The organism is Mycobacterium colombiense (assembly GCF_003284935.1).
GTDB classification, from domain to species: Bacteria; Actinomycetota; Actinomycetes; order Mycobacteriales; family Mycobacteriaceae; genus Mycobacterium; species Mycobacterium arosiense_A.
Window position 1 is genome coordinate 1 of record NZ_QMEV01000044.1, and the last position, 46,327, is coordinate 46,327.

Here is a 46,327-nt window from a genome sequence, read left to right on the forward strand (position 1 = left end):
TCATGTACCCGTCCATCGGCACCAACTGCCTGGCGGACGGCACCAGCGCCATCGCCACCGCGCTGTCGGTGGCGGGGCCGGCCAAGATTCCGCTTCCCGGCCCGGGGCCCGGTCAGACCGCCTACGTGTTCACCGCGGTCGGCACGCCCGGACCCGCCGAGGTGCAGAAGTTGCCGCTGAATGTCACCTGGGTGAACCTGACCACCGGCAAGTCGGGGACGGTCGCACTCAAGCCGCGCCCGGATATCAACCCGGAGGGGCCGACGACGCTGAGCGCGATCGCCGACACCGGCTCGGGCAGCATCATGTCGACGATCTTCGGGCAGGTCACCACCAAGGAAAAGCAGTGCCAGTTCATGCCCACCATCGGCTCGACGGTGGTGCCGTAGCAGACCGCACCGCCTCACCGCCGCGAACGCGCGTGTCCCGACCGCGGGGCACGCGCGTTCTCGTCAGTACGCCATGAACAGGATGGCGTCGCGGTCGTACTCGAGGCCAGGATGATCGCTGGCGAGGTGCGCCTGGGTCAACTCGACCAGTTCGTCCTCGTCCTTGCCGACGATGGCTTCGCCGCACGGACACGTCAGGTGTGTCTTCACGTTGCCGCCCTTCCCTTCTGTTGACCTGCTACTTCGCCGCTTTGGCTGCCGCTTTCATCTGCTTTTTGTACGCGCGCACTTTCCCCATCGACTGGGCATCGACGATATCGGCGACGGAGATGTGCGCGCCGGCCCGGCCGAAGTCGCCCGCGGCGGCGCGCCAGCCCTTCGGCGTCACGCCGTACTGCTTGCCCAGCAGTGCCAGGAAGATCTTCGCCTTCACGTCCCCGAACCCCGGCAGTCCCTTGATCCGCCGCAGCAGCTCGGTTCCGTCGGGGTCGCCGGCCGTCCACAATCCGGCCGCGTCGCCGTCGTAGCGGTCCACGATGATCTGCGCCAGCGTTTGGATGCGCTTGGCCATCGACCCCGGAAAGCGGTGTATCGCAGGGCTTTGCGAGCACAACGCGGCGAACTTGTCCGGGTCGTAGTCCGCAATCTCGGCGGCCGAAAGGTCCGGGAAGGTGCCCATCCGGTCCGCGATCTTCTTCGGTCCGGCGAACGCCGTCTCGAAGGGCACCTGCTGGTCCAGAACCATCCCGATGAGCAACGCCAACGGACTGTCGTCCAGCAGCTGGTCGGCTTCAGGATCTTGAGCGAGACAAAGTTTCACCGTCAACGATCTTCCTTTCGCGCAGCACCCTGGGACCGGGGACCCATTGGTCGCAAGATTACTCACCAGCAATCACCGCGATATCGTGGCGTGGTGGTGGATGAGGCCAGACTGGCACTGCTGCTCGCCCGCGACGAGCTGCATCAGCTCGTCACCGCCTACTGCCGAGCCGTCGACCGCGCCGACTACGACGCCCTTCGCGCCCTGTATCACCCCGACGCCACGGACTCGCACGGCTCGTTTTCTGACGGCGGCGTCGAACAGTTCATCGCGCAACTACAAGCGGCCGAACCGTATGTGCTTGTCTCCCAACACAACATCACCACCACGAACTTCGTGGTCGAGGCCGACGCGGCCCGCGGCGAGATCTACTGCCTGGTGTTCCACACCTTCGCGGGCCCCGAGCGCAACGTCGACGTCATCATCGGCGGGCGGTACCTGGACACCTACGCCAAACACGAGGGCCGCTGGAAGTTTCGTCAACGCACCATCGTCGCGGACTGGGCATACCAGAACGACCCGTCCCAAGTGAACTTCGAACACCCCAGCACGCGAGGAAGCCTGCGCGGAAAACCCGGCCAGGCCGACCCCTCGGTCGGGCTGTTCACCGCGCCCCACTGCTGAAGCCCGTCAACGGGATCCGGCCACCGCGGCCGGGGATCGTCAGCCGCTCTTGCGGCGAAATTCCCGGCGGTTCCCCACCGCGCCGTGCGCCCGCGATTGCTTGCCGGCGCCGTCCTTGTGATCGGACCCGCTCGACGATTTGGCCATCTTGCGGTCCAGGGCTTCACGGAATTTGCGCTTGGTGTCGTCGTCCGACGCGGGCGATCCAGCAGCCCCCGACTCCGAGGACGTTGAACCTTGCGGAGCATTCGATGCAGCCATAGGGGGCAGCCTAGCCGGGGTTTGGCGAAACGGTTCGGTAGCGGCGCGGTTACCGCATGCCCGGCGGCATGCCGTAGACGTGCGAGATCGGCAGCGTCAGCAGCACCCGCCGGTCGGTGACCATGGCTTGGCGGTATTCGTCCCAGTCCGGGTGCTCACCGGCGATGTTGCGATACAACGCGATCAGCGCCTCCACGGTGTCGTCGTCGGGCGCGGCCGCCGGCGGCGTCAGCTCGGCGGTGCCCTCGGCGACGGCATACGACCAGCCGTCGTCGGCGTCGACCAGGATCGAGGCCCGCGGGTCCCGACGCAGGTTGCGGGTCTTGGCGCGCGGCTCGGTGATCGACACCTGGATCGCCACGGCGCGCGGGTCGAAGTGATAGCTCACGTTCGACAGCTGCGGCCGCCCGTCGCGCTTGATGGTGGCCAGCACCCCGAGGGAATGTCCACTGATCAAGGCCAGCAATTTGTCGTCGAAGACTTGGCGTCCCATGACGAAAGCCTACGTCGCACCCGGCCGGGCGGCCCGGGATAGTCGTTGCGCGGCCGACCTGGTGGAATCGGGGCATGACCAAATACACGGCGTTCCTGCGTGGCGTCAACGTCGGGGGCGTCAACCTCAAGATGGCCGACGTGGCGGCCGCGCTGACCGACGCCGGGTTCACTGGGGTCCGGACCATCCTGGCCACCGGCAACGTGCTGCTGGAGTCGGCCGCCGGCGTGGCGTCGGTGCGCAAGAAGGCCGAAGCCGCGCTGCGCGACCGGTTCGGTTACGACGCGTGGGTGCTGGCCTACGACCTCGACACGGTGCGCGCCGTGGTCGACGCCTATCCGTTCGAGCGCGAGGTCGACGGCTATCAGTCCTACGTCACGTTCGTCGCCGACAAGGCCGTGCTCGACGAGCTCGCCGCGCTGGGCGAGGAGGCCGGCCCGGACGAGAAGATCCGCCGCGGTGACGGCGTGATCTATTGGCAGGTGCCCAAGGGCGCCACGCTGGACAGCAGCATCGGCAAGACGATGGGTAAGCCGCGCTACAAGTCGTCGACCACGACGCGCAACCTGCGCACGCTGGACAAGGTATTGCGCTGACACACCGACGAGTAAACAGCCCGAGCGCCAAGGGTTTTCGATGCCGACCGCGCCGGCTTCACTCGTCGGGCACCGCTTCGATGTAGCGCACCGCGTCGGCCTTGTCCAACCCGAGTCCGCGCGCAACGCGGACGTACTCGCGGGCCGCGGCGGCCATCGCGGCGTCGGTCGGGTCATAGCGCGCGATGAAAGTGCCGAAGCGGCCCCGGGTTTCGATGATGGCGGAGGTTTCCAGCTCGCGGTAGGCGCGCGCCACCGTGTTGACGGCGACGCCGAGCTGGCCGGCCAGGTCGCGCACGGTGGGCAGGCGGGTGCCCGGCGGCAAGGCGCCCTCGCGAACCCCCTCGATGACCTGCGTCCTGAGCTGGTCGAACAACGGCTTTCCCGCCTTCATGTCGACCTTCAACCAGTCACCGAGCTCCACCCGTCCAGTATCACCCACCCCCGGCTATCTTGGTGGGATGCGAGTAGCGGTGCTCAGCGGCGCGGGTATTTCCGCGGAGAGCGGCGTGCCGACCTTCCGCGATGACAAGAACGGATTGTGGGCCCGTTTCGACCCGTACGAGCTGTCCAGCACGCAGGGGTGGCGCGACAACCCGCAGCGCGTCTGGGGCTGGTATCTGTGGCGCCACTATCTGGTCGCCGATGTCCAACCGAACGCGGGTCATCGCGCGATCGCCGCCTGGCAAGACGAGGCCCAGGTCAGCGTCATCACCCAGAACGTGGACGACCTGCACGAGCGCGCGGGCAGCCGGTCGGTGCACCACCTACACGGCAGCCTGTTCGAATTCCGTTGCGCGCGTTGCGCTGTGGCCTATTCCGGGGCGCTGCCCGCGATGGCCGAGCCGGCGCTGGAGGTGGACCCGCCGGTATGCCACTGCGGCGGGTTGATCAGACCGGACATCGTGTGGTTCGGCGAACAGCTGCCCGACGAGCCGTGGCGGCGCGCGGTGGAGGCGACCGAGGCCGCCGACGTCATGGTGGTGGTCGGCACCTCGGCGATCGTCTATCCGGCGGCCGGGCTGGCCGAGTTGGCGCTGTCCCGCGGCACCGCCGTCATCGAGGTCAACCCCGAGGTCACCCCGCTGTCGAGCAGCGTGACGATCAGCATGCGCGAGACGGCCAGCCAGGCGCTGCCGGGGTTGTTGCAGCGGCTACCGGCCCTGCTGAGCTGATCGGGCCGTCCGGTCTCAGGGCCGGCGCGCGCGGCCGAGCAGCAACTCCGAGACCGGCATCGGCGCCCAGGCCGGCAACGTGAACTCCCGCCGCGACGTGTCGACTTCGAAGCCCGCCGCGACGATCGAGCGCTCGGTGTCCCGGTGCGTGTGGCAGTTGCCGAACAGCCGCGGCCACACCGTCGCATCGACCAGACGCTGAAAGCGGCCCCGCGCGCCGGCACTGGCGACGTGCTCGAGATACCGCAGCTCCCCGCCCGGCCGCAGCAACGAAAACAGCCGCCGCAGAACACTTTCGGGGTCGCGTACCGAGCACAGCACCAGCGAACACACCACCGCGTCGAACGGCTCGGTGCCGCTGAACGTTTCGGCCGTCTCGCCGGTGACGATCACCCGCACGGGCACCGCCTGCGCCGCCGCGCGGGCCTGCGCCGCCAGCCGCGGTTCGGGTTCCATCGCGATCACCTCGTCGACGGAGTCCGGGTAGTGCGGAAAGTTCGTGCCGATTCCCGCGCCGACTTCCAGCACCCGGCCGGACAGGCCGGCCAGGTTCTCCCGGCGCATCGCCCGGATCGACTCGGCTTCATGGGTGGCGACGACCGGCCAGACCCGCGCGAAGAAGGGGTTGTCGACCACCATTGTCATACCGTTGCGCACCTTCCGACTCGCTTGTGCCCCACACTAAGTTGCCGACGACCCGCCGGTCGGCCTTAACCGATATTGGGTACCGGCTCGGCGACCACCGGCGCGGGGAGCTCGACGGGGTCAGCGACCGGCGCGAGGTGATCCACGGTTTCGTCGGCCGCTCCCTCGCTGATCCCGAACCGGTCGTGCAGCCACGCCAGCGGCCTGGGCGCCCACCAATTCCACCGGCCCATCACGTGCATGAAGGCCGGCACGACCACCATCCGCACTAGGGTGGCATCGGCGAACACGGCGAGCGTCAGGCCGAGGCCGAACATCCGCATGAACGAGACGTGGGCCGCGATCAGCGCGGCGAAGGACATCGACATCACCAGGGCGGCCGCGGTGATCACCCGGCCGGTGCGGGCGACGCCGAGCGCCACGCTCTCGTCATTGGCGGCGTGGGCCTGTTTCGCGGTCGGTTTCGCCGGCCGGGCGGCGCCGGACGCCAGCCAGTACTCGCGGATCCGGGAGAGCAAAAAGACCTCGTAGTCCATGGACAGCCCGAAGGCGATGCAGAACAGCAGCACCGGCATGTTGGCCACCAGCGTCCCGCTGGGCGTGGTTCCGAGCGCACCGAGATGGCCGTCCTGGAAGATCCACACCAGGGCGCCGAAGGCCGCCGTCAGCGACAGGAAGTTGCAGGCCAGCGCCTTGGCCGGCAGCAGCACGCTGCCGGTGAGCAGGAACAGCAACACGAAGGTGATCGCCGCCATCAACCCCAGGACCAGCGGCAGCCGGTCGGTCACGGCGTCGACGCTGTCGCGGTTGACCTGTGCCACCCCGCCCATCTCTACGGACCGGCCCGCGGGGCCGGGCACCGCGTGCAGCCGCCTGAGCTGGGCGTCGTTCGCCGTCGAAAACAGCGGCGCGGTGCTGCTGACGGTCAGAAAGGCGCTGCCGCCGGCCAGCCCGGTGGGCCCGGCGGGCGGTCCCACCCGGTTGCCGGCCGCGAAGGTGCCGGCGGGGGCGGACACCGACGACACGTCGGCGACCCGGGACAGCGCGGCGGCGTAGGAGTCGAAGTCCGTGGGATTCAGGCCGGCGGCGTCGGGGATGACGACGGGCACCGACGTCGCCGAGTCGTGCGCGAAATCGTTGCGTAGCCGATCACCGACCTGATGCGCCGACGCCGACCGCGGCAGCACCCGGTCGTCGGGGAAACCCCACGTCACACGCAGGAACGGATACCCGAGCAGCAACAGCAGGGCGACGACGGTCAGCCCGATCGGGGCCCAGCGGCGCATCACGAACTTGGTGGACCGGTACCAGAAGAGTTGCTCGACGGGCTTGTGCATCGGTTCGGGACGCCGCAGCATTCGCCGCATGAACCGGCGCACGTCGAACGCGTCCAGCCTCGGCCCCAACAGGACGATCGCGGCCGGGGTGATCACGATCGAGGCGGCCGCGACGAAGGCAACGGTGGCCACGCCGGCGTAGGCGAACGACTTGAGGAAGTACATCGGGAACGCCACCGTCGCCGACATCGACAACGCCACGGTGACCGCGGAGAACAGCACTGTGCGGCCGGAGGTGGCCATGGTCCGGATGAGCGCTTCTTCCCGGTCGTGGCCCTCGGCCAATTCGTCGCGGTAACGGCTGACGATCAGCAGGGTGTAGTCGATGGCCAGGGCCAGGCCTAGGGCGGTGCTCAGGTTGAGGGCGAAGATCGAGACTTCGGTGGTGAAGGTGATGAGGCGCAGCACCGACATCGAACCGACCACGGCCAGCGCGCCCAGCGCCATCGGCAACGCCGCGGCCAGCAGCCCTCCGAACACCCAGATCAGCACCAGGAAGCTCAGCGGGAGCGCGATCATCTCCATCACCAGCAGGTCGGCCTGGTTCTGCGTGTTGATCTGCGCGTACTGCATCGCCGCGCCGCCGGCGCGGACGGTGACGCCGTCGCGGTCGTGGATGTACTGGTCGGCCAACGTCTGGGCGTTGCTCTGCGCGTAGTTCTCGCCGCCTTTGAGGTTGACCACGACGAGTCCGGATTTGCCGTCGCGGCTGACCAGGTCGGCCGCGGCCTGGGGCGGGACGGTCCACGGCGACGAGACGTTGTAGACCAGCGGGGACCGCCGCAGCTGGTCGACGAGGTCGGTACCCACCTTGCGCGTCTGTGCGCTGTCGCTGCCGTCGGGGGCGGTCACCAGAATCAGCACCTGCTGGCCGCTCTGGCCGAACTTGTCGCTCAACACGCCGATGGCGTGGGCCGACTCCGAGTCCGGGTCTTGGAAACCACCCGGCGACAAGCTCTTGGCGACCGGGACGCCGAAGATCGCGGCGGCGATGAACACCAGGACGCCGGTCGCGAGGATGCGGCGGGGCGCCCTGATGGCGACTCGGGCGATTTTTTGCAGCATTGTTGAGCCCTTCCGCTGCCGGTGCCCCGTTGCGCTGGCCGCTGGCGTGTCCGCGTCAACGTAACAAACGCTAGTTTCCACGCGTCGAACAGTGTTCTCTCTAAAGACGGAATCGGCCGCCCCAACCGTTCAACGCCGCGTTTTAAACCGCTCCGACAATAAGAGTCCGGCCAGAAAAATGTGTCGCAACTAAGCAGCTCACGGGCCAAATCGGGGCGCGGCCGCCGGTCAACCTACCCGCGGGTAAATTGCCAAGGTTTTCCGAATCGTGACTCAAAGATTCCTTAATGGTGGCCCATACGCTCAGTGTCATGTGGATCGACGACACAAGTGCCGACGTCATCAAAGTTGACTTCGAAGCCCTCTACCACGGCGACGTCCTGGTCGAAGGCGAGACCTCGGAGCAGTTCGACGAACTGCAAGCCGCGAGCTGAGGCAGACCATGAGCATGCTCGCACGCCTGTTGATGGCCGAACCCAACGTCAGTCGATGGTTCCGCAAGTAATCATTGAGCCTGGTAATGAAAGCCCCCCGCAGATGCGGGGGGCTTTCGCTTTGCCGGACGGACCGCGGCTCAGCGCGGCGCCATGCGAATGGCGCCATCCAGGCGGATGACCTCGCCGTTGAGCATCGGGTTCTCGACGATGTGGACGGCCAGGGCGCCGTATTCGTCGGGATCACCCAGTCGCGCGGGGTGCGGCACCTGCTTGCCCAGCGACGCCTGCGCCTCCTCGGGCAGCGATCCCAGCAGCGGGGTCTTGAACAGGCCCGGCGCGATGGTCACCACGCGGATGAGCTCGCGCGACAGGTCGCGCGCGATCGGCAGGGTCATCCCGACCACGCCGCCCTTGGACGCCGAGTAGGCGGCCTGGCCGATCTGGCCCTCGAAGGCGGCGACCGAGGCGGTGTTGATGATGACGCCCCGTTCCTCGCCGATCGGTTCGGTCTTGGCGATGCGCTCGGCGGCCAGGCGCAGCACGTTGAAGGTGCCGATCAGGTTGACCCCGATCACCTTCTTGAAGCCGTCCAGCGGGAACGGCCCGTCCTTGGACAGGGTCTTGATGGCGTTGCCGATGCCGGCGCAGTTGACGTTGATGCGCAGCGTGCCCATCGACTCGGCGGCGTCCAGCGCCTTGCCGACCGCGGCCTCGTCGGTGACGTCGGCCTCGACGAATCGCGCGCGATCCCCCAGCTCGCGGACCGCGTCTTCACCGCGCAGGTCGATGACCACCACCTGAGCGCCGCGGTCGAGCAGTCGCTTGGTGGTCGCCAGGCCCAGGCCCGACGCGCCCCCGGTGACGACGGCAACGGCGTCTTTGATCTCCATTCGAGTCCTTTCCTGATTCCCTGGATTCCAGCCAACTGGTTGGTTGGGGACTATACCCAGTCGTTGAGTACCGCCTCGGCGTCGGTCGCCGGCGCCGCCGGACGTGGCGTCTCCGGCGCGGTGCGGGAGAACCGCGGCGCCGGTAGCGGCTGCAGTCCCCCGTCGACTTCGTAGAAGGTGTTCCGCTCGGTGATGTGCGGCTCGGTCTGCACCTCGCCGAACGCCAGCACCGGCGTCACGCACGCGTCGGAGTCGGCGAACACCTTGGCCCAGTGGTCGCGGTCCTGGCTGGCGAACTTCTCGGTGAGCACCGCGCGCAGCTCGGGCCAGCGGCCGACGTCGTTCTGCCCGGGCAGGTCGGCGCCGTCCAGGCCGAGGCCGGTCAGCATGGCGGCGTAGAACTGCGGCTCGATGGCGCCGACCGCGACGTAGCGCCCGTCGGCGCATTCATAGGTGTCGTAGTAGGGCGCGCCGCCGTCGAGCAGGTTGGTGCCCCGGGCGTCGGTCCACATGCCCGAGGCCCGCATCTGCCACATCATCTGGATCAGCACGCTGGAGCCGTCGACCATCGCGGCGTCGACGACCTGCCCCTTGCCCGAGGTCTGCCGCTCCCACAGCGCGGACAGGATGCCGAGCAGCAGGAACATCGAACCACCGCCGAAGTCACCCACCAGGTTCAGCGGCGGGACCGGCCGTTCGTTCGCCCGGCCGATGGAGTGCAGGATGCCGTTGAGCGAGATGTAGTTGATGTCATGACCCGCCTGCTGGCTGCGCGGGCCGGTCTGGCCCCAGCCGGTCATCCGCGCGTACACCAGCCGGTCGTTGACCTTCGCGCAGTCCTCGGGACCCAGGCCGAGCCGCTCGGTGACGCCGGGGCGGTAGCCCTCGATCAGCACGTCGGCCTTGGCGATCAGCTTGAGGACGAGGCCGCGGCCCTCCTCGGATTTCAGGTCGGCGGTCACCACCCGCCGGTTGCGCATCATGGCGTCCTTCGCGACACCACCGGGACCCGAGGACGGGCGGTCGATGCGCACCACGTCGGCCCCCAGATCCCCGAGGATCATCGCGGCGTGCGGGCCGGGGCCGATGCCGGCCAGCTCGACAACACGCAGTCCCTTCAACGGTCCAGCCACGATCCACCGACCTTTCGTCCGCATTGACGCCGTCGACCGTTCGCTACCAAACAACCGGTCGTTCGACATCTTCGCAGCCGTGCCGGAAGGCCGCGCACCCCGGTCACTTATGGTGAGCCCATGCCTTCATCCGCGATCGCCTCGCTCGCTCCCGTCGCAGGACTTGACGTCACGCTGTCCGACGGAGTGTTCTCGGTGATCATCAACCGGCCCGACAGCCTGAACTCGCTGACCATTCCCGTGATCACCGGCATCGCCGACGCGATGGAGTACGCGGCCACCGATCCCGAGGTCAAGGTGGTGCGGATCGGCGGCGCCGGGCGCGGCTTCAGCTCCGGCGCGGGCATCAGCGCCGACGACGTCTCCGACGGCGGCGGCGTCCCGCCGGACGAGATCATCCTCGAGATCAACCGGCTGGTGCGCGCGATCGCCGCGTTGCCGCACCCGGTGGTCGCCGTGGTGCAGGGACCGGCGGCCGGCGTGGGCGTCTCGATCGCCCTGGCCTGTGACGTCGTATTGGCTTCGGAGAGCGCGTTTTTCATGCTCGCCTTCACCAAGATCGGGTTGATGCCCGACGGCGGAGCGTCGGCGTTGGTGGCGGCCGCGATCGGCCGCATCCGGGCGATGCAGATGGCGCTGCTTCCGGAACGGCTGACGGCCGCCGAGGCGTTGTCGTGGGGCCTGGTCACCGCGGTCTACCCGGCCGAGGATTTCGACGCCGAGGTGGACAAGGTGATCGCCCGGTTGCTGAGCGGCCCGGCGGTCGCCTTCGCCAAGACCAAACTGGCGATCAACGCGGCCACGCTGACCCAGTTGGATCCGGCCCTGCAGCGCGAGTTCGACGGACAGTCGGTGCTGCTGAAATCGGCCGACTTCGCCGAGGGCGCAACGGCCTTCCAGCAGCGGCGCGCCGCCAAGTTCACCGACCGCTGAAAGTTGTTGCGCTAATCGGCCGCAACGCTTAGCCCGCTCTAGATGAGGTAACCCTCCCCGTCAGACACCCTGACGAACGACGGAGGATCGATGCCCGAACAGGTGCGGTGCCTGGTGACCGGAGCGACCGGCTATATCGGCGGGCGCCTGGTGCCGCGGCTGTTGGACGACGGTCATCGCGTCCGGGCGTTGGCCCGCAACCCCGACAAGCTGGCGCAGGTGCCGTGGCGACAGCGGGCCGAGGTCGCGCGCGGGGACCTCGGCGATGTCGATTCGCTGAGCGCCGCTTTCGACGGCATCGACGTGGTGTACTACCTCGTCCACTCGATGGGCGCCTCGAAGGATTTCGCCGCCGAGGAAACCCGCGCCGCCGGCAACGTCGTGACGGCCGCGCGGCGCGCCGGGGTGCGGCGGGTGGTGTATCTGAGCGGGTTGCATCCCGAAAACAGCGATCTCTCACCGCATCTGGCGTCGCGCAAGGCGGTCGGGGACGCGCTGATCGATTCCGGTATCGAGACCGTGGTGTTGCAGGCCGGGGTGGTCATCGGCTCGGGGTCGGCGTCGTTCGAGATGATCCGGCACCTCACCGACCGGTTGCCGGTGATGACGACGCCGAAATGGGTGCACAACAAGATCCAGCCGATCGCGGTGCGCGACGTCCTGCACTACCTGGCCGCGGCGGCCACCGCGCCGGTGCCGAAATCGCGCACCTGGGATATCGGCGGGCCCGACGTGTTGGAATACGGCGACATGATGCGGGTCTACGCAGAGGTCGCCGGGTTGGGCAAACGCTACCTGTTCGTGCTGCCGTTTCTGACCCCGGCGATCGCCAGCCTCTGGGTGGGCACCGTGACCCCAATCCCGGGGGGGCTGGCGAGACCACTGGTCGAATCGCTGGAATGCGATGCCGTGATGCGCAATTCGGACATCGACGACATCATCGGACCGCCGCCGGGCGGCCTGAACGGCTACCGCCGCGCCGTCGAGTTGGCGCTCGAACGCGGCGCGCGTGGTGTTCCCGAACCCACGTGGTCATCGCTGCGGTCCGAGCCGGCCGGGGCGCTGCCCACCGACCCGACCTGGGCGGGCGAAATCGTCTACACCGATGTGCGCACGGCCGAAACCGCCCTCGAACCCGACACCTTATGGACGGCCGCGGAGCACGCGGTGAACTCACGGACAACCGACTGGAAGGTCGAGGAGCGCGTGCCGGGAGCCCTGCTGCGGCTGCGTTCCACCAAGCGGGCGCCGGGGCGGGAGTGGCTCGAGATTGCGGTCACGCGGGACGGCGATCGCGGGAGCCGGTATACCCAGCGGTCGGTCTTTCTGCCGAGGGGCATTCCTGGGCGGGTGTATTGGTTCTTCGTTCGGCCCGTCCGCACCGCCGCGATGCGTGCGCTCGCGCGTGAGGTCGTCGGGTCGGCCCGATAGCCGGCGCTAGACCCCGAACATCGGGGGCAGCACGAGCACCATGATCAGCCCCCACACCAGGTGGGTGAGCACCGGCGCCAGGACACCGCCGGTGGCCCGGCGCTCGAACGCGCACACCGTTCCAAGGATGATCGCCGCGAAGCCGAGCATCGGGTTGCCGCTGGCCAGCGTCGCGCAGGTATAGAGAACCGTCGAAATCACGAGCGGGTGGTAGCGGCCCAGGGCGGTGTAGAGCGCGCCGCGGAAAAAGAGCTCCTCGGCGACGCCGTTGATCAGCGTGATCGCCACGATCACCGGATACCACCCGTGGTGGGCGTAGAGCAGGACCCGGGTGATCAACTCCGCCACGGGCGTGATCTGCCGCGCGATCGATCCGCCCACGATGAACGCGCCGCCCACCAACAGGCCGATGCCGGTGCCGGTGATGACCGGCCGCTGGTTGCGGCCGCGCCAACAGATGCCGCCCAGGTGCAGCGGCCCGGAGATCAGCGCGCCGGCCGTCCACACCCCCGCGAGCAACAGGGTCAGCCAGTAGAAGCTCGCATCCCCCGGATGCCGCCGCAACGAGAACCCGAGCACCGCGGCACCGAGGACCACCGTGATGGCCACGATGACGCGGCGGCGCCGCACGATGGCCGGCGACTCATTATGGGGGACCGCAACATTGGTGACCGCACGGCGAAACTCGGTGAGGACGCCGGTCTGGTATGGGCTCGTCGACTGACTCATGCGGGACGCACCTTCGGGGTCAGGGCGATCAGGATGTCGAGGCCGGTGCGGACGGCTCCGGCCACCGGTCCGGGGACCCGGTTCACCAGTCCCAGGGTCGGCCGCACGACGGGTGGGGTGACTCGACGGGCGAGCCGGCGGATGCGCAGCGCGTCGCCACCCGCCCAGGCGGGATCGGTGTTGGCGAGGTGGTGCGGGTCGGCCAGGGCGTTGACCGGACGCGGCCGGTGCTTGGACTGGCCGGCCAGGGCCAGGGCGATGGACTCGTCGATGCCGAGTAGGCCGCCGGGCGGGTCGGGAACGCGATCGCGCAGGCTGCTGGCCGAGGCCACCATCGGGTGGTCGAGCGATTCGACCAGGTCGCCCGCCAGCCCCGGCGGCACGGGCAGCGCGACGCCGGTGATCAGCGACGCCAGCGTGGTGTCGATCCTGCCGACCGGCAGCCCGGTGTGCCAGCGCCCGGAGACGCGCGCGTACGCCTTGAGCAGGTCGCGGTAGGACGTGGTCTCGGGCCCGGCGATGTCGTATGCGCCGGCGGGCACCAGGTCCGGGTCGGCCGCGGCGACGAGATAGTGCAGCACGTCGCGGATGGAGATGGGGTCGATCGGGTTGTCCATCCAGCTCGGGATGGGAATCAGCGGGAAACGGTCGCCGACGTAGCGCATCATCTCGAATGACGTCGAGCCGGCGCCGATGATGATCGCCGCGCCCAGCCACACCAGCTCGGGGCCGTCCGGGAGGGTGAGCGCCTCGGCCACCTCGGCGCGGCTGGTCAAGTGCTCGGACAGGTCTTCGTCGGCGGGCACGAAGCCGCCCAGGTAGACGATGCGGCCCACCCCGGCGTCGCGGGCCGCCGCCGCGAAGTTTGTCGCCGCAGTCTTGTCGGCATCGCGAAAATCCGGCTGACCGATCGCGTGTACCAGGTAATACGCCACGTCGACGGGCCCGCAACCGGCGAACGCGGCGGCCAGCGACGCGGGGTCGGCGGCATCCAGCTTCACCGGTGTGACGTCGTCGAACCAGCCGAAACGGTTGAGGCGCGCCGGGTTTCGAGTCGCGGCCGCCACCTCGTGCTGATCGGCCAGCAGCGCGCTGACCAGGCGCGATCCGACATAACCGGTGGCACCGGTGACCAGAGCCCGCATACCCCGACCCTAACCGGACGACGCCGCGCGGTGCGCGCGGCGTGCGCAGGAGTCGGGCAATCGCGCGAAGTGGGGCGCCCACGCGGTGTTCACCTGAACCAGCGGCGCGGCGGCACCGTCACCTGTACATGGTCGCGCTGAAGAATCCGTCCGTTGCCGGCGTTGCGGTGAAGTTTCCACCCCATCGCTATACCCAAAGCGAAGCCATCCGCGCGCTCACCGACATCGCCGGTCCGGACTTTCGGCGTTTCGCCTCGAGCAGCGGGGTCGAATTCCGCAATACCGCGCTGCGGCTGCCGCGCTACCGCGAGCTGAGCGGATTCACCGAGGCCAACGACGCCTATCTCGAGGTCGCGCTGGACCTGGGCGAGCAGGCGCTGGAGGCCGCGCTGGACGAGGCCAAGGTCAAGCCGTCGGAGCTCGACATCGTGTTTTCCACGACGGTCACCGGGCTGGCGGTTCCCACGCTGGAGGCGCGGCTGGCGACGCGGGTGGGGCTGCGGCCCGACGTCAAACGCGTGCCGCTGTTCGGCCTGGGCTGTGTGGCCGGTGCGGCCGGCGTCGCGCGCATGCACGACTACCTGCGGGCGTTCCCCGATCACACGGCCGCGTTGCTCGCGGTGGAGCTGTGCTCCCTGACCGTGCAGCGGCAAGACCGGTCGGTCGCCAATCTCGTTGCCACCAGCCTGTTCGGGGACGGGGCGGCAGCGGTGATCACCGAAGGGGCCAACCGCGCCGGCCGGGAACACACCGGTCCCCGGGTGCTGGCCACCCGCAGCCACCTCTATCCCGATACCGAGGACATCATGGGCTGGAAGATCGGCAGCGACGGCTTCCGGATCGTGCTGTCCGCCGACGTCGCCACCATCGCCGAGAAATACCTGGGCGACGATGTCCGCGATTTCCTCGCCGACCACGGCCTGACCCCGCGCGATGTGACGGCCTGGGTGTGCCACCCCGGCGGACCGCGGGTGATAGAGACCGTCGAGAGCGTCCTGGACCTCCCCCCGGGCGCTCTCGACCACACCCGAAACTCGCTGCGCGAGAACGGCAATCTGTCCTCGGTGTCGGTGCTCGACGTGCTCGCGACCACCATCGGCGATGCGCCCCCGCCCGGCTCGATCGGGCTGATGATCGCGATGGGCCCGGCGTTCTGCTCCGAGCTGGTGCTGCTGGCCTGGTAGCGCTGGGAGAGACTGTAGCCATGTATTACCTGCTGGTGCTGGCGGTCGCGCTCGAGCGCGTGGCCGAACTGGTGGTGTCCACCCGCAATGCGCGATGGTCGTTTACCAAGGGCGCCAAGGAGTTTGGCCGATCCCACTATCCGGTGATGGTGATCATCCACACCGCGCTGCTCCTCGGCTGCCTCATCGAGCCGTGGGCGCTGCACCGGCCGTTCATCGCATGGCTGGGCTGGCCGATGCTCGCGGTGGTGGTGGCCAGCCAGGCGTTGCGCTGGTGGTGCATCACGACGCTGGGCCGGCGGTGGAACACCCGGGTGATCGTCCTGCCGCAGGCGCCGCTGGTGCGTCAGGGCCCCTACCGCTGGCTGCACCACCCGAACTATGTTGCAGTGGTGGCCGAAGGGGTGGCGTTGCCGCTGGTGCATACGGCGTGGCTGACCGCGACCATTTTCACGCTGGCCAACGCCGCGTTGCTCAGGGTGCGCCTGCAGGTGGAAAACTCCGCGTTGGGTTACACGTGAGCGATTACGACGCGGACCTGTTGATCGTCGGCGGCGGCCCGGGCGGGCTGGCCACCGCGTTACACGCCCGCCGCCAAGGACTTTCGGTGATCGTGGCCGAGCCGCGGGACGGCCCCATCGACAAGGCGTGTGGCGAGGGGTTGATGCCGGGCGGCTTGGCCGAATTGACTTCGCTGGGCGTGGATCCCGTCGGCATGCCCTTTCACGGGATCGCGTACGTGAGCGACCGGCGGCGCGCGCAGGCGCGGTTTCGCGGCGGGCCGGGGCGCGGCGTGCGCCGCACCACGTTGCACGCGGCGCTGGCCGCGCGCGCCAAAGAGCAAGACACCGACTGGATCCGCACCCGGGTGACGAGGGTGGCCCAAGACGCCCACGGCGTCTCGGCCGCCGGCGTGCGCGCGAAATGGTTGATCGCCGCCGACGGGCTGCATTCGCAGGTGCGCCGCGCCGTCGGAATCACCGCGACGGCGGGGACGCCGCGGCGCTACGGCGTGCGCTGGCACTACCGGGTGCCGGCGTGGTCGGACTTCGTCGAGGTGCACTGGTCGCGCTGGGGCGAGGCGTACGTGACCCCGGTCGAGCCCGAGCTGGTCGGTGTGGCCATCCTGTCGCGCGGCCGGCCGGACCTGGCGTGGTTCCCGCGGCTGGCCCGCCAACTGCACGGCGCCGCCCCCGGGCAGCCGCGCGGCTGCGGCCCGTTGCGGCAAGTGGTTTCGCGTCGGGTCGCGGGGCGCGTGCTGCTGGTCGGGGACGCGGCCGGCTACGAGGACGCGCTCACCGGCGAGGGCATCAGCCTGGCGCTCAAGCAGTCCGCCGCGGCGGTCGACGCGATCGTCACCGAGAGGCCGGCCTCCTACGAGAAGGCGTGGCACCGGATCACCCGCGATTACCGGCTGCTCACCCGCGCGCTGGTGCTGGCCAGCACTCCGCAGCTGGTGCGCCGCGCGGTGGTCCCGACGTGCGCGCTGCTACCCGCGGTGTTCGGCCGCGGGGTCAACATCCTGGCGGGCTAGCGCACCGTCACCAGCGTCCGTGGTCCGTACGGCTAGCGCGCCTTCCAGACCGGCTCCCGCTTCTCGGCGAAGGCCAGCGGTCCCTCTTTGGCGTCCTCGGACCTGAGCAGGGCCTTCATCTCGCGAATCGTGCGTTCCCAACCCGGTTCGTCGTCGACGACGACACCGTCGTCGACGCCGTAGGCGACCCGCTTGCTGGCCTGCACCGACAGCGGGGCGTTGACGGTGACGCGCTCGGCCAGGGCCAGCGCGGCGTCCAGCACCGAACCCTGCGTAGCGATCTCGTTGATCAGGCCCCATTCGCAAGCGGCGGCCGCGCTGATCGGTTCGCCGGTCAGCAGCAGCTGCATCGCCACCTTGCGCGGCAACTGCTCGACGATGCGAAAGACCCCACCCGCGGCGGCGATCAGCCCGCGCTTGACCTCGGGCAGCCCGAACTGTGCGCGTTCGTCGGCCACCACCAGGTCGCTGGCCAGCGCCAGCTCGGTGCCACCGCCCAGGGCGGTGCCGTTCACGGCCGCGATCGTGGGCTTGTCGATGAAGTGGTGGACGTATCCGGCGAAGCCCCATTCGGGATGGTCGGGGTGGTACAGGTTCTCCCGGCGCGCGATCGCCTTGAGGTCGGCCCCGGCGCAAAAGGACTTGTCGCCTGCGCCGGTGACCACCACCGCCCGCACCTCGGGGTCGTGCTGCGCCTCTTCGAGCGCATCCCCGAGGCCGATGCTGACGGCGGCGTTCACCGCGTTGCGGGCTTCCGGCCGGTTGATGGTTATCACCATCACGTTGCCCCGGCGCTCGGCCAGGGCCCCCTTCTCCAGGGCAGCTTCGCTCACAGCAGTTCCACGATGGTGGCGTTGGCCTGGCCGCCACCTTCACACATGGTCTGCAAACCGTACTGAATTCCCTTGTCCCGCATGTGATACAGCAGTGTGGTCATGATCCGGGCGCCGGATCCGCCGAGCGGGTGACCGAGCGCGATCGCGCCGCCGTTGGGGTTGAGCTTGTTCTCGTCGGCGCCGATGTCCTTGAGCCAGGCCAGCGGAACCGGCGCGAACGCCTCGTTGACCTCGTAGGCGCCGATGTCGCCGATGGACAGCCCGGAACGCTTGAGCACCTTCTGGGTGGCCGGGATGGGCGCGGTCAGCATGATCACCGGGTCGGCCCCGGCCAGCGTCGCGGTGTGCACCTTGGCGATCGGCTTGAGCCCCAGTTCCTTGGCCTTTTCGGCGGACATGAACAGGATCGCCGCCGAGCCGTCAGAGATCTGCGACGAGTTGCCGGCGTGGATCACGCCGTCTTCCTTGAAGGCCGGCTTCAGCGAGGCCATCTTCTCCATCGGCGTGCCGCGGCGGATGCCTTCGTCCTTGAGCACCACGTTGCCGTCCTGATCCTTGATGCCCACGATCTGGTCGTCGAAGGCACCCGAATCCTGTGCGGCGGCGGCCTTTTCGTGCGAGTCAAGGCTGAACTGGTCCAGCGTGGTGCGGTCCAACCCCCACTGCTCGGCGATCATCTCCGCGCCGATGCCCTGGTTGGGGATCTGACCTTCGTAGCGGTCCAGGAAGGCCTGGGGATACGGGCGCCCGCCGTTGGCCAGCGACGCGCCCATCGGTGTCCGCGACATCGACTCGACACCGCCGGCGACGACGACGTCGTAGTGCCCGGCGATGACGCCGGCGGCCGCGAAGTGGATGGACTGCTGGCTCGAGCCGCACTGACGGTCCACGGTCACGCCCGGGACGGTCTCGGGCCAGCCGGCGGTCAGCAGCGCGGTGCGGCCGATGTCGAGGGCCTGCTCGCCGGCCTGCATGACGCAGCCCCAGATGACATCGTCGACCAGGGCTGGGTCGACGCCCGCCTTGTCGACCAGGCCGTTGAGCACCTGTGCGGACAGATCCGCCGGGTGCACCCCGGACAATCCGCCGTTGCGCTTGCCGATCGGTGAACGCACTGCCTCGACGATGACGGCTTCAGCCATGGTCTGTCTCCTTTGAAACGTGGACTTCGAAAAGAGTGGAGTCTTTCCTCGATTGTCAACCAAGGGGTTGGGCGGGCGAAGCCCGGGGTGGTCTTGGCGTAGCCGGCGGCGTCGAGGCCGGCTTCGAACCAGTTTTTTGTTCTCACCGCCCGTGGCGCAGGGCAATAATGGACGAGTGAAGCGGCTCAACGGTATGGACGCGATGCTGTTGTACAGCGAGACGCCGAACCTGCATACACACACGCTGAAGGTCGCGATCGTCGATGCCACCGACTTTGACGGCGAGCTGAGCTTCGACCTGTTCCGGCACACGCTACGTCGGCGGTTGCATCGGCTGGATCCGTTGCGCTACAAATTGATCGACATCCCATGGCGGTTGCATCATCCGATGTGGCTGCAAAACTGCGAAGTGGACCTGGACTATCATTTGCGGCGCGTGGCAGTGCCCGCACCGGGTGGGCGCCGAGAGCTCGACGAGGTGATCGGGCAGATTGCCGGCATTCCACTGGATCGCGACCGTCCGTTGTGGGAGTTCCACTTCGCCGAAGGCATGGCCGATCACAAAGTCGCCATCATCGGCAAGATTCACCACGCCCTGGCCGACGGTGTCGCCTCCGCCAACCTGCTGACCAGGATCATGGACTTGACCGGCCCGGTGCAGGACGACCGCGACAACGACACCGGGTGCACGCCGCCCTCGACGGCGGAGCTGCTGCGCGCCGCCGCGGAGGATCACGTTCGGCAGGCCGCCGCGCTACCCGCATTGATGACCGAGGCGCTCGCCGGCGCACGGCGGCTGCGCCAGCGGACCAGGCAGCGCGGAAGGCAGCCAGACCTTGCCCGCATGTTGCACGCGCCTCCGACGTTCATCAACCACAAGGTCTCTGCGGCAAGGACTTTCGCCACCTCGACCCTGTCGCTGGCGCAGGTCAAAGAGACGGGTAAACACCTGCAGATCACCATCAACGACATGGTGATGGCGATCGCCGCGGGTGCTTTGCGCGAACTGCTCTTGCGCTATGACGGCAGCGCGGACCAACCCCTGGTCGCCTCGGTCCCGGCCACGACGGACAGGTCGCCACAACGGATCAGCGGTAACGAGCTTGGTGGCATGGCGGTGTCGCTGCCGACGCACATCGGCGATCCGCTGGAGCGGGTGCGGCTGACAACGATGAGCACCGCAATCGCCAAGGAGAACAACGAGCTGTTCGGCCCGGAGCTTTATGGCAGATTGATCAGCTACCTGCCGGGCGCCGCGGCCCCTCTTGCGTTCAGATGGTTGGCCCGGCGGAACACCAGAAACAGGCTGTTCAACATCCCGATCTCCAACGTGATGGGGCCGCGTGAACGCGGCCGGTTCGCCGGCGCCCCGGTCAGTGAGATCTATTCGGCCGGGCCGCTGATCACCGCCTGCGCCATCAACATCACCGTCTGGAGCTACGTCGATCAACTCAACATATCGGTGATCGCCGACGATCGCACCCTCGGCGACACCCATGAACTCACTGACGCCATGGTCAGCGCATTCCGCGAAATCCGCACTGCTGCGGGCTTTCCCGATGACATGGCCGTCGTGCAGGGCGCCATGCCGCCCGCCGTTGTCAAGTCGATAGGCTAGCACGATTCCGTCGAACGGGCCCTACCCCAGCACAGGGAAGCGTCGCTCGCGGGCCAACTCGTCCAGGACCTTCTGCATCGCCGCGCGGACGTGCGCATCGACGTCGGCGGCGTCAGGCGTGGGCCCGAATTGGGTGACGACATCGATCGGTTCCAACACCTGGGTGACGATTTTCGTCGGCAGCGGCAGATTGGGCGGCATGAGCATGCTCAGCCCGAACGGAAAACCGACCGTGATGGGCAGAATGTCGGATCGCCACCGCGACAATCTGAGACGCTTCGCCAGCCATGTGCCGCGCGTGAGGAAAAACTGGCTTTCCTGCCCACCGATCGACACCACCGGCACGATCGGCACATGCGCGTCGATCGCCGCCCTGACATATCCGGTTCGGCCGTTGAAATCGATGACGTTCTCCGCCAGCGTCGGTCGGTAAGCGTCGTAAATCCCGCCAGGAAACACCAGCACCACACCGCCGGACCCCAGGGCCCGCGCCGTGTTTCTCGAGTTCGCACGAATGAGGCCGAGGCGGGCCAGCCATCCCGCCATCGGCCCCACGAACATCCCGTCGTGGCCGAGGGTGTACAGCGGACGTCCGTAGCCAAACCTGCGGTAGAACGCCGCGGCGAAGACCAGCACGTCGGGCGTGAGCATGCCGCCCGAGTGGTTGCCGACGATCAGGGCACCGCCATCGGTCGGAATCGATTCCAGCCCACGCACTTCGAAGCGAAACCAGCGCCGTGCCAGTGGTTCTGCCGCGGTGACCAAGCGCTCGGTCAGGCCGGGATCCCACTCGCCGAAATCGTGGGCGCTCACGAAATCGGGGTGAATTGGAGGTGCAACTCGGATAGACCTCGCATCTGCCAGGTCGGGTCGTAGGTGTAACCGCGGTCGTCCGGCGGCCCATGCTCGGCCTCCGAAATGGCGATGTCCGCCATCCGGTCGAGTATGCGGTTCAGCGATATCCGCCCCTCGGCGCGGGCCAGCGGTGCGCCCGGGCACGAATGATTGCCACGACCGAAGGCCAGATGCTCGCGGACATTCGGCCGGTCGATGCGAAAATCATCAGGACACTGAAACTTTCGCGCATCCCGGTTGCTCGCACCGGGCAGCAGCATCACCGTGCTGCCCGCCGGGATGTCGACGTCACCGATCGAGGTCGTCCTACGCGCCATCCGGAAGTGGCACTTGACCGGGCTTTCCATGCGCAGCGTCTCTTCGATGAAATTTGGTATCCGGCCACGGTCTTCGCGGAGCAGCTTTTGCAAGTCCGGGTTGTCGGCCAGCGCGCGGACCCCAAAGCTGAGCAGCTTGGTGGTGGTTTCCTGGCCGGCCGCGAACAGAAACGTCGCCAGCCGGACCACGTCGATGACTTCCGGCGTCGAGCCGTCGGGATACTTCGCCTGGGCCAGTTCGGTCAGCACGTCTTCGCGTGGTTGTCGGCGGCGTTCGGTGATGTGGGTGGTGAACTTCTCGTCGAGGTATTCCAGCGGATTGTGTGTGCGGGTCACCGAGTCGTCCTCGACCCCACCGGAAAACTTGCCCGAGAACACGTCCCGAAACTCTTCGTGGTCCTCGACCGGGACCCCCAGGAGGTCGGCGATCACCAATCCGGAGAACGGTCGCGCGTACTCGTCGAGGAATTCACACCGGCCGCGGGACACGAACTCGTCGAGCTGCTGGTCGGCGAGTCGCCACATGAAGTCTTCATTTTCTTTGAGCCGCTTGGGTGTTAGCAAGCGGCTGAGCAGACCGCGCGTGCGGGCGTGCTCCGGTGGGTCTTGCGTCACGATGTGTTCGCTCATCGGGATCTGCGAGCGGTGCTGTTCGATCAAGTGGCCGATGTCGTCGCCCTCGGGCTGGAACGGCAATCCCGAAAACGGGCCGGCGACCGAGACGCACGACGAGAACGCTGGATCTTTGTAGACCGCGAGCGCTTCGGAGTGCCCCGTCACCGCAATGACGCCCTGGCCGGGTCGCGCCAGCACCGGGCAACGCGCGCGCAGATGGTCGAAGTAGGGGTAAGGGTCCGGAATCAGGGACAGGTCAGTGAAGAAATCGACCGATTCGAATTCGCTCAACAGGACTCCTAGGCATCCAGGTAACCGCCCCACCAACGTCAACCCGGGCGACGCGACCTCTCCTTCAATCTAGAGCTGAACAAATATTAGGTCAAGTTGAGTGGACCAAGATCTGCCCGCTAAACCAAGATTGCCGCCACGGTCGCGGTCAAACCGAAAACCACGACCCTGACGGCAATCTCGCCGAACGGTGAGTTACCCGGCGGGGTAAGCGACTGACTTGATCTCGGTGTACTGGTCGAATCCGGCCACACCGTTCTGGCGTCCCACGCCGCTCTCCTTGTAGCCGCCGAACGGGGTGTCCGCACCGTAGGGGGCGCCACCGTTGACGCCCATGAAGCCGGCCTTGATGCGGCGGGTCACCGACAGCGCACGCTCGAGGGAACCGGCGAACACGTTGCCGGCCAACCCGTACACGCTGTCGTTGGCGATCCGGATCGCGTCCTCCTCGTCGTCGAACGGGATCACCGAGAGCACCGGGCCGAAGATCTCCTCCTGTGCGATGGTCATCTTGTTGTCGACGTTGGTGAAAAGCGTTGGCCGGATGAAGTATCCCTTGTCGAAGCCGGTTTCCGCGCCGGGGCCGCCGACCAGCGCCGTGGCGCCCTCTTCGACGCCCTTCTTGATGTAGCCCGTCACGCGGTCGAACTGCCGTTGCGAGATCACCGGCCCGCACAGCGTTCCCGGGTCTTGCGGGTCACCGCATGTCACGTTCTCATAGATGTTCTTGAGAATCTCGACGCCCTCGTCATAGCGGGACCGCGGCAGCAGCAGCCGCGTCGGGTTGGCGCAACCCTGACCGGCGTGCATGCACGGCGCGATGCCGACCATGCACGCCGTCCCGAAGTCCGCGTCCTCCAGGACGATGGTCGCCGACTTGCCGCCGAGTTCCAGGAACAGCCGCTTCATGGTGGCGGCGCCTTTTTCCATGATCCGCTTGCCGACCACGGTCGAGCCGGTGAACGAGATCAGATCGACCTTGGGCGACAGCGTCAGCTCCTCACCCACGAAGTGGTCGGAGGCGGTGACGACGTTGACGACGCCGGCGGGGATATCGGTCTTCTCCGCGATAAGCCGGCCCAGCCGGGTCGCGTTGAACGGCGTGTTCGGCGCGGGCTTGAGCACCACCGTGTTGCCGGTGCCCAGCGCCTGGCCCAGCTTGTTGATGGTGACTTCGAAGGGGAAGTTCCACGGCACGATGGCGCCCACGACTCCGACCGGTTCCCGCCACACCTTGCGGGTGGTCAGCGTGCCGGTCAGGCTGATGACCTTGTCACCCAGATCGGTCTCCCAGGCGTACTCGTCGATCAGCCGGGCGGGGTACTTCAGTCCGTCTTCCAGCGGGGCGTCCAGCTGAGGTCCGAAGGTGATGGCCCGTGGCGAGCCGACCTCGAGGATCAGCTCCTCGCGCAGCTCGTCGATCTCGGATTCGATCGCCTCGTGCAGCTGCAGCAGGCAGCGCTTGCGCAACTCCTTGTTAGTCGACCAGTCGGTCTCGTCGAAGGCGCGCCGGGCGGCGTCGATAGCCCGGAGCATGTCCTCCTTCGAGGCGTCGGCGACCTCGCCGAGCGGCTCTTCGGTTGCCGGATTGATGTTCGTGAAGGTGCCGGCCTGCCCGTCGACGAGCTTGCCGTCGATCATCATCTTCGGCTCGAAGCGAACCTTTACAGCCTCAGTCATATCTGTCACTCTCTTCAGGGTCGTTGAGGGGCTACGGAGAGCCTTACCGGAAACTAGCCGATTGGCAAGCTGCCACCGCTGCCGGGCTGGTTATTGGGGGTCGAACAGCACCGGAACCGCCGTCGGTGACCGGAATACCTGGCCGCGGATGTGCGGGTCGTCCCCCTCGGGGTCCAGCCGAAGATTCGGCAGCCGGTCGAGCAGCAGGTTGATGGCGGTGCGCATCTCGAGGCGCGCCAGGTGCATGCCGAGGCACACGTGCACGCCGTGTCCCCAGGCCAGATTCGCCCGCGGCTCCCGGTGGATGTTGAACGTGTTCGGATCGGGATAACGATCTTCCTGCCGGTTCGCCGAACCCAGCATGGGCATCACCGTCGCGCCGGCTGGGATCGCCACACCGCCGAGTTCGGTGTCGCGGGTTGCCACCCGGGTGATCGTCAACAGCGGCGCTTCCCACCGCACGCCCTCCTCGATGGCCTGGGGCAGCAGCGACCGATCCGCGCGGATGGCATCCAGCTGCTCGGGATCCGACAGGAGCGCCAACAACAGGCTGCCCAGCGCCCGGTAGGTCGTCTCGACGCCGGCCGGCAGCAACAGCCGCAGAAACGAGAAGATCTCCTCGTCCGCGAGCTTCTCCCCGTCGATCTCCGCCGCGCCGAGGGCACTGATCAGATCGTCCCTCGGCTCCGCCCGGCGGGCCTCGAGTATCGGCGCGAAGTATTCACACAGGGCTGCTGAGGCCGCGAGCCCGCGTTCGGGGTTCACCAGCCAGCTCAGCAGCGAAATCGACCACCGCTGGAATTGTGGATAGTCCTTTTCCGGCAAACCCAGCAACCCGGCGATGACCTGGCTCGGGTAGTCGAAGGTGAATTCCTTGACCAGATCCGCCTTTCCATTGGGTGCGAACTTGTCGATCAGGCCGTTGGCCACCCGGCCTACCAACTCGTCCTGCCAGCGCGCCAATGACTTCTGCGAGAACGCCTTCGAGACCAGTGAGCGCAGCCGCCCGTGGATCGGCTCGTCCATGCCGAGCATCACGCCCTCGCCCAGCACCGGGCCGAACGCCGCGATCACCGCCGACGACGAAAACGTCTCGTTGTCGCGCAGCATCTGCTGGATGTCCTCGTGGCGATACACGATGAACATCGGCAGCGATTCCTCGTGCGGCAGCGCCCCCGATGTCTCGAGTCGCTGCACTGGTTCCTCGTGTCGTATCCGCGCCAATTCGGTGTACGGGTCACGCACGTCACCGGATATCGCGTCGTCGAAAGCGCCGAAGTCTTCCAGGTCGTCGAAAAGCTGTTCCATGAATTCCCCTTCAATCCCCTTGCGGTGCCGCACTCTTATGCGACGAGAACCGCCCCGCCATCGCGGCCAAGCGCTGCAGCACCGGCTGTGGAAGAACACGGGCGACGAACACCATCGCCTTTTGGTTGATCGTCAGCGGCCACGCGCCATCGCGCATCGACCCCTGCCGGGGTATGCCCAGCACGATCCGCGACACGTGGTGCATGCCCGCCGCCGGCAGAATCCTGTTGGCCACCAACAGCATCGAGGCATCCGGGCCGACGCCCCGGCGGCGGAACGGGCCCCGATCGTCGATCGCCTTGAGCAGGCCGTCGGTGAACCGCTCGGGTGGCCGGGCCATCTTCATCGCGAAACGTCCGCGGCTGTTCATGGTGTTGTGCAGCCGCGCGTACGGGCCGCCGAAGTTGCGGTTATCGGTGGTGCCGGCGTCGGTGATGATCTCGGTGTCATACGTGCCGGCCACCAGGACGGTGACGCCGAGACCGAACGGCGCGATCTCGCACGCCATCGACTCCCCCCACCGCTCCAGCGCCCCCTTGGCCGCCGAGTACGGCGCGGTGGCGGGCTGGCCCCGCACCCCGGCCGCGCTGGACACCAGGACGATCCGCCCCTGGCCCGCCGCCCGCATCGACGGCAACAACGCCTGGGTGAGCGTGACGGGGCCAAGGACGCTGGTGGCGAGCATGCGCTGCCACAACGCCATATCGGTCTCCTCCACCATCCCGGCGGCCGAGATGCCCGCGTTGTGCACCAGCGCGTACGGTGCGCCCACGGCCTCTTCGATCGACTTGGCCGCAGCGGCGATCGACGCGTTGTCGGTCAGGTCGAGCTGGACGCCGATCAACCGGTCGTCGTCGGGGTCGGATGGGCCCTGCTCCTGAATAACCTTGCGCAGCAGCGGCATCCCCTGGTCAGGAGTGCGCATGGCCGCGACCACGCGCCACCCTTCCCGGTACATCCGCACCGCCGAGGCGAAGCCGAGTCCGCGGGACGCACCGGTGATGACGACGGTGCGCGGCTCAGCCATGCTGGCTCGCTGTCGCGCAAGCGCCTTCGCCCGGGGGCGGGGGCTCGACGTGCGGCCGGCCATTGGGCTCCCCGCTCGCCCACGTCGACCAGATGCCGACCGAGTACGGGCCCTGGGCACCCGCCTTCTGGTAGAAGCCTTGCGGGTCATAGACTTTGGCCTCAGGATACGGCCAGGGGCAGGCCACCGACGTGGCGGCGTGACTGACCTTGATGACCCAGAACCAGCCACCGTAGGCGAAGTACGACACGTTGATGATGACGAACATCACCAGGAACGTGCCCAGCACCGGTCGCGACGGGAACAACTTCGCTTTTGCGGCAAGCTTTTCCGCCACGGACTTGCCGGTGTCGTCGCGATAGCACAGGATCGCCGCGGGGACCATCACGAAGCACACCGAGAACGACTCCCAGATCAGCGGGAACTGGAAGGTGGTGCCGGTGAACACCGATCCCCATGGGATCACCTGCGAGTAGATGTACATGCCCCAGTGGATCAGGATGTTTTCCAGGAAGGCGTCGAAAACAAAACCGATCATCAGCGTGATCAGCCCCAGGCTGACCAGCGGATGCCGCGACACATAACTCGTGGGCCCGTACTTCGCCTGCAGCCTGCGCAGCAGCCAGACCGCCGGGAAGTACGGCCCGAAGTAGAACATCACGTAGCCGAAGACCACGAACGGTTCGACCGTCGGCGACAACGACACCAGCGGCCAGGATTCCGGCCAGTGCACGAGATCGGGGTTGTAGACCGCGAACGGCGACCAGTTCATGATCGGGTCCTGCCACACGATCAGCGTGGTGCACAGAAACATCAACATCACCGGGCTACCGGGATTGCGGCGCCAGCCCCTGATGAAGACGGTCAACAGCACGATCAGCGCCACCACCGTGGCCCAGTCCAAAAAGCCGATGTAGTCCAGCCCGAACGTGAACTTCACCGGTCGCGGCCGGCCTTGCACGCCTGCGTTTGCGACGCGAGGGTCAAGGGCCACACGGCAATTCGCGATGAAGAACAGCGCGAAGGCGGCCAGCGCCGCGCCGGCGATCCAGCCGCCCCAGCCGCGATGGTGGCCGCCCGGTGCGGTGGTTTTGTCGTTAGTCAGCGGTATGGACTGTTCCGTGGACATCAGTCTTCCTCTCCGAACCGATCCACCAGATGCGAGTTGATGCCGTCGGCGTCGAGGGTCCGGGCCACTAGATAGCCGGCGCCCATCCAGGCGCGGCGCGTCCACTTGCCGAACGACACCCGGGTGCCGGGTGCGCCCGAGGCGGCGGGCATCATCTTGACCCGTTCCAGAGCCTCTTTGACACCGCGCGGGCTCAACGGATGTGCGTCGGTGAACGCGCGCACCAAGGTCGCCGCGACGTCGCGGTTGACCACGGTCACACAGAACTCGGGGCGACTGCCGTTGTACTTCCTCGCGTAGCTGTCGAGGAAGTCCTGGCCGATCCGGTTCGCCTCGTCGTACTGGTCCACACCGGTCCAGCCCATGAACGCGTTCCACATGATCGGATTGACCCAGGCGTTCTGCCACGCCGTCGTGGTGAAGCGCGGCGGGTCCCAGCCGAGCGACTCGAGAGCCGGATTGATGAAGACGATGCCGAAGCCGAAGCCCAGGTGCACGATCGCCTCGGCCTTTGCCTCATGCAGGGTCTGCACCGCGGCGTTGATGTCCTGAGCCGTCTGCGCGATGGCGACTTCCGCGACGATCCGAATGCCCTTGCGCCGGCACGCACTTCGCAGGTTCTTCAGGTAGCTCTCCCCGATCAGGCTCTGCTCGACCAGCACCCCGATCTCGGCGAGGCCGCGTTTGGCGATCAGGTCGGCCAAAAAGATCGGCTCGTCGGTCATCGATCCCTGGGGAAAGGCGAAGGTCCACTCGCCCAGCCAGTCGTCGGTGCCGGTGACGCTGATCGCGGGGACCTTGAATCGTTCCTCGATCGCTTCTCGCAACGGCACGCAGTTGTCGGTGATGTTCGGACCGAAGACCACCAGGCAACCCTCGTCGACCAGTTCGCCGTACGCGTCGATCACCGCTTTGACCGAACCCTTGGGCAGGCCCTCCACCTCGCGATAGATCATCTGCACCGGCCGGTCCATCAGGCCCTGGGCGACGGCTTCTTCGAAGATGAGCTCGAAGGTCTGGGTGAAGGAGGCGAACAGCTCCTCGGGAAAGCCCGGCGGAAGCGTGAAGTCCATCAGGTAGCCGACCTTGATCGGCTCTGCGCTGCTCTCGTAGGACATCCGACCTCCCAGGTGACAACATCGCGCGCCGATCCGACAAACCTAATATTTGTTCAGACCCTAGCGGCGGCGGTATGCAGCGTCAATCATCGGACCCGTCGGACCCCTCCGGCGCGAGGTAAATCCGGATCATTTCGCCCAGCGCCTTGCCCACCGCCACGTCGTCGGTCAGCGGGCCCGCGATCGCGGCCCGGGCGGCGTCGCGCATGCTCAACCCCTCGGCGACCAGTCGGGCCGCGGCGATCAACACCCTCGTCGACGCCACCTCGCGCAGCCCGCCGGTTTCCAGCCTGCGGATGGCGTGGCCGAAGCGGACTAGCTCGGCCGCGGTGGCCCGGTCCACGCCCGCCTCGTGCGCAACGATCCCCTCTTCGATATCGGCTGCGGGGAAATCGAATTCGATGGCCACCATCCGCTGGCGGGTCGAATCCTTGAGATCCTTCAGCACGCTCTGGTAACCGGGGTTGTAAGACACCACCAAGCCGAAACCGGGAGCCGCGTCCAGCGTGATGCCCAGCCGCTCGATGGGCAGCTGGCGTCGATAGTCGGCGAGCGGATGCAGCACCACCGTCGTGTCCTGCCGCGCTTCCACCACCTCGTCGAGGTAGCAGATCGCGCCCTCCCGCACCGCCCGGGTCAGCGGGCCGTCCACCCACACCGTCTCGTCGCCGCGCAGCAGATACCGGCCGACCAGGTCCGCGGTCGTGAGGTCGTCATGGCAGGCGACGGTGATCAGCGGGCGGCCCAGGTCGTGGGCCATCGCCTCGACGAATCGCGTCTTGCCGCATCCCGTCGGACCCTTGAGGACCAGCGCCAGCCCTTGCCGGTAGGCCGCCTTGAACACGGCCTCTTCGCTCCCGACCGCTTGGTAGTAGGGCCGCACGGTCTCCCCTTCAGGCGTCCCTCGATTGAAGTAAGCAAGCCCGGACTCGGTGGCCATAGCTTCCCTTCTGCTACTTCCGGCGATTGGGAGCCTAGCCGGAACAGATGTTTGTTTCAAGTGGCGCGACCGGTGGCGTCGGCGGTTTGGTGCACCAACTGCGTTCTGGGACTTGGCATCACCGATACCCTCCGGCGAACCTCCGCCGAGCGCAGCGCGGAGCGGAACAACGGTCCGATCACACCGGCCAGCTGGTCGGGGTTCGCGATGGTCGCGTGCGCGGTGCTGCCGAACACCCTGCGCAGCGATTGCACGTCGGTGCCCGCACCGATCGTCAGGCATACGCAACCGGTCCCCCGGCGGCGGGCCTCGGTGAGCGCGCGACGAGCGTCGGCGGCACCGTATGCCCGCTCGTAGCCGTGGTCGTAGGCCAGCCCGTCAGAGAGCACCACCAGCAGCCGACGTGACGTACCGCCACGCGCCTCCAGCGTCGCCGCGCCGTGGCGGATCGCCGCCCCCAGGCGCGAATACGCGCCGGGTTCCAGGCTGTTGAGCCGCCTGATCACCTGGGCGTTCAGCTGGTCGTGGAACCGCTTGACCGGCACCATGCTCACCGCGGCCCGGCCCTGCGAGTAATACGCGTACAGCGCGACGCGGTCACCGAGGTCGTGCAGGGCCACCGACAGGTGGGCGACCGCCGCACGTTGTTGTTCGTGCACCGTGCGCCCGACCGTCCCGGGTTCGCCCGCCGAGCCCGACACGTCGAGCAGGAGCAGCACCGAGAGGTCGCGCCGGCGCCGAAGGCTGTCCAGGTACACGGCCTCGTCGGGCACCGACCCGGCCCGCACCTCGACCCGCGCTTCCACGGCGGCGTCGATGTCGATGTCGTCGCCCTGCGCCTGCCGGTGGCGACGATGCAGACCCATGCCGAGCCGCGACAGCGGCCGCCGCACCCCGATGGCGTCGTCGATGGACTGGGTGGCCGACGCCTTGATCTGTGGTTCGACCTCGCGCACCGTGCACCAGGCCGGCCGGTAGCTCTTGCGCGCGACGTCCCATTCGGGATATCGCACGCCGTCGACGGCGGTTTGTGCGTCCTGATCGGCGTCCCCACCGTCGTCGCCGGAGGTCGACGCGAGCGACGTGACGGCGTACGCGCCGCGCCTGCCGGAGTTGGTGCGATGGGTTGGGTTGTCCGCGCCGGGCGGGCCGCCGCCACTTCCCGTCTTACGCGCGGAGGACAGCAGCTTCTTCAACCACTTTCCGATAAAACCGCCCCCACCGACGGGGCTGGTGAACAGGTCGGGATCGTCGGAGTCGTCCACCTCGCCGTCGTCGAGTTCTTCCAGTTCCGTTGCGCCAGTGCGCCGTGGCGCATGCCCGGGCTTGCCCTCCTCGTCCTGTGTGGCCCCCCGGGCGCACGCGGCAATCACCTTCGTCGCGCGGATCACGCCGAACTCCGGCGGCGCCTCAGGAAGTTCCCCCCGTGCGGCGGCGAGGTCAAGCGACGCGTGAGGTGAATCGCTGCGGCGCGCGATGTCGCGGTCGCCCAGTGACGCCACAATGCGTGGTAGCAGAGGCGCGTTGGCGACCAGTGCGCGGTGACCCTCGACCGCCAGATAGCGCTTGGCCAGTTTGCGGTGGCGCACCAACCGGCCAACCGCATCGGGGTCCAGGCTGCCGGCGGCGATCATGGAGGCGTGCGCGGCGACCGACCCGAGGCGGGTGCGCGACGGCGCGGCCGCGTCAACGTAAATCGTGTGGCCGTCCGTCCATGCGGGTTCGCCGGGTGGCAGGTTGGCGACCGCCACCGCCCGGCCCGCGAGCGCCGAGGCGAGCATGCCCAGTCCCCGCACCCGCTCGCCCCGGGCATCGTCGCCCACGCCCACCTCCGAATGTTGACCAAATATCTGTTCCACCGTAAAGTCCGGCTGCACAACAGTCAATGAATCAGGAGCACACGATGATTGACTTCACCGGCCAGGTGGCGGTGGTGACCGGGGCCGGTCGGGGACTCGGTCGGCTGTACGCGTTGGATCTGGCCCGGCGGGGAGCGGCGGTGGTGGTCAACGACCTCGGCGGCTCGATGCGCGGCGACGGTTCCGACACCGGCGTCGCCGACGAGGTGGTCGATGAGATCACGCGGGCCGGCGGCACCGCGATCGCCTCATACGACTCGGTGGACAATCCGGCTGGCGGGCAGGCGATCGTCGACGCCGCCGTCGAGGGATTCGGGCGTCTGGACGCGGTGGTCAGCAACGCCGGCATTTTCGGCAGTGTGCCCTTCGAGGACCTCTCGCACGACGACTGGACACGCATGTTGCGGGTACATCTCGACGGCGGTTTTCATCTGTCCCAGCCCGCGTATCGGGCGATGAAGAAAAGCGGGGGCGGGCGATTCGTGTTCATCTCGTCCTCCGCGGGGATCTTCGGCCAGCCGATGGAAGCCCACTACGCGGCGGCCAAAGCGGGGCTGGTCGGATTGACCAACGTCATCGCCATCGAGGGCGAAGCGCACGGAATACTCGCCAATTCCGTTATGCCCACCGGCTTCTCGAGGATGGTCCGCGAAACCGTCGGCGACGAGAAGTTCCTCGCCGAATCCGGCTTCATGCAAGCCATCCGGCCCGAGCTCGTCGTGCCGCTGGTGACGTTTCTGGCCAGCACCACCTGCACCGTCACCCACCGCAACTACTCCGCGGCGGCCGGCCGCTACGCGCGGGTGTTCGTCGGCCTCACCGAAGGCTGGCTCGCCGAGGCCGAGAGCCGGCCAACTGCCGAGGACATCGCGGCACATCTCGAGCAGATCTCCTCGACGCAGAACTTCATCGTGCCCGCATCGATCGTCGACGAAGTGCTGGAAGTGTGTGAGCGACGCGGTGTCAGCCCGATGCCGGATAACGCCGAGATCGCATTCCCCGAGCCCGAAAGGAGCTGAGCGTGCACGACGAACTGCGGCACCTCGCGGCTGCGCGCACGGCGGTCGACGTCATTGACCAACTATCTGCTCAACCGTAGAGTCCGGCTTGGCCACAAGGTTTTCCGACGCTACAGACGAGAGAAACGTGGACTTTTCCTACCCGGCGGACGTGGAACGATTCCGTATCGAGCTGCGTGACTGGCTGTCGCGGAACCTGACCGATGAGCTGGTGGCGGCCCGCCGGCCCACCGGTCGCGACGACGCAGCGTTCGAGATGCTGCGCGCCTGGAACGCGACGATGGCCGACGCGGGCTGGGCGGCCGTGTCCTGGCCTCCGGAATACGGCGGGCGCGGCGCGACGGTGCTCGAGCAACTGGTGTACACCGAAGAGACCACCCGGGCGCGAGCTCCCATGCCGCTCAACGTCATTGGGTTGAACAACATCGCGCCAGCCATCATGGAGTACGGCACCGAGTCGCAGAAACGCACCCTGCTCCCCCGCATGATGCGCGCCGATGACATCTGGTGCCAGGGGATGTCGGAGCCCGAAGCGGGCTCCGACCTCGCGGCGCTGCGTACCCGCGCCGCGCGCGACGGTGACGACTTCGTCGTCAATGGCCAGAAGATCTGGACCTCGCTGGGGCATCGGGCCGACTGGTGTCAGCTCTACGTGCGCACCGATCCCGAGGCGCCCAAACACAAGGGGATCTCCTGCCTGATCGTCGACATGACGCTGCCGGGCATCGAGGTTCGCCCGCTGGTCACGCTCAACGGCGAGGCGGACTTCGCCGAGGTGTTCTTCCATGACGTGCGGGTGCCGGCGGACGCATTGCTCGGGCCGTTGAATGCGGGCTGGCAGGTGGCCACCACCACGCTCAGCCACGAGCGCGCCGGCGCGGCCAGGCTGTATGCGGAGATGCAAGTCCGGCTCGAGGAGCTGGTCAACGACCTCGCCGCGGCCGGCGGCGGCGCCTTGGACGATCCGGTGACCTTGCGGCGGCTCGGCGAAATCGCGGTCCGCATCAAATATCTCGAAGTCCTGTGCCAGCGGTCGATCTCGGCGACGCTGCACGGCGGCGACGGGTTCGGGTCGGCCAGCCTCGCCAAGACCGTGTGGGGTGAGATCGGCCAGGACCTGGCCGCGCTGGCCTTCGACGTGCTGGGTACCGGCGGCACCGGGGCGCCGTGGGCGAACTACCGCCTGACGTCGCGGTCGCTGACCATCGCGGGTGGAACCACACAGATCAACAAGAACATCACCGCGCAGCGGGTGCTGGGGTTGCCGCGGAAATGAACCTCGAACTCACCGACGAACAGGTGGCGCTGCGCGACACCACGCGACGCTTCCTCGCCGAGAAGGCACCGATCGCAGGACATGTGCGGACGTTGCTCGACGATCCGACCGGAACGGACGAGGCGGTGTGGCGCGGCCTCGCCGAGCTGGGAACCACGGGCCTGCTGGTGCCCGAGGAGTACGGCGGTGCCGGCATGACGATGGTCGAGGCCGGCGTCGTCGCCGAAGAACTGGGCGCCGCGCTGCATCCGGGGCCGTGGTTGTCGACCGCGGTCGCCGCCGCGCGCACGCTGACCCGGCTCGGGGCAAACGACATCGCGCCGGAGTTGTTGCGCGGCATAGCCGATGGCAGCACCGTCGCGACCGTCTGCTTTCCGGACTCGGCGACCACCCCGGTGGCCGCGAGCCGGCGCGGTGACGCGATCGTGCTGCACGGCGAGATCGCCGCGGTGCCCGACGCCGCGGCCGCCGATGTTCTGCTCGTGGTCGCCGAAGACGACCACGGCACCGCGCTTTTCGCGGTGCGGTCCGGCTCGTCCGGGTTGTCGGTCGCGCCCGAGCACGGCATCGACCCGACCCGCAAGCGGTTCGGCGTCACCTTCGACGCCGCGCCCGCGCGACGGCTCACCGCCGCACGCGCCGCCGACCTGGCCGCGGTGATCGACGACGTGCTGATCGCCACCGCGGCCGATTCGCTGGGCGCCGCGCGCGCGATCATGGGGCTGGCCGTCGAATACGCCAAAAACAGAACGCAATTCGGTCAGCCGATCGGTTCCTTCCAGGCCGTCCAGCACCTGTGCGTGGACATGTACGAGACGGTCGAGCTGGCCCGCAGCGGCGTGATCCACGCGTTGTGGGCCAGCGACGCCCGCACGCAACCGGACGGTCAATCCGGCGAGGAGCGCCACCTTGCCGCGGTGCGGGCGAAGGCGTTCGCCGGGCGGCTGGCCACCGTGGCCGACACCGCCATTCAGGTGTTCGGGGGAATCGGTTACACCTGGGAACACGATGCCCACCTGTACCTCAAGCGCCTGCTGAGCTGGAGCGCGTTTCGCGGCGCTCCCGACGAGTACCTCACCGAACTCGGTGCGCGCCTTGCCAAGAGAGGCAGTCAGTGATGGAGATCGAGTACCTGCTCACCGCGACCCCTTCGGCGCGCAAATCGCTCGACCTCGACGCGCCGGTCGACCTCGACGACATCCGCGACTGCCTGCGCATCGCCCTGCAGGCCGCGAACGGGTCGAACGCCCAGTCGTGGCGCTGGCTGGTGATCTCGGATCCGGCGCTGCGCACCACGATCGCCGAACTGTACCGGCAGGCCTACCTGCTGCGGGTCGGCGGACAGCTGGTCGCCGACCTGATGCCCGCGGGAACTCCGGAGACCCGCGTCATGTCGTCGACGGAGTGGTTGGTCGAGAACATGGCGCGGGTGCCGCTGCTGGTAATCCCTTGCTATGAGCCCTATTTGCCTCGCATCGAGGGCGACGAATCGTTTCACCTGGCCACGCTGTACGGCTCGATCTTCCCGCCGGTATGGAATTTTCAGCTGGCCCTGCACACCCGGGGATACGGGACGTGCATCACCACCCTCCACCTGCATCACGAAGAGGAAATCCGGAACCTGCTCGGCATTCCGCCGACCTATGTTCAGGGCTGTCTCTTGCCGGTGGGCCGCCTGCGGGCCGGCCGCACGTTCTCACCGGCGCGACGGCGCCCGCTCGAGGAGGTGGTCGCGTGTGACCGGTGGGACGGTCCGGCGCTCTAGAATGGGGCTTTCACCGCTTTGTGCAGCGCATTCACCGCGCCCGGTCTGATAGCCTCTAACAAAGATTTGGTTCGGTAAGAGAGGACGAATGCGAATGCTCGCCGACCCGCAGTCGTCCAGATCCGCGCACCGCTGACCATGGCCAGGGCCGAGTCATTGCGCGCCGGCGGCACAGCTGAATCCCCGACGCGTCGCGCCGAAATCCTCGCCACCGCCGCCTCATTGATCGCATCCTCGGGCTTGCGGACGTCGCTGCAGGAGATCGCCGACGCCGCAGGCATCCTTCCCGGCAGCCTGTATCACCATTTCGAATCCAAAGAGGCCATCCTCGTCGAGTTGATCCGCCGCTATCAGGACGACCTGGAGCGCATCGGGCGGGCCGCCCAGGCGAGATTGGACGAACCCGACGCCCGTCCGGTCGAAGAACAGATCATCGAGCTCGGGACGGCGATCGCGCACTGCGCCGTCGACCACCGCGCGGCATTGCAGATGTCGTTCTACGAGGGGCCGAGCACCGACCCGGAACTGATCAAGCTGACCCAGCAACGGCCCGCGGCGATCCAGGAGGCGATGCTGCAGACGCTGCGCGCTGGCCGCTGGAGCGGCTACATCACACCCGACATCGACCTTCCCACGCTAGCCGACCGGATCTGCCAGACCATGCTGCAGGTGGGGCTCGATGTGATGCGCCACAAATCCGCGGCCGACCAGGTGGCCGGACTGCTGTGCCGAATCATTTTGCAGGGCTTGGCAGCTCGGCCGCCGACCGACGCGGCACTGGATCGCTCGAAAGCGTTCACCGCCGCCGATGACGTCATCGCGACATGGTCCGACGACAGCGACGCGGACCCGAGCGACAAGGCAGCGGCGGTGCGGGCGGTGGCGCGAGCCGAATTCGGCCGCCGAGGATACGAGGTCACCACCATCAGGGACATCGCCTCGGCGGCCGGCCTTGGCACCGGAACGGTGTATCGCGTGATCGGCTCGAAGGACGAACTGCTCGCGTCGATCATGGAATCCTTCGGCAGGAAGGTCGAGGCGGGCTGGGTCAGCGTCCTGCGCTCGGATGCCACCCCGGTCGAAAAACTGGACGCGCTGAGCTGGGTCAACATCAACGCGCTCGACCGGTTCTCCGACGAGTTCAGGATTCAGCTGGCCTGGATGCGCCAATCACCCCCGGACACGCCGAATCCGGGCTGGCTCTACGCCACGCGGCTGCGGCAGATGAAAACGCTGCTATCCGAGGGCATCCGCTCGGGAGAGATCGCGATCGACGCCCCCTCCACCGCGATCCTGGCGCGCTGCGTCATCGGCCTGCAGTGGATACCGGAAAACATCCTCGCCGAGATCGGCAAGCGCGCAGCCTTGGTGCACGCGCGCGACACCGTCCTGCGCGGCGTCGCGGTCCGCGGCAAGTAGCACCCGATTAACCCGCCCCGGTATTGAACCAAATAACTGTTACCCATACAGTTGAGCAGTTAGAACCGCGTTGGCATTATCCGAGAAGGGGATTTCCATGACCATTGTCGATCGGTTGCGCTACGACGGCAAGCGCGCTCTTGTCGTCGGCGGCGCGACTGGCATGGGCGCCGCGGCGGCCAGGTCAGCGGCCGAGTTGGGCGCCGAAGTGATCGTGATGGATTACGCGCCGGTGACCTACGACGTCGCCAAGGCCATCCAGGTCGACCTGCGCAACACCGCGTCCATCGACGCCGCGGTCGAGCAGCTGGACGGTCCGGTCCACGCGGTGTTCTCGGCCGCGGGCATCGCCGACGGGACCACCGACCTGATGGCGATCAACTTTCTCGGTCACCGGCACCTGATCGAGCGCCTGCTGGAACGCAACCAGCTTCCCTCCGGCTCGGCGATCTGCTTCATCTCCTCGGTCGCCGGCATGGGCTGGGAGAACGACCTGGACCTGCTGAACGAGTTCCTGGCCACCCCGGACTTCGCGTCGGCTCAGGAATGGGTCAAGGCGCACGAAGCCGAGGGCATCATTCACTACGGGTTCTCCAAGAAGGTCGTCAACGCCTACGTCGCCACCCAGGGCTACCCGCTGCTGAAGAAGGGCATTCGGATCAACGCCATCTGCCCCGGTCCCACCGACACCCCGCTGGCGCAGTCCAACGCCGACCTGTGGCTGACCTTCGCGCAGGACTATCGCGACGAGACCGGCTCCAAGGTGCACACCCCGGAGCAGATGGGCGACGTGATGGCGTTCCTCAACAGCGCCGCCGCGTTCGGGATCAGCGGCATCACGCTGCTGGTCGACTACGGGCACACGATGGCGTCGCTCACCAACGCCTACCCGCCGGGCAAGCCGATCATCGACATCATCATGGGGCGCGTGAAGCTTTAGTGGTGATCGCGAGCGCGGCGTAGCCGGGCGAAGCGGGTCGCCACCAGGTAGGGACTAGCGGCTCGCCCCCGCCACTCGCTGACGTCGGTACCGTCGGACGCATGGCACGCATCATCGTCTTCGGCGGGCACGGCAAGGTCGCGCTGCAGCTGGCCCGCGCCCTGACCCAGCGCGGCGACCGGGTGACCTCGGTCTTCCGCAACCCCGACCACTCCGACGATGTGGCTGCCACCGGCGCGACGCCGGTCGTGGCCGACATCGAGCGGCTCGACACCGACGCGCTGGCCGATCTGGTGGGCGGGCACGACGCGGTCGTCTTCTCCGCCGGCGCGGGCGGCGGCGACGCGGCGCGGACCTACGCCGTCGACCGCGACGCGGCGATCCGGGTGATCGTCGCCGCCGGACAGGCGGGCGTCAAGCGGTTCGTGATGGTCTCCTACTTCGGCGCCGGCCCCGACCACGGTGTGTCCCAAGACAATTCGTTCTTCCCGTACGCCGAAGCCAAGGCGGCCGCCGATGCCCACCTGCGTGACAGCGACCTGGACTGGACGGTGCTGGGTCCGGGCCGGCTCACGCTGGAACCGGCCACCGGCAGGATCGTCGTCGGGCGCGGCACGGGTGAGGTGTCCCGCGCCGACGTCGCGCTGGTCGCCGCCGCCGCGCTCGCCGACGATTCGACCATCCGGCGGACCATCGAATTCAACAACGGCGACGACGCAACCGCGCTCCCGATCGCGCAGGCGCTGGCGGGCTGACTACACTCCATTTCGCAGCTGGTCTGCCGTCGCCACACAAGTGGCGCCGGCATCGAGCGAGGCAACGTTAGTAACGCTTCGCGAGAGGGAACCCGGTGAGAATCCGGGACTGTCCCGCAACGGTATGCAGGAACGACCGCCGTCAGAGTTTTTGGCAAGCACTGGTCGCAAGACTGGGAAGCGACGGCCATTAGGAGCACCAGCGAAGTGCGCGCCTGCGAGTCCGGAGACCTGCCAGCTGTGCCGGGCGCGCCGCGTCCGGCGGCTCATCGCCTCGAGGAATGGGCGTTAGGCTGCAGCCGTTGCGGTTGGTACCCGGGTACGCACCGCTAACGGATCGGCTGCACGTCCGCCGGCGATGACCACCACGTCGATTGAAGGACGAATATCGTGACCCCTCAAGCATTCACCGCCACGGTTGTCGGCTCGCCCCGCATTGGCCCCAAACGCGAACTCAAGCGCGCGACGGAAGGCTATTGGGCCGGCCGCACCAGCCGCGCCGAGTTGGAACAGGTGGCCGCCACCCTGCGGCGCAACACCTGGAAACACCTGGCCGACGCCGGGCTGGACTCGGTGCCGGTCAACACCTTCTCCTACTACGACCAAGTGCTCGACACCGCGGTGATGCTCGGTGCGTTGCCGGCCCGGGCCGCGCAGGTTGCCGACGACCTGGATCGCTACTTCGCCGCGGCGCGCGGCAACCAAGACGTCGCGCCGCTGGAGATGACCAAGTGGTTCGACACGAACTACCACTACATCGTTCCCGAGATCGGGCCCTCGACTACGTTCTCGCTGAACCCGGACAAGGTGATTTCGGAGCTGAAAGAGGCTCTGGGACAGAACGTTCCGGCGCGTCCGGTGGTCATCGGCCCGATCACGTTCCTGCTGCTGAGCAAGGCGGTCGACGGCGGGCGCGCCCCCATCGAGCGGCTGCAGGAGCTGATGCCGATCTATTCAGAGCTGCTCTCGCTGCTGGCCGACAATGGCGCGCAGTGGGTGCAGCTCGACGAGCCGGTACTGGTCACCGACATCTCCCCCGACGCGCCGGCACTGGCCGAGGCGGTGTACAACGCGCTGGGCAAGGCCAGCAACCGTCCCGCCATCTACGTCGCCACCTACTTCGGCGACCCGGGTGACTCGTTGGGGGCGCTCGCCCGCACGCCCGTCGAGGCGATCGGCGTCGATCTGGTCTACGGAGCCGACACCGCGGTGGCGGCGGTGCCCGAGCTCGCCGGCAAGACGCTGGTCGCCGGTGTGGTGGACGGACGCAACATCTGGCGCACCGACCTTGGGGCGGCCCTGGGCAAGCTGGTGACGGTGTCGAGTTCGGCGGCGCACGTGGCGGTCTCGACGTCCTGCTCGACGCTGCACGTGCCGTATTCGCTGGAGCCGGAGACCGGGCTGGACGACGCGCTGCGCAGCTGGCTGGCGTTCGGGCAGGAGAAGGTCGCCGAGGTGGTGACGCTGGCCCGCGCCCTGAACGAGGGCCGCGACGCGGTCGCCGACGAGATCGCGGCCTCCGACGCCGCCGTCGCCTCCCGCAACGAGGATCCGCGGCTGCACGACGACGATCTCCGGACCCGCATCGATTCGATCGTCGCGTCGGGTTCACAGCGGGGTGATGCGGCGCAGCGCCGCGCCAGCCAGGAGGCGCGCTTGCACCTGCCGCCGTTGCCGACCACGACGATCGGGTCCTTCCCGCAGACCGGCGAGATCCGTAAGGCGCGCGCCGCTTTGGTCGCCGGCGAGATCGACGAAGCCGAGTATCGGCGGCGGATGAAGCAGGAGATCGCCGACGTGATCAGGCTGCAGGAGGACCTCGGCATCGACGTGCTGGTGCACGGCGAGCCGGAGCGCAACGACATGGTGCAGTATTTCGCCGAGCAGCTGGACGGCTTCTTCGCGACCAAGAACGGGTGGGTGCAGTCCTACGGCAGCCGCTGCGTGCGCCCGCCGGTGCTCTTCGGCGACGTGATCCGCCGGCACCAGATGACGGTCGAATGGGCCAAGTACGCGCAGTCGCTGACCGACAAACCGGTCAAGGGCATGCTGACGGGTCCGGTGACGATCCTGGCGTGGTCGTTCGTCCGCGACGACCAGCCGCTGGCGGACACGGCCAACCAGGTGGCGCTGGCCATTCGCGACGAGACCGTGGACCTGCAGGCGGCCGGCATCGCCATCATCCAGGTCGACGAGCCGGCGCTGCGCGAGCTGCTGCCGCTGCGTCGCGCCGACCAGGAGGCCTATTTGCGTTGGGCCGTGGGGTCTTTCCGCTTGGCCACCTCCGGCGTCGCGGACTCCACGCAGATCCACACCCACCTGTGCTACTCGGAATTCGGTGAGGTGATCGGGGCCATCGCCGACCTGGACGCCGACGTCACATCGCTCGAGGCGGCCCGCTCGCGCATGGAGGTGCTCGACGATTTGAACTCGATCGGCTTCTCCAACAGCGTGGGTCCGGGCGTCTACGACATCCACTCGCCGCGGGTGCCGAGCACGAACGAGATGGCCGAGTCGCTGCGGGCGGCGCTGCGGGCGGTGCCGGCCGAGCGGCTGTGGGTCAACCCCGACTGCGGGCTGAAGACGCGCAACCCCGACGAGGTCAGCGCGTCGCTGAAGAACATGGTCGCCGCCGCGCACGAGGTGCGGGCAGACGCTTAGGGTTTCGCGAGCGTAAGCCCACTGTGATTTGCGGGCGATTATTTCGCAGTGGGCTTACGCTCGCGGACCTACTCCGGCTGCTCCGAAACCACCTGCACCGGAACGTCGTCGGCCCACGGTTGGCGCACAACCATGTCGGCGACCCGGACGATTCCGCGCTCGAATTCACCGGTCGCGGCGTCGACCAACCGGTATGCCTGCGTCTGCTGGTGAATCGGTTGCGCGTCAAGCAGAACCACGCGGACCTCGCCGGGCTCGAAGTGGCAGCGCTCCTGCAGGGCGGCGATGAGTTGCTCGTTGTGCATGTGGCCGTCGCCGAAGTTCCAGCCGATCGCGGTGCTGCAGATCCGCTCCCCGTCGGTGATGACGTAGTCGTCCTCGTTCTGGCCGGCCATGGCCCGATGCGCCAGGGTGAACAGCGCCCGGCCGTGAGTGTTGAAGCCGCGGAACGCATATCCCATATAGATCGGGATCTGCGCCGCCTCGGGGCTGCCGTAGAACCGCTCCAGCTGAGCCTGCGGCATGCTGGCGATCGCCACGATGCCCCGGCTGATCTTGTCGCTGGCCGAGGGTTTGATGCACCACAGTGTGGTGTCCCAGTTGCCGGCGTAGTAACGCATCCCGGGCAAGAACGAGATCTTGCGCGGAAACATGTTGCCCAACAGCACGATTCCGGCGATGACGACGAACAGGACCGCGACCACCACCGGGTGCCGCAGCTGCCGCAGCCCGATGTGGGTGTGCGCGACGAACAACGACAGCACGCCGAAGATCATGAAGACGTTCCACTCCAGCGGCACGCCCATCGGGATCGAGACGAGGATTCCCAAGTGGAAACACACCATCACGATCGCGGCGACCGTGACCGGCCAGCCGCCGTGACAGAAGAACAGCGGCAACGGCACCAGCATCTCGATGGCGGTGCTCAGGTGCGCCAGCCAGCGTGACAGGCGGCCGGGCCGCAGGTCGTCCGGGAAGTTCTCGAAGAAGCGCCGCTTCAGCCAGCGGGGCCGCACCAGCGGGTTGTTCGACATCATCGTGGAGATCACGAATGGAAAGTGTTTGTTGAGTTTGGATGTCGCGGCCCCGATCCAGATCACCAGGAAGACCACCTTGGACCCGACGATCATGTCGGGCGCGCCGAAAAGGAACGTCACCGCCATGGTCGCGTAGACCTCACCGCGCGCGGCCAGGAAAATCACCTTGTCGCGCAGACCAACGACCGCCAGCAGCAACAGGATCAACACGATCTTCCATGCGGGCAGCAATCCGATGCTGGTGCCCAATTCGGGCATCGGCCCGGTGCCGTCGGCGAACAGCGCCGCGAACGTGAACACCAGGAACAGTCCGTAGAGCGCGACGTCGACCGGCTTGCGCTTGGTGCCGCTGGTGAGCGGGACGCGATCCGGCCACGGTGGCAGCCGAATGGTGCCGAAGCGCATCCAGTACAGGATCGAGCCCATCGGCGGGAAGAACCGGTTGTTCAACGGCCCGAAGCCGCATCCCAGCCCGATCACCTCGAACAGCATCGTGTAGAGCACGACCTTCTCGAACACGATCGGCTCCGACCACCACGACGCGACGCGCGTGAACCCGCCGAGACCGTCGGTGGCCGACGCGAACAGCCACGCGCCCAGGATGTAGAGCAGGATTTTGACGACATAGAACAGGTGGAGCACCACCGGCGTGCCGAAACCCACCTCGGCCCAGTGCTTGGCCATCGGCCGGATCTTCTCGCTGCGGGTGCCTTTGTTCCATTCGGCCATGTCGAGCTGCGGCAGCTCGGGCTTCAGAAATCCCATGGTTCCACAGACTAGAACGTGTTCTAGGCGTGCGTGCCGCAACCTTGGGACGAAATGCGGCTTTCGCGGTGTGATGCAAAGCGGGTCGCGGGCCGGCGTCCGTACCCCGAGGGGTCCGCAGATTTGGCACATTCGGTCCGCCGACAGCGGTTTGGTGCTGAGCTATGTCCAGCGAGGAGGTGTTAGCGTGCCTGGGTTCAAGTCGTGGCTGGGTCGGCCCGATCAGTTCGACTGGATGACGGCGATCCTGCGCGAGCGCGGATTGCTTCGCGCGGCACAGTCGACGCTGGCTGTCATCGCCTCCATGTCGGCCCTTGTGCCACTGACCACGTTGCTCAGCACACGTCACCCCACGGGCGAGGTGGTGCTCATCAACGCGACCGCAGCGGTCTTCGTCGTTGCGGCAGGCGTCTACTGGTTGACGCGCTGGCCGACCCGCGTCCAATCGGAGATCGTCGGCGTTGCCGCCGCGACGTGTATTGCTGGGTGGAGCCTGACCCAGTCGACTGCCGCCCTGGCCGCGGTCGGCTGTTGCGCAATGGCCACGAATAGCGGGTATGTTGCCCTCTTCCACAGCAATAGACTTCTGGTCTTCGACGTCGTCCTGGCGATCGCTGTCTCCGTCGCCGCCGCCGTGCACCTGGCTCATGAGAGCGACATTGGAACAGGCATCGCCGCGTTTTGGGTGATCACAATGCTCAACCTGTCGTTCCCCCTGGGCATGCGAGGGATGTCACGGGCAATGGGGACCTACGCGCAGCGCGCCGATCAAGACTCGCTGACCGGGCTGTTCAACCGGCGAGGGTTCATCACCGCTCTCACCCGACGACTCGCCGAGGCGGGCGCCGACGATGCCCACCTGACCATGACCATGATCGACCTCGATGCGTTCAAACGCATTAACGACACCTTCGGTCACGCCGCCGGGGACCGAGCGCTGATCGCTGTCGCCGGCGTGCTGCGGCAGCACGCGTCATCGACATCGGTGCTGTGCCGCGCCGGCGGCGAAGAGTTCCTCCTGGCCGCAACCAGCCGATCGCCGAACGCCGAGCTGGTCTCGACGCGCTTGGGCGCCGCCATCGCCGCACTTCCCCAGGGACTAACAGCCAGCATCGGTACTGCCACTGCCGAACTGCCGCCGATGGGCACATTCGACGTCCTCGGACTCGTTGAGAAGCTCATCGACGCCGCCGACAGCGCGATGTACACCGCCAAACGCCGCGGTGGCAATCAGGCACATCACCTTTGACCGGCTAACCGCCAAGCGCGACAAAGGCTTTGCTACCACCGGCCGCATCGCGCCTCGACTTGCGCACCGAGTTCCAGTCATCGATCAACGGCTTTGAACGCTTGAGAAATACCGGTGAACACGCTACTTCCGACTCCGCCTCGGTGTAGTTTGCTGCTGGGGTGGACGAGGTTGAGGAGCCAACCGTGTCTGAGGTCGATTATTGCGTGGTCGGAGCGGGATTCGCGGGTTTGACGGCCGCTTTGCGGCTCCAACAGGCGGGCCATTCGGTGGCATTGCTGGAGGCGCGTGACCGGGTCGGTGGCCGGACCTTCACCGAGACGCGGCCCGACGGCGCGTGGATCGATCGCGGCGGCGCCTGGATCGGTCCGGGCCAGGACGCAATCCATGCGCTGATGAACGAGTTCGGCGTTCCGGAGTACAAGCAGCACAACGACGGCGACGCGATGATGATCGTCGGGGGCAAGAAACACCGATACGGCGGCACCATCCCGTGGACCGTGAGCCCGTGGGCGGTCGCCAACCTCGGGATCGGTCTGGCCACCATCGAGAAGATGTGCAAGGCGATTCCGCGCGAGGCCCCGTGGGAGGCCAAGAAGGCCCACGAGTGGGACCGCATCAGCATCGGGCAATGGATCGAAAAGAATTCCCTGTCCTCCGAGGCCGCCGAGATGCTGGACATGGCCTTCGCCGGCCTGTACACCTCGGCCGCGTCCGAGACGTCGCTGCTGTGGGGGCTGCTGCAGACGGCGTCGGCCGGCGGGCTCACGTTCGCGATTTCGGGCAAGGGCGGGTCCCAGGACGCGCGCCCGGTCGGGGGCATGGGCGCCCTGCACCGCCCGATGGTGGCCGCGCTGGGTGACGCGCTGCACCTCTCCCAGCCGGTGCGCCACATCGCCCAGGACGCCGACGGTGTGACGGTCAGCGCGAGCGACCTGACGGTGCGGGCCCGTCGGGTCATCGTCGCGATCCCGCTGGCCATCGCCACCTCGATCCACTACGAGCCGATGCTCCCGGTGGATCGGGCCTTTCTGCACCAGCGCATGCCGAGCGGCGCGGTCATCAAGACCTCGCTCATCTACGACGAGCCGTTCTGGCGCGCCGACGGATTCTCCGGCCAGTCCGCCGCGCCGGGGTCCCCGGCCACCCTCACCATCGACGCATGCACCGACACCGGGACGCCCGGAATCATGTGCGTCATCACCGAAGGACCGGCGGCGCGCCGCCTGACCCAGCTCGACGAGACCGGGCGCAGAGCGCTGGTCATCGGCGAACTCGTGGACCGATTCGGCGAAAAGGCAAAGGCACCAACCGAATTCCACGAGCAGAACTGGACCGTGGACCGCTACTCCGGCGGCGGGATGATCGGCCACGCCCCCACCGGCGTGCTGACCGAATACGGCTACACCTTGCGCGAACCGTGCGGCCGCATCCATTGGGCCGGCACCGAAAGCTCGACGATCATGTGCGGCTGGATCGACGGCGCGATTCGCTCCGGCGAGCGGGCCGCGGCCGAGGTGGCCGAAGCCGAATCCGCGGCGGTCGCGTAGCGGACATCAGCGCGGTCGCGCGGCCAAATCACTTGCGCCTCTTCTGTTTCAGTGGTTTCGGAGTGGCCTTTCTTGTCGGTGTCGGGGCATAGTATTCGAACATGCGTTCGATTGATGGCGAGGGGCTTCGGGACGATGTCGAGGCGTTGCGCGCCGCCATCTCCCGCTTCCAGGACCATTCATACGAGGCGTTGACCACTCCCGAGCGGCTGGGGCTGCTGGACACGCTCGAACGCGAGGCGCGCCGCATGCAGGCTCTCGGCCACCAGCTCATCAATCAGATTGGCCAGCAAGCCGATCCTGCCGAGCTGGGCGGCAAGCTGTCCTGGGCGTTG

The 46,327-nt window shown here is 67.5% G+C and carries 44 protein-coding genes, 1 pseudogene and 1 riboswitch; of the genes and pseudogenes, 22 read left to right on the forward strand and 23 right to left on the reverse strand.

Features of this window, described 5'->3' with window-relative positions:
- Positions 1 to 389: Rv1157c family protein (locus DQP57_RS18285; protein ID WP_430919643.1), on the forward strand; the 389-nt coding region annotated here is incomplete at its 5' end.
- A 63-nt stretch (positions 390 to 452) separates the two neighbouring features.
- Here DQP57_RS18285 and DQP57_RS18290 read toward each other — a convergent pair.
- Together DQP57_RS18290 and DQP57_RS18295 are read right to left on the reverse strand one after the other, a co-directional pair.
- Positions 453 to 599, reverse strand: coding sequence for a DUF1059 domain-containing protein (locus DQP57_RS18290; RefSeq protein WP_067277197.1), 147 nt, complete (start codon positions 597 to 599; stop codon positions 453 to 455).
- A gap of 28 nt (positions 600 to 627) precedes the next feature.
- Complete coding sequence (locus tag DQP57_RS18295) at positions 628 to 1,209, reverse strand: HhH-GPD-type base excision DNA repair protein (protein WP_112634180.1); 582 nt, start codon at positions 1,207 to 1,209, stop codon at positions 628 to 630.
- Positions 1,210 to 1,299: 90 nt separating this feature from the next.
- Here DQP57_RS18295 and DQP57_RS18300 point away from each other — a divergent pair, with 90 nt between their 5' ends.
- On the forward strand, positions 1,300 to 1,833 hold the full coding sequence (locus DQP57_RS18300; protein WP_112634181.1) for a nuclear transport factor 2 family protein: 534 nt from the start codon (positions 1,300 to 1,302) through the stop codon (positions 1,831 to 1,833).
- Between the two features lie 39 nt (positions 1,834 to 1,872).
- On the opposite strand, the gene DQP57_RS18305 is transcribed toward DQP57_RS18300, so the two are convergent.
- Complete coding sequence (locus tag DQP57_RS18305) at positions 1,873 to 2,094, reverse strand: DUF5302 domain-containing protein (RefSeq protein ID WP_112634182.1); 222 nt, start codon at positions 2,092 to 2,094, stop codon at positions 1,873 to 1,875.
- A gap of 49 nt (positions 2,095 to 2,143) precedes the next feature.
- Positions 2,144 to 2,587, reverse strand: coding sequence for a PPOX class F420-dependent oxidoreductase (locus DQP57_RS18310; protein WP_112634183.1), 444 nt, complete (start codon positions 2,585 to 2,587; stop codon positions 2,144 to 2,146).
- A gap of 74 nt (positions 2,588 to 2,661) precedes the next feature.
- Here DQP57_RS18310 and DQP57_RS18315 point away from each other — a divergent pair, with 74 nt between their 5' ends.
- The gene (locus DQP57_RS18315) at positions 2,662 to 3,183 is read left to right on the forward strand and encodes a DUF1697 domain-containing protein (protein WP_112634184.1); all 522 of its coding nucleotides are present in this window, start codon (positions 2,662 to 2,664) and stop codon (positions 3,181 to 3,183) included.
- Positions 3,184 to 3,241: 58 nt separating this feature from the next.
- Here DQP57_RS18315 and DQP57_RS18320 read toward each other — a convergent pair whose 3' ends face one another.
- On the reverse strand, positions 3,242 to 3,607 hold the full coding sequence (locus tag DQP57_RS18320; protein WP_066868705.1) for a GntR family transcriptional regulator: 366 nt from the start codon (positions 3,605 to 3,607) through the stop codon (positions 3,242 to 3,244).
- A gap of 37 nt (positions 3,608 to 3,644) precedes the next feature.
- Between DQP57_RS18320 and DQP57_RS18325 the strand changes: the two genes are divergently transcribed.
- The gene (locus tag DQP57_RS18325) at positions 3,645 to 4,358 is read left to right on the forward strand and encodes an SIR2 family NAD-dependent protein deacylase (RefSeq protein ID WP_112634185.1); all 714 of its coding nucleotides are present in this window, start codon (positions 3,645 to 3,647) and stop codon (positions 4,356 to 4,358) included.
- Positions 4,359 to 4,373: 15 nt separating this feature from the next.
- On the opposite strand, the gene DQP57_RS18330 is transcribed toward DQP57_RS18325, so the two are convergent.
- Both DQP57_RS18330 and DQP57_RS18335 read right to left on the reverse strand, forming a co-directional pair.
- On the reverse strand, positions 4,374 to 5,003 hold the full coding sequence (locus DQP57_RS18330) for a class I SAM-dependent methyltransferase (protein ID WP_112634186.1): 630 nt from the start codon (positions 5,001 to 5,003) through the stop codon (positions 4,374 to 4,376).
- Between the two features lie 65 nt (positions 5,004 to 5,068).
- The gene (locus tag DQP57_RS18335; protein WP_205869158.1) at positions 5,069 to 7,405 is read right to left on the reverse strand and encodes an MMPL family transporter; all 2,337 of its coding nucleotides are present in this window, start codon (positions 7,403 to 7,405) and stop codon (positions 5,069 to 5,071) included.
- 311 nt (positions 7,406 to 7,716) lie between these two features.
- Here DQP57_RS18335 and DQP57_RS27460 point away from each other — a divergent pair, with 311 nt between their 5' ends.
- A complete protein-coding gene (locus DQP57_RS27460) occupies positions 7,717 to 7,839 on the forward strand; it encodes a hypothetical protein (RefSeq protein WP_003878506.1) in 123 nt (40 codons plus the stop codon).
- A gap of 140 nt (positions 7,840 to 7,979) precedes the next feature.
- On the opposite strand, the gene DQP57_RS18345 is transcribed toward DQP57_RS27460, so the two are convergent.
- Positions 7,980 to 8,732, reverse strand: a complete 753-nt coding sequence (locus DQP57_RS18345; RefSeq protein WP_112634187.1) for a 3-hydroxyacyl-CoA dehydrogenase — start codon at positions 8,730 to 8,732, stop codon at positions 7,980 to 7,982.
- 50 nt (positions 8,733 to 8,782) lie between these two features.
- Positions 8,783 to 9,865: a CaiB/BaiF CoA transferase family protein gene (locus tag DQP57_RS18350; protein ID WP_112634213.1), complete on the reverse strand. Its 1,083-nt coding sequence runs from the start codon at positions 9,863 to 9,865 to the stop codon at positions 8,783 to 8,785.
- Positions 9,866 to 9,985: 120 nt separating this feature from the next.
- On the opposite strand from DQP57_RS18350, the gene DQP57_RS18355 reads away from it, so the two are divergent.
- Positions 9,986 to 10,798 carry an enoyl-CoA hydratase gene (locus DQP57_RS18355; RefSeq protein ID WP_112634188.1) on the forward strand — a complete coding sequence of 271 codons (813 nt, stop codon included), beginning with the start codon at positions 9,986 to 9,988 and terminating at the stop codon, positions 10,796 to 10,798.
- Positions 10,799 to 10,888: 90 nt separating this feature from the next.
- Positions 10,889 to 12,229, forward strand: a complete 1,341-nt coding sequence (locus tag DQP57_RS18360; RefSeq protein ID WP_112634189.1) for a DUF2867 domain-containing protein — start codon at positions 10,889 to 10,891, stop codon at positions 12,227 to 12,229.
- Between the two features lie 6 nt (positions 12,230 to 12,235).
- On the opposite strand, the gene DQP57_RS18365 is transcribed toward DQP57_RS18360, so the two are convergent.
- Positions 12,236 to 12,958, reverse strand: a complete 723-nt coding sequence (locus DQP57_RS18365; protein WP_112634190.1) for a CPBP family intramembrane glutamic endopeptidase — start codon at positions 12,956 to 12,958, stop codon at positions 12,236 to 12,238.
- Positions 12,955 to 14,103 carry an NAD(P)H-binding protein gene (locus DQP57_RS18370; RefSeq protein ID WP_112634191.1) on the reverse strand — a complete coding sequence of 383 codons (1,149 nt, stop codon included), beginning with the start codon at positions 14,101 to 14,103 and terminating at the stop codon, positions 12,955 to 12,957. The genes DQP57_RS18365 and DQP57_RS18370 overlap by 4 nt, the downstream gene beginning before the upstream one ends.
- Before the next feature lie 128 nt (positions 14,104 to 14,231).
- Here DQP57_RS18370 and DQP57_RS18375 point away from each other — a divergent pair, with 128 nt between their 5' ends.
- Genes DQP57_RS18375 through DQP57_RS18385 form a run of 3 tightly spaced genes read left to right on the forward strand, consistent with a single transcriptional unit; the run spans position 14,232 to position 16,821 of the window.
- The gene (locus tag DQP57_RS18375) at positions 14,232 to 15,287 is read left to right on the forward strand and encodes a type III polyketide synthase (protein ID WP_112634192.1); all 1,056 of its coding nucleotides are present in this window, start codon (positions 14,232 to 14,234) and stop codon (positions 15,285 to 15,287) included.
- Positions 15,288 to 15,307: 20 nt separating this feature from the next.
- Positions 15,308 to 15,808 carry an isoprenylcysteine carboxyl methyltransferase family protein gene (locus tag DQP57_RS18380; protein WP_112634193.1) on the forward strand — a complete coding sequence of 167 codons (501 nt, stop codon included), beginning with the start codon at positions 15,308 to 15,310 and terminating at the stop codon, positions 15,806 to 15,808.
- On the forward strand, positions 15,805 to 16,821 hold the full coding sequence (locus tag DQP57_RS18385; protein WP_112634194.1) for an NAD(P)/FAD-dependent oxidoreductase: 1,017 nt from the start codon (positions 15,805 to 15,807) through the stop codon (positions 16,819 to 16,821). Before DQP57_RS18380 ends, DQP57_RS18385 begins: the two co-directional genes overlap by 4 nt.
- Positions 16,822 to 16,853: 32 nt before the next feature.
- Here DQP57_RS18385 and DQP57_RS18390 read toward each other — a convergent pair whose 3' ends face one another.
- Together DQP57_RS18390 and DQP57_RS18395 are read right to left on the reverse strand one after the other, a co-directional pair.
- Complete coding sequence (locus DQP57_RS18390) at positions 16,854 to 17,600, reverse strand: crotonase/enoyl-CoA hydratase family protein (RefSeq protein WP_430919670.1); 747 nt, start codon at positions 17,598 to 17,600, stop codon at positions 16,854 to 16,856.
- A gap of 50 nt (positions 17,601 to 17,650) precedes the next feature.
- Positions 17,651 to 18,799 (reverse strand): thiolase family protein, encoded by a 1,149-nt coding sequence (locus DQP57_RS18395; RefSeq protein WP_112634196.1) that lies wholly within the window; start codon positions 18,797 to 18,799, stop codon positions 17,651 to 17,653.
- Between the two features lie 175 nt (positions 18,800 to 18,974).
- Between DQP57_RS18395 and DQP57_RS18400 the strand changes: the two genes are divergently transcribed.
- Positions 18,975 to 20,417, forward strand: a complete 1,443-nt coding sequence (locus tag DQP57_RS18400; RefSeq protein ID WP_112634197.1) for a WS/DGAT/MGAT family O-acyltransferase — start codon at positions 18,975 to 18,977, stop codon at positions 20,415 to 20,417.
- Positions 20,418 to 20,438: 21 nt separating this feature from the next.
- Here DQP57_RS18400 and DQP57_RS18405 read toward each other — a convergent pair whose 3' ends face one another.
- From DQP57_RS18405 to DQP57_RS18445, 9 genes are all read right to left on the reverse strand, one after another.
- Positions 20,439 to 21,230, reverse strand: coding sequence for a lysophospholipid acyltransferase family protein (locus DQP57_RS18405; protein ID WP_112634198.1), 792 nt, complete (start codon positions 21,228 to 21,230; stop codon positions 20,439 to 20,441).
- A complete protein-coding gene (locus DQP57_RS18410; protein WP_165821839.1) occupies positions 21,227 to 22,495 on the reverse strand; it encodes a cytochrome P450 in 1,269 nt (422 codons plus the stop codon). Before DQP57_RS18410 ends, DQP57_RS18405 begins: the two co-directional genes overlap by 4 nt.
- A 195-nt stretch (positions 22,496 to 22,690) precedes the next feature.
- Positions 22,691 to 24,175 (reverse strand): aldehyde dehydrogenase family protein, encoded by a 1,485-nt coding sequence (locus DQP57_RS18415; protein WP_112634200.1) that lies wholly within the window; start codon positions 24,173 to 24,175, stop codon positions 22,691 to 22,693.
- Positions 24,176 to 24,265: 90 nt separating this feature from the next.
- Complete coding sequence (locus tag DQP57_RS18420; RefSeq protein ID WP_112634201.1) at positions 24,266 to 25,483, reverse strand: cytochrome P450; 1,218 nt, start codon at positions 25,481 to 25,483, stop codon at positions 24,266 to 24,268.
- Positions 25,484 to 25,493: 10 nt separating this feature from the next.
- A complete protein-coding gene (locus DQP57_RS18425) occupies positions 25,494 to 26,510 on the reverse strand; it encodes an SDR family oxidoreductase (RefSeq protein ID WP_112634214.1) in 1,017 nt (338 codons plus the stop codon).
- A complete protein-coding gene (locus DQP57_RS18430; protein WP_112634202.1) occupies positions 26,503 to 27,639 on the reverse strand; it encodes a spirocyclase AveC family protein in 1,137 nt (378 codons plus the stop codon). The genes DQP57_RS18425 and DQP57_RS18430 overlap by 8 nt, the downstream gene beginning before the upstream one ends.
- Positions 27,639 to 28,757 (reverse strand): ABC transporter substrate-binding protein, encoded by a 1,119-nt coding sequence (locus DQP57_RS18435; RefSeq protein WP_112634203.1) that lies wholly within the window; start codon positions 28,755 to 28,757, stop codon positions 27,639 to 27,641. Before DQP57_RS18435 ends, DQP57_RS18430 begins: the two co-directional genes overlap by 1 nt.
- Positions 28,758 to 28,839: 82 nt before the next feature.
- On the reverse strand, positions 28,840 to 29,697 hold the full coding sequence (locus tag DQP57_RS18440; RefSeq protein ID WP_112634204.1) for a CbbQ/NirQ/NorQ/GpvN family protein: 858 nt from the start codon (positions 29,695 to 29,697) through the stop codon (positions 28,840 to 28,842).
- A gap of 56 nt (positions 29,698 to 29,753) precedes the next feature.
- A complete protein-coding gene (locus tag DQP57_RS18445; RefSeq protein WP_112634215.1) occupies positions 29,754 to 31,520 on the reverse strand; it encodes a nitric oxide reductase activation protein NorD in 1,767 nt (588 codons plus the stop codon).
- 80 nt (positions 31,521 to 31,600) lie between these two features.
- Here DQP57_RS18445 and DQP57_RS18450 point away from each other — a divergent pair, with 80 nt between their 5' ends.
- The 8 genes from DQP57_RS18450 (at position 31,601) to metE (ending at position 41,391) form a co-directional block, all read left to right on the forward strand.
- Entirely contained in the window at positions 31,601 to 32,575 is a 975-nt protein-coding gene (locus DQP57_RS18450; RefSeq protein WP_112634216.1) for an SDR family NAD(P)-dependent oxidoreductase, read from the forward strand.
- 127 nt (positions 32,576 to 32,702) lie between these two features.
- Positions 32,703 to 33,851: an acyl-CoA dehydrogenase family protein gene (locus DQP57_RS18455; protein ID WP_112634205.1), complete on the forward strand. Its 1,149-nt coding sequence runs from the start codon at positions 32,703 to 32,705 to the stop codon at positions 33,849 to 33,851.
- Positions 33,848 to 34,969, forward strand: coding sequence for an acyl-CoA dehydrogenase family protein (locus DQP57_RS18460; protein WP_112634206.1), 1,122 nt, complete (start codon positions 33,848 to 33,850; stop codon positions 34,967 to 34,969). The genes DQP57_RS18455 and DQP57_RS18460 overlap by 4 nt, the downstream gene beginning before the upstream one ends.
- Positions 34,969 to 35,616 carry a nitroreductase family protein gene (locus DQP57_RS18465; protein ID WP_112634207.1) on the forward strand — a complete coding sequence of 216 codons (648 nt, stop codon included), beginning with the start codon at positions 34,969 to 34,971 and terminating at the stop codon, positions 35,614 to 35,616. Before DQP57_RS18460 ends, DQP57_RS18465 begins: the two co-directional genes overlap by 1 nt.
- 138 nt (positions 35,617 to 35,754) lie before the next feature.
- Positions 35,755 to 37,035, forward strand: coding sequence for a TetR/AcrR family transcriptional regulator (locus DQP57_RS18470; protein WP_112634208.1), 1,281 nt, complete (start codon positions 35,755 to 35,757; stop codon positions 37,033 to 37,035).
- 97 nt (positions 37,036 to 37,132) lie between these two features.
- On the forward strand, positions 37,133 to 37,975 hold the full coding sequence (locus DQP57_RS18475) for an SDR family oxidoreductase (RefSeq protein WP_112634209.1): 843 nt from the start codon (positions 37,133 to 37,135) through the stop codon (positions 37,973 to 37,975).
- 101 nt (positions 37,976 to 38,076) lie between these two features.
- The gene (locus DQP57_RS18480) at positions 38,077 to 38,730 is read left to right on the forward strand and encodes an NAD(P)H-binding protein (protein ID WP_112634210.1); all 654 of its coding nucleotides are present in this window, start codon (positions 38,077 to 38,079) and stop codon (positions 38,728 to 38,730) included.
- A 13-nt stretch (positions 38,731 to 38,743) separates the two neighbouring features.
- Positions 38,744 to 38,973: riboswitch (cobalamin riboswitch) on the forward strand.
- A gap of 147 nt (positions 38,974 to 39,120) precedes the next feature.
- A complete protein-coding gene (metE, locus tag DQP57_RS18485) occupies positions 39,121 to 41,391 on the forward strand; it encodes a 5-methyltetrahydropteroyltriglutamate--homocysteine S-methyltransferase (RefSeq protein ID WP_112634211.1) in 2,271 nt (756 codons plus the stop codon).
- A 68-nt stretch (positions 41,392 to 41,459) separates the two neighbouring features.
- On the opposite strand, the gene DQP57_RS18490 is transcribed toward metE, so the two are convergent.
- Positions 41,460 to 43,193 carry a DUF3556 domain-containing protein gene (locus DQP57_RS18490; RefSeq protein ID WP_112634212.1) on the reverse strand — a complete coding sequence of 578 codons (1,734 nt, stop codon included), beginning with the start codon at positions 43,191 to 43,193 and terminating at the stop codon, positions 41,460 to 41,462.
- 187 nt (positions 43,194 to 43,380) lie between these two features.
- On the opposite strand from DQP57_RS18490, the gene DQP57_RS18495 reads away from it, so the two are divergent.
- The 3 genes and pseudogenes from DQP57_RS18495 to DQP57_RS18505 form a co-directional block, all read left to right on the forward strand.
- Positions 43,381 to 44,442, forward strand: a complete 1,062-nt coding sequence (locus DQP57_RS18495; RefSeq protein ID WP_165821840.1) for a GGDEF domain-containing protein — start codon at positions 43,381 to 43,383, stop codon at positions 44,440 to 44,442.
- Positions 44,443 to 44,627: 185 nt separating this feature from the next.
- The gene (locus DQP57_RS18500) at positions 44,628 to 45,992 is read left to right on the forward strand and encodes a flavin monoamine oxidase family protein (protein WP_112634218.1); all 1,365 of its coding nucleotides are present in this window, start codon (positions 44,628 to 44,630) and stop codon (positions 45,990 to 45,992) included.
- Positions 45,993 to 46,093: 101 nt separating this feature from the next.
- Positions 46,094 to 46,327 (forward strand): annotated as a pseudogene (locus tag DQP57_RS18505) (HNH endonuclease signature motif containing protein); the annotation flags it as partial.

Excerpts from the sequence above, each read along its gene's own strand:
- DQP57_RS18305 (WP_112634182.1), bottom strand. The coding sequence starts at position 2,094 with ATGGCTGCATCGAATGCTCCGCAAGGTTCAACGTCCTCGGAGTCGGGG.
- DQP57_RS18310 (WP_112634183.1), bottom strand. The coding sequence starts at position 2,587 with ATGGGACGCCAAGTCTTCGACGACAAATTGCTGGCCTTGATCAGTGGA.
- DQP57_RS18315 (WP_112634184.1), top strand. The coding sequence starts at position 2,662 with ATGACCAAATACACGGCGTTCCTGCGTGGCGTCAACGTCGGGGGCGTC.
- DQP57_RS18325 (WP_112634185.1), top strand. The coding sequence starts at position 3,645 with ATGCGAGTAGCGGTGCTCAGCGGCGCGGGTATTTCCGCGGAGAGCGGC.
- DQP57_RS18330 (WP_112634186.1), bottom strand. The coding sequence starts at position 5,003 with ATGACAATGGTGGTCGACAACCCCTTCTTCGCGCGGGTCTGGCCGGTC.
- DQP57_RS18335 (WP_205869158.1), bottom strand. The coding sequence starts at position 7,405 with ATGCTGCAAAAAATCGCCCGAGTCGCCATCAGGGCGCCCCGCCGCATC.
- DQP57_RS27460 (WP_003878506.1), top strand. The coding sequence starts at position 7,717 with ATGTGGATCGACGACACAAGTGCCGACGTCATCAAAGTTGACTTCGAA.
- DQP57_RS18345 (WP_112634187.1), bottom strand. The coding sequence starts at position 8,732 with ATGGAGATCAAAGACGCCGTTGCCGTCGTCACCGGGGGCGCGTCGGGC.
- DQP57_RS18355 (WP_112634188.1), top strand. The coding sequence starts at position 9,986 with ATGCCTTCATCCGCGATCGCCTCGCTCGCTCCCGTCGCAGGACTTGAC.
- DQP57_RS18360 (WP_112634189.1), top strand. The coding sequence starts at position 10,889 with ATGCCCGAACAGGTGCGGTGCCTGGTGACCGGAGCGACCGGCTATATC.
- DQP57_RS18365 (WP_112634190.1), bottom strand. The coding sequence starts at position 12,958 with ATGAGTCAGTCGACGAGCCCATACCAGACCGGCGTCCTCACCGAGTTT.
- DQP57_RS18370 (WP_112634191.1), bottom strand. The coding sequence starts at position 14,103 with ATGCGGGCTCTGGTCACCGGTGCCACCGGTTATGTCGGATCGCGCCTG.
- DQP57_RS18375 (WP_112634192.1), top strand. The coding sequence starts at position 14,232 with ATGGTCGCGCTGAAGAATCCGTCCGTTGCCGGCGTTGCGGTGAAGTTT.
- DQP57_RS18380 (WP_112634193.1), top strand. The coding sequence starts at position 15,308 with ATGTATTACCTGCTGGTGCTGGCGGTCGCGCTCGAGCGCGTGGCCGAA.
- DQP57_RS18390 (WP_430919670.1), bottom strand. The coding sequence starts at position 17,600 with ATGGTGATAACCATCAACCGGCCGGAAGCCCGCAACGCGGTGAACGCC.
- DQP57_RS18395 (WP_112634196.1), bottom strand. The coding sequence starts at position 18,799 with ATGGCTGAAGCCGTCATCGTCGAGGCAGTGCGTTCACCGATCGGCAAG.
- DQP57_RS18415 (WP_112634200.1), bottom strand. The coding sequence starts at position 24,175 with ATGACTGAGGCTGTAAAGGTTCGCTTCGAGCCGAAGATGATGATCGAC.
- DQP57_RS18420 (WP_112634201.1), bottom strand. The coding sequence starts at position 25,483 with ATGGAACAGCTTTTCGACGACCTGGAAGACTTCGGCGCTTTCGACGAC.
- DQP57_RS18425 (WP_112634214.1), bottom strand. The coding sequence starts at position 26,510 with ATGGCTGAGCCGCGCACCGTCGTCATCACCGGTGCGTCCCGCGGACTC.
- DQP57_RS18430 (WP_112634202.1), bottom strand. The coding sequence starts at position 27,639 with ATGTCCACGGAACAGTCCATACCGCTGACTAACGACAAAACCACCGCA.
- DQP57_RS18435 (WP_112634203.1), bottom strand. The coding sequence starts at position 28,757 with ATGTCCTACGAGAGCAGCGCAGAGCCGATCAAGGTCGGCTACCTGATG.
- DQP57_RS18440 (WP_112634204.1), bottom strand. The coding sequence starts at position 29,697 with ATGGCCACCGAGTCCGGGCTTGCTTACTTCAATCGAGGGACGCCTGAA.
- DQP57_RS18450 (WP_112634216.1), top strand. The coding sequence starts at position 31,601 with ATGATTGACTTCACCGGCCAGGTGGCGGTGGTGACCGGGGCCGGTCGG.
- DQP57_RS18460 (WP_112634206.1), top strand. The coding sequence starts at position 33,848 with ATGAACCTCGAACTCACCGACGAACAGGTGGCGCTGCGCGACACCACG.
- DQP57_RS18465 (WP_112634207.1), top strand. The coding sequence starts at position 34,969 with ATGGAGATCGAGTACCTGCTCACCGCGACCCCTTCGGCGCGCAAATCG.
- DQP57_RS18470 (WP_112634208.1), top strand. The coding sequence starts at position 35,755 with ATGGCCAGGGCCGAGTCATTGCGCGCCGGCGGCACAGCTGAATCCCCG.
- DQP57_RS18475 (WP_112634209.1), top strand. The coding sequence starts at position 37,133 with ATGACCATTGTCGATCGGTTGCGCTACGACGGCAAGCGCGCTCTTGTC.
- DQP57_RS18480 (WP_112634210.1), top strand. The coding sequence starts at position 38,077 with ATGGCACGCATCATCGTCTTCGGCGGGCACGGCAAGGTCGCGCTGCAG.
- DQP57_RS18490 (WP_112634212.1), bottom strand. The coding sequence starts at position 43,193 with ATGGGATTTCTGAAGCCCGAGCTGCCGCAGCTCGACATGGCCGAATGG.